Raw genomic sequence first — 57,671 nt, 5'->3', positions numbered from 1 at the left:
TCGTCGAGGACGGGCGGATGAGCTACACCGACCTGGGCAAGGCCACGGGCCTGTCCACGTCGGCCGTGCACCAGCGGGTGCGACGGCTGGAACAGCGTGGCGTCATCCGCGGCTATGCCGCGGTCGTCGACCCGGAGGCCGTCGGTCTGCCCATGACCGCGTTCATCTCGGTCAAGCCCTTCGACCCCAGTGCGCCCGACGACATTGCGGACCGTCTCGCGGACGTGCCCGAGATCGAGGCGTGCCACAGCGTCGCGGGTGACGAGAACTACATCCTCAAGGTGCGGGTCGCGACGCCGCACGAACTGGAGGAACTGCTCGCGCGGGTGCGGTCGTTGGCGGGGGTGTCCACGCGGACGACGGTGGTGCTGTCCACGCCGTACGAGGCGCGGCCGCCGCGGATCTGACCGCCGTGCGTTGCCGGGTGCGGGTTGTCCGTTGATCGCGCCCACGCGGCGGAGCCGCAGATCGATACAGCCCCCGCGCCCCTGATTCAGGGCGTTGGACCCGGCCCTGTGAGACTGTGCTCCATGAGTGAGTCCAGTACCCCGCCGAAGACCGTTCTGCTCCGTCGTGGAGAGGTGCACAGCCCTGCCGATCCGTTCGCTACCGCGATGGTCGTGGAGCGGGGGCAGGTTGCCTGGGTGGGGTCCGAGGGGGCCGCTGATGCCTTCGCCGACGGTGTGGACGAGGTGGTCGACCTCGATGGGGCGTTGGTCACCCCGGCCTTCACCGATGCGCACGTGCACACCACGGCCACCGGGCTCGCCCTCACCGGCCTGGACCTGTCCGGCGCGCCCTCCCTGGAGGCCGCCCTCACCCTCGTACGCGACTTCGCCGCCGCCCGGCCTGACGACCGTGTGCTGCTCGGGCACGGCTGGGACACTGCCCGCTGGCCCGGCGGCCGTCCCCCGACGCGAGCCGAACTCGACGAGGCCACCGGCCACCGGCCCCTCTACCTCAGCCGGATCGACGTCCACTCGGCGGTCGTCACGACGGCCCTGCTCGACCTGGTCCCCGACGCCCCCCGCGAGGACGGACCGCTCACCGCCGACGCGCACCACGCCGTCCGCGCCGCCGCGTTCGCGGCCGTGACGCCTCGGCAGCGCACCGACGCCCAGCGCGCCGCCCTCGCGCACGCCGTCTCGCTCGGCATCGGCACGATCCACGAGTGCGGCGGTCCGGAGGTCTCCTCCGAGGACGACTTCACCGGCCTGCTGCGCCTCGCCGCCGAGGAGCCCGGTCCGCGCGTCGTCGGCTACTGGGCCGAGGAGGATGTCACCAAGGCCCGGGAGCTGGGCGCGGCCGGCGCCGCGGGTGACCTGTTCGTCGACGGCTCCCTCGGCTCGCACACGGCCTGCCTGCACCAGCCGTACGCCGACGCCGACCACACCGGCCGGGCCTATCTGGGCACCGCCGCCGTCGCCGCCCACGTCGTGGCCTGTACCGAGGCGGGCCTTCAGGCCGGCTTCCACGCCATCGGCGACGCGGCGGTCGACTCCGTGGTCGAGGGTGTGCGGGCCGCCGCCGAGAAGGTCGGTCTCGCCCGTGTCCGGGCCGCCCGCCACCGGGTCGAGCACGCCGAGATGCTCACGCCCGAGACCGTCGGGGCCTTCGCCGAGCTCGGTCTCACGGCCTCGGTCCAGCCCGCCTTCGACGCCCTGTGGGGTGGCGAGAACGGCATGTACGCGCAGCGGCTTGGGGGCGAGCGGGCGCGTGGGATGAACCCTTACGCGGCGCTCCTGCGCGCCGGTGTGCCGCTCGCCTTCGGTTCCGACACTCCCGTCACCCCCCTCGACCCCTGGGGCACGGTGCGAGCCGCCGCCTTCCACCGCACGCCGGAGCACCGCGTCTCCGTGCGTGCCGCGTTCACGGCACACACGCGCGGCGGCTGGCGGGCCGTCGGGCGGGACGACGCGGGCATCCTGGCGCCGGGCGCGCCCGCCGACTACGCGGTGTGGCGCACCGGCGAACTCGTGGTCCAGGCCCCGGACGACCGGGTCGCCCGCTGGTCGACGGACCCGCGCTCCGGAACCCCCGGCCTGCCTGACCTGACCCCTGGCCACGACCTGCCCGTCTGTCTGCGCACCGTGGTGGGCGGACGCACGGTCTTCGTACGGCCGGGCGAGTGATCTACGGGGGTGGCGCGCAGGCGATCGTGCGCCGCGCCCCCGTCGCGCGACCTGCGCATCCTCCGCACCGACCAGGGGTCTGCTGGGATATGCGCAGGTCAAACGGCTGTTGACAGGCGGCCGCAGGGGGCCGGTAGGTTCGGCCGAGTCCACCACCGGACGCCCGACCGGGGAACGTCCGCGCACTCGCCGCAGCGCCGCCGGGTCAGGGACGGTGTGCCGCACCGGGCACCGCCACTGGGAGCCAGGCTCAGGCCGGCGCGGCGCCGAGGCAGCGTTCCGGCCGGTCGGGGAGGTGTGACCCGGGTGGGGCCCGGGAGCTCAGTAGACAACGGCTTTCGGTCGATCCGCAGCCAGCGGATCCCAGGTCGGCCCGAAGGGCACCGGGCCCCCATCCGCCGTACGTTCGCACCGGAATGCGCATTCTTACCCGCGTCTTGCGGATTCGACACCACCATTCGAACGTCCTGTCACGTCATCGCAGGCCGGGCCCACTATGGTGGACCCCTGCGTACGGACATGAAGGGGCATCAGTGAACGACGGCGACGGAACCCTCGCGGCAGGAGCCCAGGGGAGGAAGTTCGGCCCGCTCGGCACGGCCTTGGTGATCATCCCGACCTACAACGAGGCGGAGAACATCAAGAGCATCGTCGGCCGGGTGCGCGAGGCCGTCCCCGAGGCGCACGTACTCGTGGCCGACGACAACAGTCCGGACGGCACGGGCAAGCTGGCCGACGAGCTGACCGTCGACGACGACCACGTCCACGTGCTGCACCGCAAGGGCAAGGAGGGCCTGGGCGCCGCCTACCTCGCGGGCTTCCGCTGGGGCTTGGAGCGCGACTACGGCGTGCTGGTCGAGATGGACGCCGACGGCTCCCACCAGCCCGAGGAACTGCCCCGTCTGCTGACCGCGCTGAAGAGCGCCGACCTGGTGCTCGGCTCGCGCTGGGTGCCCGGCGGCCGGGTGGTGAACTGGCCGAAGTCCCGCGAGGTGATCTCCCGGGGCGGCAGCCTCTACTCCCGGCTGGCGCTCGATCTGCCGCTGCGCGACATCACCGGCGGCTACCGCGCTTTCCGCCGCGAGACCCTGGAGGGCCTCGGCCTCGACGAGGTCGCCTCCCAGGGCTACTGCTTCCAGGTCGACCTCGCCCGCCGCGCGGTCAGGGCCGGTTACCACGTCGTGGAGGTGCCCATCACCTTCGTCGAGCGCGAACTCGGTGACTCCAAGATGAGCCGCGACATCCTCGTCGAGGCTCTGTGGCGGGTCACGGCGTGGGGTGTGGGGGAGCGGGTCGGCAAGGTCACGGGCCGCGGCGGCAAGCCGTCGAAGCCGTAGCCGTCGACCGAGCCCCTTGCGGGACGGCCGCTCACAGGAACAGCTGATCGTGGCCTTATCCCGTGCTGAGCCGGGTCCAGGCACACTGGAGGCATGACGACTGGCGCTCAGACCCCCAGGTACCCCGCCCGGCCCCCGCGCTCCCGGCTGCGCACGTTCCTGCCGTTGGGGATCGCCGCGTGGCTCGTGCTGGAGATCTGGCTGCTCACTCTGGTCGCGGGGGCGTCGAGCGGGCTGGTGGTCTTCCTCGTCCTGGTGGCGGGTTTCATCCTCGGCTCGGTCGTCATCAAGCGGGCCGGCCGGCGGGCCTTCCGCAACCTCTCCGAGGCGCTGCAACAGCAGCAGAGCGGCGTTATGCCCGCGGCGGCCCGGCCGAACAGCGAGGGCAACGGCCTGATGATGCTGGGCGGACTGCTGCTGATGATCCCCGGCCTGGTGTCGGACGCGGTGGGTCTGCTCCTGCTGCTGCCCCCGGTCCAGAAGGCCGTGAGCCGCTCCGCCGAGCGCACCTTCGAACGCAAGATCCGCGAGGCCGACCCGGGCACCCTGGGCGGCGCCTTCCAGCAGGCCCGTATGCACCGCCCTGACGGCAAGGTCGTCCAGGGCGAGGTCATCAGGGACGAGCCGGGCGGCTCACCCCAGGAACCGCGCCCGCCGCTGACGCACTGACCGTCCCGGCATCCGGGCGCACTGCGCACTGCGCACTGACAGAGCCATAGGGGCGTAGTAGCACTGACAGAGGCCGCAGGGCGGCGTAGTCGCAGGAGCACACGTCAAGGACCGCGGGCGCCGTACTTCACGTACGGCGCCCGCGGTCCTTGACGCGCTGTAACTTCGGCCAGACCCCGGAGGGACTTACGCCGACTTGCGGCTGTCTCGGGGATGAATCGCGATGTTCATCGCACCGGAGCGCAGAACCGCCAGGCGCTCCTCGAGGACCTCTTCGAGTTCCTCACGGGTGCGCCGCTCCATCAGCATGTCCCAATGCGTACGCGCGGGCTTGGCCTTCTTCTCTTCCGGGCCGTCGCCGTCCACGAGGAGTGCCTGGGCCCCGCAGACCTTGCACTCCCACTCCGGCGGGATCTCCGCCTCGACCGAGAAGGGCATCTCAAACCGGTGCCCCTTCTCGCATGCGTACTCCACGGCCTGGCGCGGGGCCAGGTCGATGCCGCGGTCCGTCTCGTAGCTGGTCACCACGAGGCGCGTGCCGCGAAGAGCTCGCTCACTCATGAATCGTGCCTCCCGGGCTTGTCGCCCACAGGACAGGTGTCGCTGTCGTCGTCATCCGGTCAACGTCCGGTCGGCGGTAAAGATTCCCGTTCCGAGTCCCGTTCCGGGTCATGCGTCGCCGTCGTAGCCGCCCTTGTTGTACCCACCAGCGCCCGGTTTGTCACATCTGCTAGCAGATGTAACCCAGCGTTTCGGCATCTTTGACGCGCAGTAACGGTACGCCTGGCAGGCCAAACGCGTACACTACAGCCCTTTCGTGTCGAGTGCTAAATCCTGTCCGGAATCGGGTTCCCCGCTTCTTCGATCGCACGCCGCACCGGAACCCGCGCGAGCAGGACGAACCCGATGACGAAGAAGCCCACCAGCGAGATGATCGCGGCCCGGTAGCTCCCGGTCAGCTGATAGGTGAGCCCGAACAGCAGGGGCCCGAGCCAGCTCATTCCGCGGTCGCTCATCTCGTACGCGGAGAAGTATTCGGCCTCTTTGCCGGGCGGGACGAGGTGGGAGAACAGGGACCGGGACAGCGCCTGGCTGCCGCCGAGGACCAGGCCGATGCCGGCGGCCAGGACGAAGAACCACACCGGCGCCCCGGCCGGCAGGAAGTACCCGGCCGCCAGCGTCAGCGTCCACGCGACCAGTGAGCCGAGGATCGTGCGCTTGGCCCCGTAGGCCCGGGCCAGCCGGCCCATCGTCAGCGCGCCCGCCACCGCCAGCACCTGCACGAGCAGGATTGCGCCGATCAGGGTGGACTGCCCGAGGCCGAGTTCCTCGGAGCCGTAGACCGAGGCCTGGGAGATCACCGTCTGGATGCCGTCGTTGTAGACGAGGTACGCGAGCAGAAAGGCGAGGGTCAGCGGGTGGCGGCGCATGTCGCGGACGGTCGCCGCGAGCTGCCGGAGGCCGGGCAGGGCCGCTTCCCGCGTGGCGGACCTGCGATCGCGCAGCCTCCGGAGCGGGATGAGGGCGAACGCGCCCCACCACAGGCCGGCCGACGCCAGGCAGATGCGGACCGCCGTGCTCTCGGAGACGCCGAAGCCGTCGTGCTTTGTGTAGAGGACCAGGTTGGCGACGAGGACCAGCGAACCCGCCGCGTAACCGAAGGCCCAGCCGCGGGAGGAGACCGCGTCCCGTTGCTCGGGCGGGGCGATCTGCGGCAGGTAGGAGTTGTAGAGCATCATCGCCACGGACTGCGCGGCGTTGGCGACGATCAGGAGTGCCCCGCCGAGCAGGTAGCGGTCGCCGTCCAGGAAGAACATGGCCGTCGTGGCCGTGGCCCCCAGGTACGCGGCGGCCGCGAGGAGGGGCTTCTTGCGGCCGGTGCGGTCGGCGGCGGCGCCCACCAGCGGCATTGCCAGCACGGCCACGATCACCGACAAGGACACCGAGTACGCGAAGAAGGACCCGGCGCGCACCGGGATCCCGAGGGGGTGGACGTACCCGTCGGCGTCGGCTGCCGACTCGGCGACCGATGTCAGATACGGGCCGAGGAACACCGTGAGCACGCTCGTCGAGTAGACGGAGCACGCCCAGTCGTAGAAGTACCAGCCGCGCTGCTCGCGTTTGAGATCCTCGGCCGACGGTGTCCGCACGGTGTCGGTGCCCACCCGTGCCCTCGCTTCCCCGTGAACGCGCAGGGGCGCCGGGCCCGGGGTCTCAGATCCAGACGCCGCGGTCCTCCATGACCTTGCGCAACGTGTCGATGTGATCGGTCATGATGCCATCCACGCCGCGGTCCAGAAGCCGGTGCATGCTCTCGGGGTCGTTGACGGTCCATACGTGCACCTGGAGGCCGCGCGCGTGGGCGGCGCGGAGGAAGCGGTGGTCCACGACCTGGATGCCGGACTGGATCTCGGGGACCTGGGCGGCGACCGCCGAGCGGCGAACCGCCGTCGGCAGCCCCCAGGAGCGCAGCCGCAGGTTGAGCACGCCCCGGGTGCCGTACGAGGTGGCCAGGCGCGGGCCGGCCAGCCGCTGGGCGCGCACCACGCGGGCCTCGGAGAACGAGCCGAGGCAGATCCGGTCCCAGGCGTTCGTCCGGCCGACCAGGTCGAGGAAGGGCAGCAGGGCGGCCTCCGCCTTGACGTCGACGTTCCAGCGCACGTCGGGGAACGTCTCCAGGAGTTCCTCGAAGAGCGGCACCGGTTCCTCGCCCGCCACGCGCGCGTGGCGTACCTCCTGCCACGGCAGGTCGGCGATCCGGCCCGCGCCGTCCGTCACCCGGTCCAGAGTCGCGTCGTGGAAGGCGACGAGCCTGCCGTCCCGGGTGGCGTGGACGTCGGTCTCGATGTACCGGTAACCCGCCTCGACGGCGCACCGGAACTGCCGCGCGGTGTTCTCCAGGCCGTCCGCGGCCCCGCCCCGGTGGGCGAAGGCGATCGGGCCGGGATGGTCGAGATAGGGGTGGCGTATCCGCGGGGTCACGGACGCAGTATCGCTCCTCGGGGTTGACCGGTGGCAACGACCGTGCTGCCGCCGGATGCCGAGGGGACGGCGAACACGCGCAGGAAGAGCTGGGCGAGCGGGCCGATCGCCACCGCGTACAGGAGGGTGCCGATGCCGACGGTGCCGCCCAGGGCGAAGCCGGTCGCCACGACCGTGAACTCGATGACCGTGCGCACCAGGCGGATCGAGACGCCCGTGCGCTGGTGGAGTCCCGTCATCAGGCCGTCGCGCGGGCCCGGGCCGAAGCGCGCCGCGATGTACAGGCCGGTCGCCGCGCCGTTCAGGACGATCCCCGCGACCATCAGCGTCACGCGGAGCGTCCAGCCGTGAGCGTCGGGCACCAGGGCGAGTGTCGCGTCCATCGCCATGCCGATGACCAGCACGTTGGAGATCGTGCCCAGGCCCGGCCGCTGGCGCAGCGGGATCCATGCGAGCAGCACAGCGGCGCCCACGATGGTCAGCACGACGCCGATCGACAGACCGGTCCGCTCGGCGAGGCCCTGGTGCAGCACGTTCCAGGGCTCCAGCCCGAGCCCCGACCTGACGAGCAGCGCCGAACTCGCCCCGTACAGCGCGAGACCGGCGTAGAGCTGTGTCAGTCGCCGGACCAGTCGCCGCTGCGTGGACATGAGGTGCCCCCCTGTTGGTAGTGGACTGCTGCATGACACCCTGTGGCTTGGATGGAGAGGCCCTCCATGGCCAATCCGGGGAAGGTGGACTGATTCTCATGGCGCAGTGGACCTCGGCCGTGGGTGCGGCGCAGCTCGCACGGCTGCTCAACTCCCAGCAGGACCGCCCGGCGGGGCCCGGCACGCGCCGGCCCCCCGCCTACCGCGCGCTCGCCGACGGCATCCGCCTGCTGGTGCTCGAAGGGCGGGTCCCGGTGGCCGCCCGGCTGCCCGCCGAGCGGGAACTCGCCCTCTCCCTGTCCGTCAGCCGTACGACGGTCGCCGCCGCGTACGAGGCGCTGCGCAGCGAGGGCTTCCTGGAGTCCCGGCGCGGTGCGGGCAGCTGGACCGCCGTACCGGCCGGGAACCCGCTGCCCGCGCGTGGGCTGGAACCCCTGCCGCCCGAGGCCCTCGGCTCGATGATCGACCTGGGCTGTGCGGCGCTTCCGGCTCCCGAGCCGTGGCTCACCCGGGCCGTGCAGGGCGCGCTGGAGGAATTGCCGCCTTACGCGCACACGCACGGCGACTATCCCGCCGGGCTGCCCGCGCTGCGGTCGATGATCGCCGAGCGCTACACCGCGCGCGGGATCCCGACCATGCCCGAGCAGATCATGGTGACGACCGGTGCGATGGGCGCGATCGACGCGATCTGCCATCTGTTCGCCGGGCGGGGCGAGCGCATCGCCGTCGAGTCGCCCTCGTACGCCAATATCCTTCAGCTGATGCGGGAGGCCGGGGCCCGGCTCGTGCCCGTCGCGATGGCCGAGGGGCTCGCCGGATGGGACATGGACCGCTGGCGGCAGGTCCTGCGGGACGCCGCGCCCCGGATCGCTTACGTCGTCGCCGACTTCCACAACCCGACCGGTGCGCTCGCCGACGAGGACCAGCGGCGGCGGCTGGTCGACGCGGCCAGGTCCGCGGGGACCGTGCTGATAGCCGACGAGACGATGACCGAGCTGTGGCTCGACCCGGACGTGCGGATGCCGCGGCCGGTGTGTGCCTTCGACCCGGCCGGGTCGACGGTGATCACCGTGGGGTCGGCGAGCAAGGCCTTCTGGGCCGGGATGCGCATCGGCTGGGTGCGGGCCGCGCCGGACGTGATCCGCAGCCTCGTCGCGGCGCGGGCGTACGCGGATCTCGGTACGCCGGTGCTGGAGCAGCTGGCTGTCAACTGGCTGTTCGGCACGGACGGGTGGGAGCAGGCCGTGGAGGTGCGGCGTGAGCAGGCGCGGCAGAACCGGGACGAGATCGTGGCGGCGGTGCGGCGGAAGTTGCCCGAGTGGGAGTTCGAGGTGCCTCGGGGTGGGCTGACGCTGTGGGTGCGCACGGGGGGTCTGTCCGGGTCGCGGCTCGCGGAGGCCGGGGAGCGGGTGGGCGTGCGGGTGCCGTCCGGGCCGCGGTTCGGGGTGGACGGGGCGTTCGAGGGGTATGTGCGGTTGCCGTTCACCGTGGGAGGCGCGGTGGCTGAAGAGGCGGCCGCGCGGCTGGCCGCGGCGGCGCGGATCGTGCAGGACGGGGGCGTGGGAGCGGGCGAGTCGCCGCGTACGTTCGTGGCGTAGCCCGCGACTGCCGCGGTCGGCCCGGCTGACCGCGGCTGGGACGTCTTCGTGGGTTTCGTCAGTACTCTGGTACCGGCTTTCGTTCCGTCGGTTCCGTCAGTACCGGAACGGGCTCGGGTGCCACCGGCCCGGACTCCGGCACCGGCTCCGTCTCGGGTTCGACCGGCTCGGGTTCCCCCTGTGTCGCGTCCGGATCGGGCACCGTCTCCCCGTCCGCCGGTGTCGTACGGGGCGGGAGGAGGTCCAGTACCGCCTGGCGGTGGGCCTCGGAGGTGGCGTCGTCGTAGGGGTTGGGTGTGGCCGGGACCTGGAGGCGGTGGACCGGGCCCGTACCCAGGCGGGCGTAGCCGCGGCCGGGTGGGACCTGGTCGACGGGGGTGGTGTGCGGGGGCGCGCCGAGGACGGATTCGACCTGGTCGGCCGTCGCCGGGCCGAGGACCACGCGTGCGCGGGTGTGCTGCCGTACGGCGTCGATCAGGGCGTCGGCGCTGTCGAGCTGGTCGGCCACCACCACCGTCACGTTCGCCGGGCGGCCGTGCCGCAGGGGGACCTGGAGGAAGGACTGCGGGTCCTTGCGGTCGTCCGCGGCGGCCAGGTGCGTGAACGCCGTCGGGCGGTCCAGGAGGATCCACAGGGGACGCTTGGTGTCGTCGGGCGGCGGGTGGCCAGCCTGATGGGCGCGGTTGGCGGCGATGAGGCGGCGCTCGGTCTCGGTCGCGGCCCACTCCAGGCTGGCCAGTGCCCCGGTGAGCCCGCACTCGACGGCCAGGACGCCGTCCCGGCCGGTCAGGCAGGCGTACTCGCCCGTGCCGCCGCCGTCGACGATCACCACGTCGCCGTGCTGGAGGGCCTGGAGGGCGATGGACCGCAGCAGTGTCGAGGTGCCGCTGCCCGGCTGGCCGAGGGCGAGCAGGTGGGGCTCGGTCGAGCGCAGGCCCGTGCGCCAGACCACCGGGGGCACGTCCCGCCGCTGCTCGCCGTAGGTGAGGGGGAGCGTGCGCCGGACCTGAGTGGGGTCGGTGAAGCCGAGGACCGTCTCGCCGGGAGTGGTGACGAAACGCTGGGCGGCGATGTCGACGGGCAGCGGGAGGAGCACGCTGACCGTCAACTGGTTGTCCTCCTCGTCCCACGTGAAGTGGTATTCGCGGCCGCGGCCCGACTTCGCCGCGAGCAGGTGCTCGATCCGCGCGCGGGCCTCGGCCTCGCCGTCGGTGAAGTACGCCGGGTAACGGACCACCAGGTGCGAGACCCGGCCGCCGTCGTCGAACGCGTAGGTGGGGAAGACCTTGTCCCACGCGCCGCCGTGGGCGTAGAGCGGCTCGGGGTCCTCGGCGGTGGAGAAGTACGGCACGAGGGCCTCGTAGAGCGCCTTGAGGCGTTCTGTCTGCGACTCGTCGGGTCCGTCGGGTGCCGCCGGTGGGTGGTCCCGGCCTTTCCAGGCCGCAGCCGCCATCAGCGTGACGGCGGCGAACAGCGGTCCGTACGGCAGCAGCGCCACGACCAGGAGCACGGAGGACACCAGGAACAGCAGCGCCCCCCGCTTTTCCTTGGGGGTCTCCGTCACTCTGCGCCGCCCGGCCGCTGCCAGCCGGCGCAGACCGCGCGTGATCGTGATCAGCGGGTGGAGGACGTCGGTGGCACTGTCGGCCGCCGTCCGGGCCAGCTCCCGGCTCCGGGCGAGCTGCGCGCTGCCGTTGCTCAGAATGCGGGGGAGGGGGCGCCGGGCCACTGCTGCCTCCAGAGAGTGCGTACGGGCGGGATGCGTACGGGGAGTTGGGGGTGTCAGAACTTGATTCCGCCGAGGAGGCTCGCCAGGCTCTCGCCGCCTGCCTTGATGCTCGGGGCGATGGCCGTGCTCGCCAGATAGAAGCCGAACAGCATCGCGACCACCGCATGCGACGCCTTCAGGCCGTCCTTGCGGAGGAAGATGAAGACGACGATGCCGAGCAGGACCACGCCTGAGATCGAGAGGATCATTTGAGTTCTCCTGGTTCGCGGGGACAGTCACCATGAGTACTTCCAGGCTCACAGGATGTATCCATACGATAAAAGGTGCAACTGGGTGAAATTCGGACTATTTCCTCCGCTCGGCGGAGGGGTCCCCGGCCCGGTCGCTGGGCCGTCGCGCTCAGCGAGGTCTGGGTGATCTTTACCTCGGGCACATCGGGTCATGTGCCGCGCGAGCCAGTACCCTGGCGATTCACTCGTACGGCTGCACCGCTCGCAGGCGTACGAACCCGACGTGATGTGTGACGTGAGAGGCGGTCCGGCCGATGACCGAAGCCCCCGACCCCGAGGTCGTGGAGCTGGCGACCAAGATCTTCGATCTGGCCCGGCGGGGACAGACCGAGGCGCTCGTGGCGTACGTCGACGCGGGCGTTCCGGCCAACCTCACCAACGACCGCGGTGACTCGCTCGTGATGCTCGCCGCCTACCACGGCCATTCCGAGGCGGTACGCGCGCTGCTCGCCCGCGGAGCCGAGGCCGACCGGGTGAACGACCGGGGGCAGACCCCGCTCGCGGGAGCGGCGTTCAAGGGCGAGACGGACGTCATCAAGGCCCTCCTGGAGAGCGGCGCCGACCCGTCCGCCGGCACCCCCTCGGCGGTCGACACCGCCCGGATGTTCGGTCGGACGGAATTGCTCGAACTGTTCGGCGAGCGCTGAGCCGACCAGTCCGACCTGGAACGACAACGAAAACGGGGGAGGCGGAACGGGGCCGCCGAAATTTCGGTCGCGGCAGACGGAAGTGCCGGGTCATCATGACGACGTGGTTCACGGACGTGATGGCTGGGCAGGTGTTGCCGCACCGCGCGGGCCGTGACGCGGTCCGCAAGGGCCACCGACGAGAGGCAGAGGAAGATGGTCTACAGCAAGCAGGAAACGGCGGGCACTCCGACGTGTTGTCGCGCGGCCAGGTAGTACACGTCCCCGGTTGCGTCGACGCTTGATGTGAGGCTGTTTCCCATGTTCGATCCGGTCATAGCGCCCAGCGGTACGCTGCTCGGCCTGCTCCAGCGGGGCCGCGGCGACGGCACGCTGCACGCGCTCACCGCCCCGCGCCCCGAGGCGCTCACGGCGTTGAACCACTGCGTGCTGCGCGATCCCCGCCACGACTGGCAGGTGGAGAACCGCTCCCTCTACTACGCCCGCCTCTACCTCGACCTGAACGGCGAGCTGGACGCGGTCGAGGCCCACCTCTTCGATGCCGAGGACGTCCTCGACACCGACGAGTCGCGCACCGGCCTCGCCCTCGCCGTCCTCGGGCACCTCGCCTCCTACGGCAGACGGGACGCGCTCGAACTGCTGCGCAGGTACGCCGCCCACGGCTCCAACTGGGCCTGGGCCCTCGACGAACTGGCCCTCAGGGACGACGACGCGGGCCTGCGCGCCCTCGCCGCACCCGTCCTCGCGCGGTTCCCGGCCGATCCGGAGGGCGACGCCGAACTGGCGGCGACCGTCCGGGACGCCTTCGAACCACGGCCGTGGCGGCTGTGGGCAGAGGATCCGCGCGAATCCATCGCCACACGCGTGCGTGCCGCCCACGAGACGGGCTGTTTCGACCGCTGGCAGCGACAGATGCGGCCGACCGGGCCCCGCCCCGGGTGGAGTGTGCAGGCCGTCTTCGAATGGGCCCAGCAAGGCCTCGAACGAGGCGCCGCACTCCATATCCCGGCCGCCCGCTGTCTCACCGCCGTGGCGGGGCCCGAGGACCGGGCCGAGATCGTCCAGGCGGCGAAGGACGGCGGCGACGGCGCCAGGTGCACCGCCCTGCGCTACCTCGCCGACGGCAACGATCCCGACGCCCTCGGCCTGATCGAGGACGCCGTGGCCACCGGCTCGACGGTCGTCGTGGACGCCGCCGTCGACGCCTTCGAACGCATGCGCTCGCTCGCCGCCGTGGACCGGGCGCGCGGCTGGGCCAGGCGGCCGGACGCGCTGGGCGCCGCCGCCGGACGCGTCCTCGCCTGCCGGGGCGGGGTGCAGGACCGCGACCTGGTCCTCGCGGCACTACGCGAAGCCGTACGGGGCGAGGGCCCCGACGCACCGACCCTGTGGACCCTGGTCGACGGCACCGGACGGCTCGGCATCGCCTGCGCCGCGCCCGTGCTCCGCCACATCTACCGCGAGACCGCCTCCTCCCGTCTGCGCGGCCGGGCCGCCCGCGCCCTCGCCGCCACCGACCCCTCCTTCGCCACCGGCTTCGCCGTCGAGTGCCTGTGGGACTGCGAGGAGACCACCCGCGAGATCGCCGCCCGGCACGCCGAGACCGGAGACACCCGTGTCGTGGAGCGACTGCGCCGGCTCGCCGCCGACCCGGCCGAGGAGGCCGAGGTCCAGACGGCCGTACGCAGCCGGATCGGTCCCGAGGAGACCGCTGTGTGACGCCGCTCCGTGTGAGCGTGTGACTCCCTCTACGCAAGGACGCCGGGGCGGAATCAGGCCGCCCGGGTGAACGAGGGGTGACTCGCGGGTCAGGGGCGTATGGACGCGGCCTGACCTGCGCGGTGCGCCTCAGAACGCTCATAGGACGTTCCTCGGCCGGAAAGATCCACGTTGACGCGGCCACGTCCGGCACGGCGACAACACGGGTATGCGTGTCGTCATCGTGACCGAATCCTTTCCCCCCGATGTGAACGGCGTGGCCCACTGCGCGCTCCAGACCGCCCGGCACCTCGTCGATCGCGGTCACGCCCCCGTCGTCGTCGCCCCGGCCCCCGCGCCCGGGAACAAGCCCGACGCCGACGTGCCGTGTCCCGTCGTCCACGTCCCCTCCCTCCCGCTCCCCGGCTACCCCCAGGTCCGCGTCGCCCTCCCCAGCCGCCGCCTGGCCGCCACCCTCATCGAGCACCGTGCCGATGTCGTCCACCTCGCCAGCCCCTTCGTCCTCGGCGTGCGCGGCATGGCCGCCGCCGCCCGCCTGGGCACTCCCGCCGTCGCCGTCTACCAGACCGACCTGGCCGGATACGCCCGCACCTACATGGGTGCCGGAGAGGCCGCCGCCTGGCGGCGGATCCGCTCCGTGCACGGCGCCGCCGACCTCACCCTCGCCCCGTCCAGTGCGGCCCTGCGTGACCTGGAGACGCACGGTGTGCCCCGGGTCGAGCTGTGGCCGCGCGGCGTCGACACCGAACGTTTCCGGCCGGACCGCCGCGACGAGGCCCTGCGTCGCGAACTCGCCCCGAACGGTGAGCTGATCGTCGGCTACGTCGGCCGACTCGCCCCCGAGAAGCAGGTCGAACTCCTCGCCGGTGCCTGCGGCCTGGAGGGCGTCCGGGTGGTGGTCGTCGGCGACGGCCCGAGCCGGCCCGGCCTGGAGCAGGCGCTGCCCGGCGCGGTCTTCCTCGGCCGCCGTACCGGTGACGATCTGGCCCGGGTCTTCGCCTCGCTGGACGCCTTCGTGCACACGGGTCCCTTCGAGACCTTCTGCCAGACGGTGCAGGAGGCCATGGCCAGCGGCCTGCCCGTCGTGGCGCCCGCCGCCGGCGGGCCGCTGGACCTGGTCGCCCACGGGCGCACCGGCCTGCTGGTGCCGCCGCGCGACACGGCCGCCGTCCGGGACGCGGTGCGTGCCCTGGCGGCCGATCCCGCGCTGCGGATCGCCTTCGGCGCCGCCGGGCGGGCCGCGGTCGAGGGCCGTACCTGGGCGGCCGTCGGGGACCAGCTGATCGGGCACTACGCGAACGTGCTCGCCGCGCGCCGGACGGCGGTGGCGGCATGAGCGACTCGCATTCGGGCAACAGCAGCCGCCAGTCGCTTCGGATCGTGCGGCTCGCCAACTTCGTCGCGCCCGCGTCCGGCGGTCTGCGCACCGCCCTGCGGGAACTCGGCAAGGGCTTCAAGGCGGCGGGGCACAAGCCCGTCCTCGTGATCCCCGGTGAGCGGACGAGCGACCGGGAGACCGAGCAGGGGAGGGTGATCACCCTCCCCGGGCCGCTGCTGCCCGGCACCGGCGGCTACCGCGTGCTCGCCGACAAACGACGGGTGGCCCGGCTCCTGGAGGAGCTCGCGCCGGACCGGCTGGAGGTGTCCGACCGCACGACCCTCAGGTGGACCGGCAAGTGGGCGCGGCGCGCCCGGGTCCCGGCCGTGATGGTCTCCCACGAGACAGCCGACGGGGTGCTGCGCACCTGGGGCCTGCCCGAGGGGGCTGCCCGGCGTGCCGCCGACGCCCTCAACGTCCGTACGGCACACACGTACGCGCGCGTGGTGTGCACCACCGAGTTCGCCGAGCGGGAGTTCGTGCGGATCGGGGCACGCAACGTCGTCCGCGCCCCGCTGGGCGTCGACCTGGTGCAGCGGCACCCCGCGCTGCGCGACCCGGAGGTGCGGGCGCGGCACGCGCGCGTGGACGAGACGCTGCTGGTGATGTGCTCGCGGCTGTCCGTCGAGAAGCGGCCCGGCACGGCGCTGGACGCCCTGGAGTCGCTGCGGCGGCGCGGACGCCGGGCGGTGCTGGTGGTGGCCGGTGACGGCCCGCTGCGCGCCCGGCTCGAACAGCGGGCGCGCGAGAGCGCCCTGCCGGTCACCTTCCTCGGGCACGTCTCCGACCGCGGACTGCTCGGCGCGCTCCAGGCGTCCGCCGACGTGGCCCTGGCGCCGGGGCCCGCAGAGACGTTCGGACTCGCCGCGCTGGAGGCCATGGCATGCGGCACGCCCGTGGTGGCGAGCGCCTCGTCCGCGCTGCCGGAGGTGATCGGCGCCGCCGGGGCCGTCGCGGCGGACCACGGGGAGGCCTTCGCGGACGCCGTGGACCTGCTGCTGGAACGCCTGGAGGCGGACCGGCGCGAGGGGGCACGCGCGCGTGCGGAGTGCTTCGGGTGGGACGCGGCGGTCGACGCGTTCCTCGCCGCGCACGACGCGGCCGTCCCCGTACGCCCGTTCGTGCCCGGAGGCATGGCATGAGACCCGGGCGGTTCGGGGGGCCTTCCCGGTCCGACGGGGCCCCGAGGTTCGTGGCCCTCGGTGACTCGCTGACCGAGGGGGTGGGTGATCCCGTCGGCGACGGGGCGTGGCGCGGCTGGGCCGCGCTGCTGGCCGCCGGGCTCGGCGAGGGACCCGCCTGGTTCACCAACCTCGCGGTGAGCGGTTCGCAGACCCGGGACGTGCTGGAGCGGCAGTTGCCTGCCGCGCTGGAGCTGCGGCCCGACCTCGTGTCCGTCGTCGTCGGCGTCAACGACACCCTGCGCTGCACCTTCGACATCCAGGCCGTGGCGGCCCGGCTCGACCAGGTGTACGCGGCCCTCGCCGAGCAGGGCGCGGTCCTGCTCACCGCCTGCCTGCCCGACCCGGGCACGATGCTCGGGCTGCCGGGGGCGCTGGCCCACCCGCTGGCGCGGCGGCAGCGGGCCGTGAACGCGGTCGTCCATGCCCTGTCCGACCGGTACGGAGCTCTGCACCTGCACGCGTGCGAGGGCGACTGGATCACGGACCGCGCCATGTGGAGCGCGGACCGGCTGCACCCCGGAGAGCGCGGGCACCGGCAGCTGGCCCTGCGCTTCCACGCGCTGCTTGCGGAACACGGCCTCGCGACGGGGCCCGCCCCCTCGCCCGAGCCCGAGTTCCCCGGCCCGACCAGGTCGGCGAGCCTGCGGTGGCTGGCCACGGCCGGTACCGGCTGGGTGGCCCGCCGGTGCACCGACCTGCTGCCCCAGCTCCTGACCCTGGCCGCCGACGAGCTCCGGCACCGGGCCCGGGGCACGAGCGCCCGGCTCGATCTGCGGGCCTCGGCGGCCGTGTCCGCCGCGCTCGCCGCCCTGTCAGTGGCGGAGCAGCCGGACGCGGCCTGACGGGTCGGCAGTGACCGACGTGGTCCGACCGTTTCAGCGCCGCCGTACGGCCACGAAGCGGACCGGCGTGCCCGGAACCGCCTGGGCGGCTGCCGGAAGGTCGGCGGTGCGGACCACCGCGATCACCGGGTAGCCCCCGGTGGTCGGGTGGTCTGCGAGGAACACCACCGGCCTGCCGTCGGGCGGGACCTGGACCGCGCCCAGCACCATGCCCTCGCTGGGGAGTTCCCCGGGCCGGGCTCGCTCCAGGGCGGGTCCCTCCGTGCGCAGCCCGATGCGGTTGCTCGCGGGGGAGACCCGGTAGGGACGTGAGACGAAAGCGCGTACGGCCTCCGGCGTGAACCAGCCGTCGCGCGGGCCGAGTGTCACCCGCAGGACCAGCTCGGCCGGTGGCGCCGGCTGCGGGGCGACGTCCACGCGCGCGTGCGTGCCCGACGGCCGGCCCAGGGGCAGCACCGTGCCGTCCGTGAGAGGGGGCGGGCCGAGCCCCGACAGCAGGTCCGTCGAGCGGCTGCCGAGCACCGGCTCGACGGCGAGGCCCCCGGAGACGCCCACATAGCTGCGTACGCCCGACACGGCAGGTCCGACGTCCAGCAGCGCCCCGGCGGGCACGTGCACCGGCGCGCCCCAGGCAGCGGGCCGTCCGTCCACCGTGACCCGGCAGGGTGCGCCCGCCACGGCCACGGTGACGGTCGAACGGGGGCGCAGGGCACAGCCGTTGAGGGTCGTCTCCAGCACGGCCGCCGCGGGCGGATTGCCGGCCAGCCGGTTGACGAGGTCCGCCGCGGGCCGGTCCAGCGCCCCGGAGCGAGGCACCCCGAGGTGGGCGTGCCCGGGGCGCCCGAGGTCCTGCACGGTGGTCAGGGCCCCGGCCCGGACGACGGCGAGCGCGCGGTCGGTCACGAGAGCCCCACCGGCCCGACGGGGACGAACCGCACACGCGTGCCCGGCGACAGCAGCGCGGCCGGCACGCGCGCGTGGTCCCACAGGAGGGCGTCCGTCGTGCCGATCAGCTGCCAGCCGCCCGGCGACGAACGCGGGTACACGCCCGTGTACGGGCCCGCCAGCGCCACCGAACCGGCCGGGACGGCCGTGCGCGGGGTGGCCCGGCGCGGGACGTCGTAGCGCGGCGGCAGGCCGGTGAGGTAGCCGAAGCCGGGGGCGAAGCCGCAGAAGGCGACCCGGAACTCCGTCTCCGCGTGAATGCGGGCGACCTCCCGCTCGGACACGCCCCAGTGTGCGGCGACGTCGGCCAGGTCCGGGCCGTCGTAGCGCACGGGGATCTCGACCGCCTCACGCGCGCGTGGGGGAGCGGGCGGCAGCTCCGCGGCGGTCAGTTCGGCGGCTAGCCGGGCGGGGGAGTCGAGGCCGTCGAGGAGGACCGTGCGGGCCGCGGGCACGATCTCGCGGGCCGACAGTGAGCCCTCCGCGCGGCGTCGCAGCAGCTCGGCGTGGAGGGCCTGGGCCTCGTCGCCCGAGGAGACCTCGACGAGCAGCGCGTCGTCGCCGACCGGCAGCACCTTCATGCGAAAGCCTCCACCCGGACGCCCGACGCCTCCAGCCGCTCCCGCACCCGGCGCGCCAGCTCCACCGCGCCGGGCGTGTCGCCGTGCAGGCACAGGGAACGCGCGCGTACCTCGATCCGGGTCCCCGAGTGCGAGACGACCTCGCCGGAGCGGGCCAGGCTCAGCGACCGCTCCACGACGGTGTCGGGGTCGGTGACCACGGCGCCCTCCAGGGCGCGCGGCACGAGCGTGCCCGCCTCGGTGTACGCCCGGTCCGCGAACGCCTCCGTGACGACCGGCAGCCCGGCCTTACCGGCCAGCTCCAGCAGACGCGAGCCGGGCAGGCCCAGCACCGGCAGGGAGGCGTCCGCGAGGAGCACGCCGTCGACGACCGCGGCGGCCTGCTCCTCGTCGTGCACGACCCGGTTGTAGAGCGCGCCGTGCGGTTTCACGTAGGCCACGCGGGCGCCCGCCGCCCGTGCGAAGACCTCCAGGGCGCCGATCTGGTAGGCCACCTCGGCCGCCAGCTCGGCGGACGGCACGTCCATCGCGCGCCGCCCGAACCCGGCCAGGTCCCGGTAGGACACCTGGGCGCCGATCCGGACGCCGCGCTCGGCCGCCAGCTCGCACACCCGGCGCATGGTGACCGCGTCCCCGGCGTGGAAACCGCACGCCACGTTGGCGCTGGTGACGACCGACAGCAGCCGTTCGTCGTCGGTGAGCCGCCAGCGGCCGAAGCCCTCGCCGAGGTCTGCGTTCAAGTCGATGGAGGTCATAGCGAGTCGGGTCTCCTGTCAGGCCACGCGGTACTGCTCGTCGCGGGCGTCGGTGAGGAACATCTGCCCCGGGGCGTGCGTGAGGGCGAACGGCGGGCGCGAGGCCATCACCGCCGCCTGCGGGGTCACTCCGCAGGCCCAGAACACCGGGATGTCGTCCGGCTCGGCGGCCACCGCGTCGCCGAAGTCGGGGCGGCCGAGGTCGTCGATGCCGAGCCCCGAGGGATCGCCGCAGTGCACGGGGCTGCCGTGCACCGCCGGCAGCAGACTGCTCTCCCGGATCGCCGCCGCCAGGTGCTCCGGCGGCACCGGCCGCATGGACACCACCAGCGGCCCGTGCAGCCGCCCCGCCGGACGGCACTGCCGGCCGGTCACGTACATCGGGACGTTGCGGCCCTGCTCGATGTGGCGGATCGGAACGCCCGCCTCGCCCAGCGCCCACTCGAACGTGAAACTGCACCCGACCAGGAACGACACCAGGTCGTCCCGCCAGTACGCGCGCGCGTCCGTCGGCTCGTCCATCAGTTCGCCGTCCCGCCACACCCGGTAGCGCGGCAGGTCGGTGCGCAGGTCCGCGCCGTCGGCGAGCACGGTGGTCCAGGATCCCGCGTCCGTGACGTCGAGGACCGGGCACGGCTTGGGGTTGCGCTGGCAGAACAGCAGCATGTCGTAGGCCCAGTCGGCGGGCACCGAGATCAGGTTGACCTGGGTGTGGCCCGCCGCGACCCCGGCCGTGGGGCCCGTCAGACCCTCCCGGAAGCGGGCGCGGGCCGTTTCCGGGCTCCACGCGCGCGCGTGCTCGTCGACGAGGAGGACAGGACGGTCCTCGGTCTCGGTGCTCGTGCGGTTCACGTGAGCTCCTTCCCGCGCGTCTCCGGCAGTCCGAGCAGCGCCAGCGCCGCCAGGCCGTAGCCGATCGCCCCGAAGACCAGCGCGCCGCCCACGCCCCAGCTGTCGGCCAGGAAACCGACCGTCGTCGGGAAGACGGCACCCACCGCGCGCCCGGTGTTGTACGTGAAGCCCTGCCCCGTGCCGCGCACCGCCGTCGGGTACAGCTCGCTCAGGTAGGAGCCGAAGCCGCTGAAGATCGCCGACATGCAGAACCCGAGCGGGAAACCCAGCACCAGGACCAGGGTGTTGGCGCCGCTCGGGAGGTTCGCGTACGCCAGGATGCAGATCGCCGACAGCAGGGCGAAGAGCCAGATGTTGCGCCGCCGGCCCAGCTTGTCGGTGAGGTAACCGCCCGTCAGGTAGCCGATGAAGGCGCCCGATATCAGGAACGTCAGATAGCCTCCGGTGCCGACGACCGACAGGTCGCGCTCGGACTTGAGGTAGGTGGGCACCCAGGTGGCCAGCGTGTAGTAGCCGCCCTGGACGCCGGTCGAGAGCAGCATCGCGAAGATGGTCGTCCGCAGCAGGCCGGGCTTGAAGATCGCCGTGAACGAGCCCTTCTCCGCGCTCTGTTCACGCGCCGCTGCCGCCTCGGGCGCGTCGTGCACACTGCGCCGCAGCCAGATCACCAGCAGCGCGGGCAGCGCCCCGGTCCAGAACATGATGCGCCAGGCCAGATCGTCGCCGGCCACCGAGAAGATGACGGTGTAGGCGATCACGGCCATGCCCCAGCCCACGGCCCAGGAGCTCTGGATCGCGCCGAGCGTGCGGCCCCGGTGCTTGGCGCTCGCGTACTCGGCGACCAGGATCGCGCCGACCGCCCACTCGCCGCCGAAACCGAGGCCCTGGAGGGCGCGGAAGACCAGCAGTGTCTCGTAGTTGGGCGCGAAGCCGCAGGCGACGGTGAACACCGCGTAGGTGATCACCGTGACCATCAGCGCCTTCACCCGGCCGACGCGGTCGGCGAGCACGCCCGCGAGGGCGCCGCCGATCGCGGAGACCACCAGGGTGACCGTCGTGAAGAGGCCGGTCTGGCCGCTGTTCAGGCCGAAGTACGCGGACAGCGCGACCATGCTCAGCGGCAGCGTGAAGTAGTCGTACGAGTCCAGGGCATAGCCGCCGAAGGCACCGGCGAACGCGCGGCGGCCGCGCGGGCCCAGAGCGCGCAGCCAGCCCAACGCCCCGTCGTCCGGGGTGCGTTCAGCGGTCGCTGGGCGAGTGTCGTCGGTCAGGGCCTGCGGTGGAGGGGTCGTGCTCATGGCACCTCGCAGAAGGAGGGACGGGGGTGCTTCGGAGTGAGCCGTGCCGTGCGGAAGCGGTCGGCGCCGCGGCGAGAGGGCGACGCCGTGCGTAGTACCGTAGAGGATTGTTCAACGATCCTTCAATACCCATGTTGTTTCGTCCTTGTAATCTGCGATTGAATTCCGGCATGGCAGAGCAGTTGAGGGACCTCTCCGACGACCGGGCGCTCCTGGGGCGCACCAGCACCGCCGAACGCGTCTCGGACATCCTCAGAAGCCGGATCGCCGAGGGCTACTTCCCGCCCGGCACCCGGCTCTCGGAGGACAGCATCGGCGGGGCGCTCGGTGTCTCCCGCAACACCCTGCGCGAGGCGTTCCGGCTGCTCACGCATGAACGCCTGCTCGTCCACGAGCTGAACCGGGGAGTCTTCGTCCGAGTCCTGACCGTCGAGGACGTGGAGGACATCTACCGCACCCGGCGGCTCGTCGAGTGCGCCGTCGTGCGTGGTCTCGGCGAGCCGCCGTACGGCCTCGACGGGCTCGCGGGTGCCGTGGAGGAAGGGCGGCGGGCGGCTCGGGAAGGTGACTGGAAGGGCGTGGGCACGGCCAACATCCACTTCCACAGGGAACTGGTTGCCCTCGCCGCGAGCGAGCGGACCGACGAGTTGATGCGGAGCGTTTTCGCCGAACTGCGCCTTGCCTTCCATGTGGTGGACGAGCCGCAGCGGCTGCACGAACCGTATATTGCACGAAATGTCGCCATTCTTGAGGCTCTTCAGGTGGGGAACCGCGGGAAGGCCGAGAACCTGCTCGCCGGGTACCTCGACGACTCGCTGGAGCGGGTTGTCGAGGTGTACCAGCGGCGGGTCGGCGAGGACGGCTGAACCGAGCGGCGTCGGAGAACCCCCTGCCGCCGGGGCGTGTCCGCGTCGTTTGGGTCGTTGTCAGACCCAGGACCTAGTCTGTGCACCGTGACTTCGCCTGCATCGACGGACAGCGTTCCGCCCCAGCTCAGCGCGGGGCCGCGCCCTGCCCTGGGGCCGGCCGCCGACGAGGGCCTGGCGCGGCGCCTGCGCGCGCTCGCCTGCACCGCGCCGCTGCACGACCTCGACGCGCGCAAGGCCAACCTCGCCGGCGAGTACTCGGTGTACGGCATGGCGGAGGTCGCCCTCGCGGCCATCGACCTCGTCACCCTGAACATGGACTTCGACACGGGCGCGGACCACGACCAGATCGTCGCCCGCCTCGTCCCGCGCATCGCCGCCCAGGCCCCGCAGCGCCCCGCCGCCGAGCACGAGCGGGTGGCCCGCTGGGTCCTGGAGAATCTCATCAACGTCGGCAGCGTCGACCGCGGCTTCCGCGCGGTGTACGGCACGTTCGGGGCGGACGGCACGTATGTGCGCCGTGACTACGACTTCAAGCTGATCGAAGAGGTCCCGGGCCCGGGCGGCACGGTCTACCTGCGGACGACGGACGAGGCGGTCAACGTCCTCGTCGGTGCCCTCGACACGGACGTCACCAGCGCGCAGATCGCCGCCGAGGTGAAGCTGGAGGTGCTGATCAGCCGCGGCCGGCTCGCCGACGCCCAGCTCGCGGCCGAACAGGCCCGCTACCGCACCGTGCAGTACTCGGAGACCCTGCGCCGCGCCCTGGACGCGACCCGGCGCAATGTACGCGCGGTGGACTGGCTCACCACCGTGCCCGACATGATCGCCGAGGCCCTGGAGCACGTGGCCGACCGCTACCGCCACGAGAACGCGATCCTCACCAACATCCGCAAGGCCCGCGACGAGTCCGAGGACCCCGAGCACAAGCGCCGCGCCGCCGAGCTCGTCGACATCGTCAAGGACTGCATCCGGCGGCACACGCAGTTGCAGTCCCGGCTGCTGGAGGCCGGGCCGCTGTTCCGCGCCGAGCAGGACCGGCAGGCCTTCGCCACGCCGATGACGACGTCGGGGATCGACCTGTACGGGCATCTCGTCTCGCCCGTCCTGCCGCTGCCGCTGGAGCAGGCCGTGCGGGTCACGGACGCCTTCTTCGGGCGCGGCACCGGGTTGCGTACGCCGGTGTCCGTCCGGGTCGGGGACCTGGTCGACATACTGCTGACGCCGCCGGTGGAGCGGGAGCATCTGGGCGCGGAGATGCCCGAGCCGGATCTCATCGCCACGCCCGACGACAGCCGGTTCAGCGAGGAGCAGATGGCGGCCGCGCAGGAGCTGCTCGACCTGCCGGCGGACGCGCCGCGCCGGTTGTCCGGGTTGCTGGCCGACGCCCGTCGGCAGGATCCCGAGCTGCCGTATCTGGTGGCCCTGCTGGCGGTGCATGCGGCGAGTCCGCCGGTCGGTACGGCCTATCGCCAGGGCGAGCAGAAGTTGCTGTTCGCCGTGGACGACGGGACCGAGCTCGATGATCCGGAGTTCGGCGGGGCGGATCTGATCGTCGGCACCGCGCTGCTGGACGCGGCGGGGATGGCGGCGGATCGGACGGAGGCCGCGTGATGTGTTCGCCGGTGGGCGGGTGCGGCTCCGTTGTGGCTGGTCGCGCCCGCGCGGCGGAGCCGCACATGTCACAGCCCCGCGCCCCTGAGGGCGATGGCCTTCACCCTGTTTTCGAGACCGAGGAGTTCAAGCCGTGAGCGAGCACGTCGAGTGGAGTGAGCCGGAGGGGACGGCCCCCGCGGCCACCGCCGCCGTCACCCCCGCCGACGCCGCCGACGCGGCGCGGCTCGTTTCCTTCGGGTTGCAGCCCAAGCTTCAGCCCGCCCGTGACCAGGAGTACGCGGATCTGCTGCGGCGCTATCGCGAGGACCCGCCGTTCGCGCGGCTCGCCGACGCGGTGGCGACCGGACTGGGGCTGATCGTGCTGGAGGTGTCCCCGCGCGCGGGCATGGCCGTGACCGCCGCCGAGGACTCCGTGTTCGCCGTCCGCATGGGCGACTACGCGCGTCGTACGTCCGCCGACGGTGGCGACCGGTTCCTGCACGGGCTGGCCCATCTCGCCGTCGCCGCTATGGCGTTCCCGCGCCCCGAGGACCTCGCCGACGACGGCTACATCGGCCGCGTCACGGTCAACGGCGTCGACGCCTTCGTCCGCCAGGCCTGCCGCCGGCTGGAAGAGCGCGCCGCCGGACAGGGCGAGAACACCGACCCGGCGACCGACGCGCCCGGCCTGGAGGCCGCCTGGCGGATCTGGGTCCGGCGCAGCGCGACCGGGGCCACCAAGGACGCGCGCCGGCTCGCCGGTTCGACCACCGGCATCGTCGCCAAGGCCGTCGCGTTCCTCACCGACTCCGGATTCCTCCAGCGCACCGGCGACGACAACGGCGGCACCTACCGCACGACGGCCCGCTACCAGCTCCAAGTCCGCGACATGGCCGGCAGCGCCGCCCTGGCCGAACTGCTGGAGCTGGGCGTCGTCCCGGTCACCGACGGCACGCCGACGCTGCTGCCCCCCGAGGAGGGCGACGACCTGGAGCTGGTCGCCGACGCCGGGCTGCCGTTCCACTCCTCCTGAACTCCCCATCTCACGAAGACTTACGAGAGTCCGCCATGTACGAGCTGTCCCGGGTCCGCCTCTACTCCATCGGGCCCGCCGGTGCGCGCTACGCCGACACCGTGCTTGACCTGCGCGGTGTGGGCGAGCTTGTGCCCGACCCCGCGCCCACGCAGGCGGAGTTCTTCGAGGAGGAGCCCGTCGGCCCGCCGCGCCGGCCCGCGCCCGCGGGCGTGCTCTTCCTGGAGAACGGCGGCGGCAAGTCGGTGCTGCTCAAGCTGATCTTCTCGGTGATGCTGCCGGGCCACCGGAACACGCTCGGCGGCGCCAGCTCCGGTGTGCTGCGCAAGTTCCTGCTCGCCGACGACTGCGGACACGTCGCGCTGGAGTGGCAGCACGTGCTGACCGGAGAGTGCGTCGTCGTGGGCAAGGTCAGCGAGTGGCGCGGGCGGCAGGTCTCCAACGACCCGCGGAAGTTCGCCGAGGCCTGGTACTCCTTCCGCCCCGGGCCCGGACTGAGCCTCGACAACCTCCCCGTCGCCGAGTCCACCGCCGTCCGGGCCTCGGTCGAGGGCCAGTCGGGCGCGCGTGGCCGACGCCGCACCATGAAGGGCTTCCGTGACGCTCTCATGGAGGCGGGCAAGACGTATCCGCACTTGGAGGTGCACTGGGAGGAGATCCACGACCGCTGGATCGAGCACCTCGGAGACCTGGGACTCGACCCCGAACTCTTCCGCTACCAGCGGGAGATGAACGCCGACGAGGGCGAGGCCGCCGGTCTCTTCGCGGTCAAGAAGGACGCCGACTTCACCGACCTGCTGCTGCGCGCCGTCACCGACACGCGTGACACCGATGGGCTCGCCGACCTGGTCAGCGGCTTCGGCAACAAGCTGGGCCGGCGGGCCGAGCTGATCGCCGAACGCGACTTCACCGCCGGATCCGTCGACCTGCTCGGGCGGATCGTCGAGGCCGCCGAGGCCCGCTCCCGCGCGCGTGACGTCCACGCCGGGGCCGAGCGCCGGACGCGGACCCTGGCGCGCAGGCTGTCCGCGCGCGGCGTGCAGGAGCGGGTGCGGGCCGCCGACCTGGCCCAGCGGGTCACCGCCGCCGCGTACGCCGTCACGCACGCCGAGGCGGCCCGCGAGCGCAGCGCCCTGATCTCCGCCGAACTCGCCTACCGGCACGCCTCGCTGGCGCTCGCCGCGGCCGAGAAGTCCGCCGCCGCGCAGAAGCGTGAACTCGCCGACGCACGCACGCTGTACGCCGCTTGGCAGGCCGCCGAGGCCGTACTGCGCCACCGCGCAGCCGCCGACCGCGTCGCCCGCGTGTCCGCCGCGATCCAGGAGGCGGAGCGCGACGCCGCGCCCGCGCTCGCCGCCCGCTCCAAGGCCGCCGTCGACCTCGTACGGGCCCTGCACGCGGCCGCGGAGAAGGCGGAGAACCACGCCAACGAGGAGGAGGAGCGCTCCGCCGCCCTCCAGGAGGTCAGCGACACGGCCTACCGGGACTCCACCGCCGCCGCCACGCAGGCGCAGCGGGCCCGCAGCGAGGTCGGGCACCTCAAGCAGCGCCTCGCCGAGGTCGAGCAGGAGACCGCCGAGGCGGTCCGGGCCGGCTGGCTCGACGACAGCGCGCCCGACGCCGACCCGGCCCGTGCGGCCCTCGCCGCCAGCGACGCCGAGAAGACCGCCGTCGCGGCCTGGGACTCGGCTCGCGAGGCGTCCCACCGGGCCACCGAGCACGCGCGCGAGGCCGCCGCCGCCGAGACCCGCGCGGAACTGACCGCGGCCCGCGCGGCGGACGCGGCGACGGCGGCCGAGCGGTCGTACGAGGCCGAGCGCCGCACCGCCGAGGCGCTGGCGGGGGAGGAGCGGCTGGCGGAACTGCTCAGCCTGACCCCCGAGACCCGCCCGGGCATCCCGCAGCCCCGCCACGGCACGGACAGCGAGCCGGCCACCCGGCCCGTCCCGGGCGAGCAGGGGCTCAGCCCCGAGGAGCTCGACCGCTTCGCCGACGACCTGCGCGAACTGCTCGACGACGCCGTCTCCTCCGCCGAACGGCAGCTGTTCGAACTGCGTACGGCCGCCGCCGACGACTCCCGGATCCTCGGCGCGCTCGGTGACGGCGGGCTGCTGCCGCCCGGCCCGGACGTGCTGGCCACGGTCGAGTTCCTCGGCGAGCACGGCATCCCCGCGCTGCCCGGCTGGCGCTACCTCGCACAGGCCGTCGACCCGGCCGACCACGCGCGCGTGCTGGCCGCCCGGCCCGAACTGGTCGACGGCGTGATCATCACCGACCCGGACTCCCACGCACGCGCCCGGGAAGCGCTGGGCGACGCGGCGCTGCTGCCTCGTTCCGCCGTGGCGGTCGGCACCGCCGCCGCCCTGCTCGCCCCGACCCCCGCCCCGGCCACCGACAGCGGAGACGTGTTCCTCGTCCCGCCGAACCCGGCCATGCACGACGAGCACGCCGCCGACGAGGAGCGGCAGGCGCTGCGCGCCCGGGCGACCGAGCGGGACGAGGAGATCCGCACGCTCGCCGCACGGCTCGGCAAGGACCGGGAGCTCGCCGCCCGGCTCGCCTCCTGGCGCACCGGCTGCCCGGCCGGCCGGCTGGCCGAACTGGCCAAGGCGGCACACGACACCCGCGCGTTCGCCGAAGAGGCGGAGGCCGAACTGGCCGAGGCGCGCACGGTGCGGGCCGAGGCCGACGAGGCCGCCGCCGAGGCCGCGCGCGTCCGGGACGAGCGGCAGGAGGCCGCCCAGAAGGCCCGCCGCTCCGCCGACGCCCTCGCCGGGCTCGCCTTCCGGCTGCGCGAGCGGGCCGGCTGGCAGGTCAAGCTGCGCGAACTGGCCGACGAGGCGGCCGAGGCCGAGGCGAGCGCCCAGGCCTGCCTGGAACGGGCCCGGGCCGCCGACGAGGACCGGCGGGCCGCCCAGCGCGCCGCCGACGACGCCCGCCGCACCGCCCGCGCGCTGCGCGCCGAGCGCTCCGAGATCGCGGGCGCCCCCGACGACGTACCCGAGGACGACGCCCAGACCCCGAAGGCCTCCCTGCCCGCCCTCCGCGAGGCTTACCGGGCGGCGTCACAGCTGTACGAGAAGGTCGGCGTGGGTGCCGACCTGCGGGCCGAGCAGGCCCGTGCCGAGAGCGACGAGAGCGCGGCCCGCGCGGAGCTGGACCGGCTGAGCAACAAGGTCCGTACGCGCGCCGAGCAGCTCCTCGAATCCCCCGACGGCTCCGACGGGCCCAGCCGCCAGGCCGCCGCCGCCCGAGCCGAGGAGCTGGTGCAGCTCCTGGAGACCCGCATGTCGAGCGCGAGCGAGCAGCTCGGGCGGCTGCGCGGCGAGGCCGAACGGCACGCCCCCGAGGACGGCGAGGCCCACACCGACCTCCCCGAGGACCTCCAGCCAAGCGACGCCGAGCACGCGCAGACCCTGCTGCGCACCGCCACAGCCGAACTCGCCTCCCACACCGAGGCGCTGAACCAGGCCCGCGAGGCGCACGCCGAGCTCCTCGACGCCCACCGCGCCGCCGAGGACGCGGCGAGCGGCTTCGACGAGATCGCGGCCATGCTCCGTGACCTGCTGCGCGAGCACACCACGGAGGAGGAGCAGGAGGAGACCGAGCCGTACCCCGGCAGCCCGGAGGAGGCCCGGCAGTCGGCCGCCGAGGCCCGTCGGTCCCTGCGCGGCTGCGCCGCCGACCTCTCCGCCGCCGAGGCCGCCGTCCGCGAGGCCAGCGACATCCTCGTACGGCACGCCAACTCCACGCGCTACGAGCAGGTCCGCACCCCGGCACGGCAGCAGATCCGCGAACTGCCCGCCTCCGCGCTGCCCGAACACGCCCAGAAGTGGGCCGACGCCTTCGCGCCCCGGCTCCGGGTCCTGACGGACGAGCTGGAGCAGCTGGAGCGCAACCGCGACTCGATCGTGGACCGGCTGCGTGGCCTGGTCGAGTCGGCCCTGGCCACCCTGCGCTCCGCCCAGCGGCTCTCCCGCCTCCCGGAGGGCCTCGGCGAGTGGTCGGGGCAGGAGTTCCTCCGCATCCGCTTCGAGGAGCCCGACCAGGCAACGCTCACCGAGCGGCTGGGCGAGGTCATCGACGAGGCGACCCGGGCCGCCGTCAAGAAGAATTCCGACCTGCGGCGGGACGGCATGTCCCTGCTGCTGCGGGGCGTCGCCGCGGCCCTCCAGCCCAAGGGTGTCGCCGTCGAGATCCTCAAGCCCGACGCGGTGCTGCGCGCCGAGCGCGTCCCCGTCGGGCAGATGGGCGACGTCTTCTCCGGCGGCCAGCTCCTCACCGCCGCGATCGCCCTGTACTGCACGATGGCCGCGCTGCGGAGCAACGACCGGGGCCGCGACAAGCACCGGCACGCCGGCACGCTGTTCCTCGACAACCCCATCGGCCGCGCCAACGCCACGTACCTGCTGGAACTCCAGCGGGCGGTGTCGGACGCCCTGGGCGTCCAGCTCCTCTACACCACGGGCCTGTTCGACACCACCGCGCTGGCCGAGTTCCCCCTGGTCATCCGCATGCGCAACGACGCCGACCTGAGGGCGGGCCTCAAGTACATCAGCGTCGAGGAACACCTCCGCCCGGGGCTGCCGCAGCAGCCTCAGGCGGGCGAGGCGGTACACAGCGAGATCACGGCCACCAGGATGTACAAACGCCCCCCGTCTACGACGGCTTAGGGGCGCGGGGAACTGCGGGACCGGCCACGCCGGTCCCGCAGCGCCCGAACGTCGTCGCCGACCTCGCTCTGGCAGGCCTCCGGCACACCGTGACGTGGGTCCTCGGACAGCCGGGCCGCGACCACGTTGCCCGCGGTACCGCCGCCGACCACGACGTGGTCGACCCCATGCGTACTCATGGGGCCTCCTTCAGTCGGCCGCCGGAGCGCCGACGGGAGCGGTGGCCGTGGCGTCCGAGCGGTGCTCGGCGAGCACGCCGGTCTTGTGCCGCTGGACGAACCAGTAGTAGGCGAAGCCGCCGCCCGCGATGACGGCGACGAACAGCACCGCGCCCCAGCGCAGGTACCAGTGGTGGGGAGCCGTGGCGTTGTAGACGGCGGTCCGCGGCCAGATCAGGTTGAGCGTCATGGCCGCGCCCCACAGCACGGCCACGATGTTGACCGGCAGTCCCCAGCGGCCCAGCGAGAACCGGCCCTCACCCGCGGGCTGCCACTTTCCGCGCAGCCGGGCGACGAGCAGCGGCACGGTGACGCCCAGGTAGGCGAGGTAGATCATGATGATGCCGATGCTGGTGACGACGGTGAAGATCTGCGGCTGGCGGATGTTGACCACCAGGATCGCCAGCGCGAGGATGCCGATGATCACGGTCGGCAGGACCGGCGTCTGGAAGCGCGGATGGCACTTGGCCAGCTTCGAGGACGCGGGCAGGTTGTTGTCCCGGGCCATCGCGAACGCCAGCCGTACCGCCGCCGTGTGCACCGCCAGCGCGCACACCGTCACGGCGATCAGCACGCACCACAGCATCGCCTTGCCGGCCGTCGGGCCCAGCACGTTTAGGACGATGTACTGCAGGCCGTCCGTGGACAGCTTCTCGCCCTTCAGGCTGGAGACGCTCATCAGCGCGAGCAGCAGGATCAGGCCGCCGAGCACGAAGGACGCGACGATCGCCCGGATGATCGCGCGCGGCGCGTTGCGGGTCGGGTTCAGGGACTCCTCACCGAGCGAGGCAGCGGTGTCGAAGCCGTACATGACGTACGCCGAGGCCAGCGAGGCCACCAGGAAGGCACCGAGGTATCCGCTGCCATAGCCCGCGCCGGTGTCGTGCGTCTCCATGACGACCTGGGGACCGCGCGTGATGTGGACGGCGAACAGGACGATCAATACGACAGTGGCGATCAACTCGATGAACACGCCCGCCGTGTTGATCCTCGCCATCAACTTGACGCCGAAGGCGTTAACGAGAGTTGTGAACAGGATCAACACCGCGGCCAGGATGACCGCGTTGGTCGCCACGTCGTACGTACCCGTGCCGTCGCCCACGAACTGGAAAAACGACGAGATCTGCGGCAGCGTCAACTGGTAGGCCAGTGCCACGGCCGATATGGACACGATCGAGGCGATCAACATCATCCAGCCGGCGAGCCAGCCCAGATGCGGATTGCCTATCTTCTTCGACCAGTTGTAGACGGAGCCCGCCACGGGATAGCGGGCGGCGAGCTCCGCGAAGCACAGGGCGACCATGAACTGGCCGGCGAAGACCATCGGCCACGACCACCAGTAGGCGGGGCCGCCGCTGCCGTAGCCGAAGTAGAACAGCTGGAAGGTGCCGGTGAGGATCGAGATGTAGCTGATCCCGGCGGCGAAGGTGTGGAAGTTGCCGAGGGTGCGTTTGAGTTCGGGTCTGTAGCCGAACTCGGTGAGTTCGGCGTCGTCCTGGCCGTGCTGGTCTGGGGACTGCGCGGTCGGTCTCATGGGTGGTTCCTCAATGGGTGTTCACTCAGGGCGGGCTTGATCAGTCGGACCAACCCTGGGGTGGGGAACGGGTGTTGCGCCAGATGTGCTTCAAACCGTGCCGAGCCGCAGCCCGGCCGCGACGCGCGCCGCACGGGGCCTCGTCACTCGTCCACACCGCACCGGCGAGGCCGTAGATCGTGTCGTGGGCGAAGCGTGCGCCTCGCCCTCGCGCCAGAACCGTTCGACGGTGAGGACCGGCCCGAACGGCCGCTCCCGGCCACCGACATGCTCGCGGCGCATGCGTCGTCGCCGAGACCGCGTCGTCCTGCTGCTCTCTCGGCCGCTTCGTCACCGTCGTCGAAGCTGCCCCGAAGCCGTCCTGATGCCGCTCGCGCCCCAACTCGGCACGGAACTGGCCGTTGCGTTGCGTGTGCCGCGCTGCATCGCCGCGGCGGGCTCGACCTCGTCACCGGCACCGACGTCGCCGGACTGCGCCAGCAGCGTCCGCGTCACCGGCGTGGACGGACCTCACCGACGGCCGCACCCTCCCCGCGAACATCGTGATCGTCTGCATCGGCGTCGTCCCCAACACCGCCTGGCTGGCCGGTAACACCGCCTGGCTGGTCGGGTTCGACCCTGCCCCTGCGCGACGGCGGCCTGCGCGACGGCGACTGTGCGACGGTTCTGCGACAGGTGGTCGCCGTCGGCTGTGTCGCCCGTGTCGGCGGCACCCGCGCCGAGCACTGGACGTCCGCCATCCAGGAGTCCAGGGTCGCCGTGACCAACCTGCGCGCCGGACGCACCGTCGGGACGGCGGCCGTGGTGCCCTGCTTCTCGTCCGACCAGTACGGCGCCCGCATTCAGTTCACCGGCCGACGCAAGGACGGCGACACCGTGCGGGCGAGACGCGAATACGCGCGGAGCGCCGGGCAGGAGAGGGGCGCAGTCGGTCGTGCGGTGAGGAGTATGGGCTCGGGCATCGGCCGCATGGGCCGGGTCCGCCGCGTCCGGCGAGCATCCGGCCCCGGACCCGGTCGCATCGCCGGCGCCCCGCCGTCACTCCTTACGAGTGGGACAACTGCCCAGCCCCGCCCCGTCGGCGTATTCGCTCCTGCGCCCGCTCGGCGGCGCGCGCCTGCCGTCGGGCGCGGCGCCGCTCGCGTCGCAGGGCCCGTGCCGTGCTGCTCGGCATGGACACCACGCCGTTGCGCTGGTTCCAGACCTGACGCGTCACCCACACGTCGAGCGCTCCCCAGGTCGCCACGATCGTGCTGACCACGCTGCTGATCACCATGGGGAACGCCAGCCAGGACCCGGCCATCGTGCACAGGAAGGCCACCATGGCCTGAATCAGCGTCAGAGCGATGAGGATCACCGACCGCACGGCGGCCGTCCGTACCGGATCCGGCAACCGGCGCCGCCGCGCCGGCTCCTCGACCCACAGGGGCCGGTAGTGTTGCTGTTCGCGCACGTCACGCCCATCCTCGTGAGCCGGAACCCCCGCCCCTCGAGCTGTGATCTCCGCCTCGTCAGCCGGATGGTCGCGATCAGTCCCTTCGGCCTCTTGACGCGCCGTCACTTGCACCCCACCCGCCCTGGGCGCTCCGCGCCGCTCCGCCGTGCCCGTCACCGTGTCACTCCCCACCGCCAGCAGACTGCTCGCTCGCATCCGAAGACCCGTGCTCCCCAGTGGCTGCCCGGCTTGCGTTGTTTTACGCCACCCGGACGCGGGATGCGGCTCCTGTGGCCGATTCCGCCCCCATCTCCCGTAGAGAAGGACGAACAACCCGCCACGAAGATTCCCAGAAACCGAAAACTTTCAGCCAACCGCCTGGGCGGTTCGCAGGCCTTGACCCGCACGGCCACCATCGGTTTCGGGGAGACAACTCCCGCAATGCCCGGACAACTCCACATGCCTCGTGGCTGGCGCGGAAGTTCACCTTCCGGACCGGCCTTCGAGTTCCCTGGGCGTCGGTAGTAGGCTCGCGCCGTTTGTTGACGCACATGTGTACCCCCGGTAGCCGGGGGCCCGAGCTGGGGGAGGCCATGCGCTTTCGCGGGAAGTCCATCCGCCGGAAGATCGTGGCGCTGCTTCTCGTGCCGCTGGTGTCCCTGACGGCGATCTGGGCCTTCGCCACGGTGCTCACGGGACGTGAGGCGGGCGACCTGTTCAACGTGTCGTCCGTGGTGGAGAAGATCGGCTATCCCATCGAGGACACCGTCCGTGTCCTTCAGGAGGAACGCCGCCAGACCCTCGTCTACCTCGCCGACCCCCGTGCCTCCGACGGGCTCGCCGCGCTCCGGCGCAGCCGGACGGCCACCGACGAGGCCGTCGGCAGCATCCGCGACAACGCCCGGAATCCGGATGTGCGCGACGCGATGGGTGCGGACACCGACGAGCGGCTGACCGCGGTCCTGGACGCCTTCGAAGGCATCGAGTCGCTGCGCCGCAGTGTCGAGGACGGCACCGTCAACCGCTCCCAGGCCCTCGACCTCTACAACCGGCTGGTCGACCCGTGTTACGTCCTGCTCGCCAACCTCCACGTCGTCGACAACGTGGAACTGGACAAGCAGTACCGCGCCCTGGTCAATCTCGCCCGCGCCCGCGAACTGCTCTCCCGCGAGGACGCCCTCCTCGGCTCGGCCCTGATCGTCGGCAAGATCTCCCACTCCGAAGAGCGTGACATCTCCGACCTCGTGGCCCAGCGCACCCTGATGTACGACACCAGCCTCCCGCTGCTGCCCGTCTCGGAACGCGACCGGTACCAGAGCTTCTGGAAGAACGCCTCCACCGCTCCGCTGCGCGTGGCCGAGGAAGCGGCCGACTCCTCCACCGGCGGAACGCCGCGCGGCGTCACCGCCAAGAGCTGGGACAGCGCCGCCGGCAACGTGCTCGACGAACTCGGCACGCTCAACGACCAGGCCAACGACCGCTACCAGAACCGCGTCGAACCGGTAGCCATGGGCGTCATCGCCAAGGCGGTCATCGCCGGTGTACTCGGTCTGCTCGCTCTCCTGGTCTCCCTCTTCCTGTCCGTGCGCGTCGGCCGCACCCTCATCCGCGATCTGCGGCAACTGCGTCTGGAGGCCCACGAGGCGTCCGGAGTGCGTCTGCCCAGCGTGATGCGCCGGCTGTCGGCGGGCGAGCAGGTCGACGTGGAGACCGAGGTCCCGCGCCTGGAGTACGACAAGAACGAGATGGGCGAGGTCGGCCAGGCCCTCAACACCCTCCAGCGTGCCGCCGTCGAAGCCGCCGTCAAGCAGGCCGAGCTGCGAGCCGGCGTCTCCGAGGTCTTCGTGAACCTCGCGCGCCGCAGCCAGGTCCTGCTCCACAAGCAGCTCACCCTGCTCGATGCCATGGAGCGCCGGACCGAGGACACCGAGGAACTCGCCGACCTGTTCCGTCTCGACCACCTGACCACCCGCATGCGCAGGCACGCCGAGGGCCTCGTGATCCTCTCCGGCGCCGCGCCCTCCCGCCAGTGGCGCAAGCCCGTCCAGCTCATGGACGTCGTACGCGCCGCCGTCGCCGAGGTCGAGGACTACGAGCGCATCGAGGTCCGCCGCCTTCCGCGTATCGCCGTCACCGGCCCTGCCGTCGCCGACATCACGCATCTCGTGGCGGAACTCCTGGAGAACGCCACGGTCTTCTCGCCGCCGCACACGGCCGTCCAGGTCCTGGGTGAGCGGGTCGCCAACGGCTTCACCCTGGAGATCCACGACCGGGGCCTCGGCATGGCCGCCGAAGCGCTCCTGGACGCCAACCTCCGGCTTGCCGAGACCCCCGAGTTCGAGCTGTCCGACACCGACCGGCTCGGTCTGTTCGTGGTCAGCCGTCTCGCCCAGCGGCAGAACGTCCGCGTCTCCTTGCAGCCCTCCCCGTACGGCGGCACGACCGCCGTCGTCTTCATCCCGGACGCCCTGCTGACGGACGACGTCCCGGACACGAACGGCATCGGGTTCCGGCTCGACCGCCCGCAGCTGGCCAAGGAGAGCGAGCCGCAGGACAGCCGCCGCGCCGCGCTGTCCCAGGGGTCCGCGCAACGGCCCGGCCTGCCGGCCTCCCTCCTGGACGGACCGGTGGAGCTGGAGGCCCCCGTCGACCTGGATGCCATCGGCGACTTCCCCGGCGCTCTCGAGGACGAGGACAGCGGACACGGCGGCCTGTTCCGTCCCCGCCCCTCCCTCACCCGCTCCCCGGACGAGGCAGCCGTCCGCCGCCCCGGTCCGCACCAGGCCGCCGACGCCCACAGCGCACCCGACCGGACCGACACCGACGACGAACCGGGCGCCCCGGTCCAGCTGCCGCGCCGCCACACCCCGAAACTGGTCAGCTCGCACGGGCGCCCGGTCACCGAGCAGCGCCCCCGGCGCGGGAAGACGGATGAGGAGACCCTCACGGGCACCGGCCGACCGGAGTCGGGTGGCGGCGCCTCCCCGCTCCCGTCGCGTCGCCGGGGCGACGACTCCATGACCGGCGGGGCCACGGGCCGCTCCGGGTCGGAGCCCGCGCTTCCGGTCCGCCGCCGCAGCGAAGGCTCCTCGACCGACGGCCGGCGAGGCGAAGCCCAGCCGGACGCACCGCCGCCCCTGCCGGCCCGCCGTCGGGGGGCGGAGTCCGGTCGCCGGGGTATCGGCGCGGCCGGCCGGGACGGCGAGCACACCGCATCACCGGCTTCGTCCGGCGCCGGGTCGGAGCCGCCCACTCTGCCCACGCGGACGCGCCGCTCGGAGATCGCATCGAGCGGCCCGGACGGTCGCTCCGGCCCCATGCCGGAAACCCCCGGTGGTCCCACCCGCCAGGTGACCGGCTCCGGTGTTACGCCCCAGGAGACCGGCTCGGCTCCCGGCTCCGCACGACGGGGACAGGGGCCTGGCTCCGCACCGCCCGAGCCTCGCTCCGGCACCGCGCCACTGCCCCGGCGCGTCCGCCAGGCCAATCTGGCTCCGCAGCTGAAGCGGGGGTCCGAGCCGCGTACCGAGGACAGAGCCGAGTCCGTCGAACGCGACGCCGACGAAGTACGCAGCCGTATGGCCTCGCTCCAGCGCGGCTGGCAGCGCGGCCGCGAGGAGAACGCAACGGGCGATGACGCCCACAGCGGTACAGCACGACAAGGAACGACAGAGGGGGACGGTCGATGACCGCACCGAAGGCGACCGGCCACACCGCAACCAACAAGGGGGAGCTGAACTGGCTCCTCGACGACCTGGTGGACCGCGTCGCGAGCATCCGTAAGGCCCTCGTGCTCTCCGGCGACGGCTTGCCGACCGGAGTGTCCAGGGACCTGACCAGGGAGGACAGCGAGCATCTGGCGGCCGTCGCATCCGGGTTCCACAGCCTCGCAAAGGGCGTGGGACGCCACTTCGAGGCCGGCAACGTCCGTCAGACGGTCGTCGAGCTCGACGACGCCTTCCTGTTCGTGACGGCCGCCGGCGACGGCAGCTGCCTCGCCGTCCTCGCGGACGCCGACTCGGACGTCGGCCAGGTCGCCTACGAGATGACGCTCCTGGTGAAGCGAGTGGGTGTGCATCTGGGCGCCGCTCCGCGCACCGATCTGCCCGCAGGCGGGTAGTGGGATGACATGAGCGCTGACGGTCAGGGAAGAAGGCACTGGTTCGACGACGAGGCCGGACCGGTCGTCCGTCCGTACGCCATGACGCGCGGCCGCACCAGCAGCCAGGGCCAGCACCGCCTGGACCTGATCGCGGTCGTGGTCACGGAACCGCACGCGGACGACCCGGAAGCGGACCACATGCTCTCCCCGGAGCATGTGGACATCGTCGAACTGTGTCGTGACGTCCCGCAGTCGGTCGCCGAACTCGCAGCGGAACTCGACCTGCCGATCGGGGTGGTACGGGTCCTTGTCGGAGATCTCGTGGACGCGGAATTCGTCCATGTGAACCGGCCCGTACCCCCTGCCGAACTGCCGGACGAGAGTATTCTGCGCGACGTGATCAACGGCCTCCGGGCGCTGTGAGCAGCGCGGAAGCGGGGTACTGACGTGACTGGCTGGCAGTTCTGGGTCGACCGAGGCGGCACCTTCACCGACATCGTCGCGCGTCGCCCGGACGGCCGGCTGCTCACGCACAAGTTGCTGTCGGACAGCCCGGCCCGTTACTCCGACGCGGCCGTCGAGGGCGTCCGCACGCTGCTGGGCGGCTCCGGCGACCCCGTCGACACCGTGCGCATGGGCACGACGGTCGCCACCAACGCCCTCCTGGAGCGCAAGGGCGAGCGCACCCTGCTGGTCATCACCCGCGGCTTCCGCGACGCCCTGCGCATCGCCTACCAGAACCGCCCGAGCATCTTCGCCCGCCGCATCGAACTGCCCGAGCTGCTGTACGAACGGGTCGTAGAGGTCGACGAGCGCATGACCGCCGACGGCACCGTCCTGCTCGCGCCCGACCTGGATGCCCTCGCCGTGCCCCTCCAGGAGGCGTACGACGACGGGATCCAGGCCGTCGCCGTGGTCTGCATGCACAGCCACCTCCACCCCGCACACGAACAAGCCGTGGGGGAACTCGCCACCCGCATCGGCTTCCCGCAGATCTCGCTCTCCAGCGAGGCCAGCCCCCTGATGAAGCTCGTCCCCCGCGGGGACACCGCCGTCGTCGACGCCTACCTCTCTCCCGTCCTGCGCCGCTACGTCCGGCACGTCGCCGACGCCCTCGAAGGCGTACGGCTGATGTTCATGCAGTCCAACGGAGGCCTCACCGAGGCCGGTCAGTTCCGCGGCAAGGACGCCATCCTGTCCGGCCCGGCCGGTGGCATCGTCGGCATGGCCCGCATGTCGCAGCTCGCCGGATTCGACCGCGTCATCGGCTTCGACATGGGCGGCACCTCCACCGACGTCTCCCACTTCGCGGGCGAGTACGAGCGCGTCTTCGACAGCCGGATCGCCGGCGTCCGGCTGCGCGCCCCCATGCTCGACATCCACACCGTCGCCGCCGGCGGCGGCTCGGTCCTCCACTTCGACGGCTCCCGCTACCGCGTAGGGCCTGACTCGGCGGGCGCGGACCCGGGGCCCGCCTGCTACCGCGGCGGCGGCCCGCTCGCCGTCACCGACGCCAACGTCATGCTCGGCCGCATCCAGCCCGCCCACTTCCCGAAGGTGTTCGGCGCGAACGGTGACGAGCCCCTCGACGACGCACTCGTCCGGGACCGGTTCACCGCCCTCGCGCGCGAGATCCGCGAGAAGACCGGCGACGACCGCACCCCCGAACAGGTCGCCGAGGGGTACCTGCAGATCGCCGTCGCCAACATCGCGTCCGCCGTGAAGCGGATCTCCGTCCAGAAGGGCCACGACGTCACCCGCTACGCCCTCACCACTTTCGGCGGCGCCGGCGGTCAGCACGCCTGCCTGGTCGCCGACTCGCTCGGCATCCGCACCGTCCTCGTGCCGCCCATGGCCGGTGTCCTCTCCGCGCTCGGCATCGGCCTCGCCGACACCACCGCCATGCGCGAACAGTCCGTCGAGGCGCCCCTGGAACCAGCCTCCATGCCCGGTGTCCTCAAGACCGCCGAAGACCTGGAAGCCGCGGCACGCGCCGAACTCCTCGCCGAGGACGTCCCCGAGGAGCACATCGAGATCACCCGCCGCGCGCAGCTCCGCTACGACGGCACCGACACCACTCTCACCGTCGAGCTGACCGAGCCCCGCACGATGCGGCACGCCTTCGAAGAACGTCATCGCGCCACGTACTCCTTCACGCTCGACCGCCCGATCGTCGTCGAAGCCCTCTCCGTCGAAGCCACCGGCATCACCGAACCCCCCGATCTCTCCGCTCTCGCCCCTGACGAAGCCACCGCCGACGGCAGCCCCGCCGCGCCGCACTCCGTCCGCCTCCACACGGGCGGAGCCTGGCGCGACGCACCCCTCCACCGCCGCGAGGCCCTTCCCCCCGGCGACACCGTCACCGGTCCCGCGATCATCACCGAAGCCGGTGCGACGACCGTCGTCGACGACGGCTGGCGGGCCGCGGCGACCGACGACGGGCATCTGGTCATGGAACGCGCCGCGATTACGGAGAGTTCCGAACTCGACACGAAAGTCGACCCGGTTCTGCTTGAGGTCTTCAACAACCTCTTCATGTCCATCGCCGAACAAATGGGCGCCCGCCTCGAATCCACGGCCCAGTCCGTCAACATCAAGGAGCGCCTGGACTTCTCCTGCGCGCTCTTCGACCCGGACGGAAACCTGGTGGCCAATGCCCCGCACATCCCCGTCCACCTGGGCTCGATGGGCACGAGCGTCAAGGAGGTCATCCGGCGGCCGGGCTCCCGCATGCGCCCGGGCGACACCTACGCCGTCAACGACCCGTACCACGGCGGCACTCATCTGCCCGACGTCACGGTGATCACCCCGGTCTTCGACAGCGCACCGCCGACCGACACGGAGAGTGACACCGAGATCCTCTTCTACGTCGCCTCACGCGGCCACCACGCCGAGATCGGCGGCATCGCCCCCGGCTCCATGCCCGCGAACAGCCGCACCATCGAGGAGGAGGGCGTCCTCTTCGACAACTGGTTGCTCGCCGAGAACGGCCGCTTCCGCGAGGCCGAGACCCTCCGCCTCCTCACCGAGGCGCCGTACCCCTCCCGCAACCCGAAGACCAACCTCGCCGACCTGCGCGCCCAGATCGCCGCCAACCAGAAGGGCGTCGACGAGGTCGGCCGCATGATCGAGGACTTCGGGCTCGACGTCGTCCAGGCCTACATGAGGCACGTCCAGGACAACGCGGAAGAGGCCGTACGCCGCGTCATCGACGCCCTCGACGACGGCGACTACGCCTATGAGACCGACTCGGGCGCCGTCATCCGCGTGAGCGTGCGCGTGGACCGCGAGAACCGGGCCGCGACCATCGACTTCACCGGCACGTCTGCGCAGTTGCCGACCAACTTCAACGCCCCCTTCGCGGTCGTCAACGCGGCCGTCCTGTACGTCTTCCGCACGCTCGTCGCCGACGACATCCCCCTCAACGACGGCTGCCTGCGCCCCCTGGACATCGTCGTACCACCCGGCTCGCTGCTCTCACCCGAGCCGCCTGCCGCCGTCGTCGCCGGCAACGTCGAGACCTCCCAGGCCATCACTGGTGCCCTCTACGCGGCGCTAGGCGTCCAGGCCGAGGGCTCCGGGACGATGAACAACGTCACCTTCGGGAACGAACGCCACCAGTACTACGAGACCATCGCCTCCGGCTCCGGCGCGGGGGACGGCTTCCCCGGTGCCCCCGTCGTTCAGACGCACATGACCAACTCTCGCCTCACCGACCCCGAGGTCCTGGAGTGGCGACTGCCCGTGCGCCTCGAGGAGTTCGCGGTCCGGCGCGGCAGCGGCGGAGCCGGCCGGTGGCGCGGCGGCGACGGCGCCGTGCGTCGCATCCGGTTCCTGGAGCCCATGACGGTCTCCACGCTGTCCCAGCATCGCCGTGTCCCCCCGTACGGTATGGCGGGTGGCGAGCCCGGCGCTCTCGGCGCCAACCGAGTGGAACACGTCGACGGCACCGTGAGCGAACTCGGCGGCAGCGACTCCGCGGACGTCGTCACCGGCGACGTACTCGTCATCGAAACCCCAGGCGGCGGAGGCTACGGCTCACCGTCGCCCGACCCCCATCAAGCAGGAGAAGAGATCGATGATCTTCGGGCGTTCTGAGCGCGGCAAGCCTCCGGTCGAGCCCGTCACGCTCAAGATCCTGGTGGCCGGCGGCTTCGGCGTGGGCAAGACCACGCTCGTCGGCGCGGTCAGCGAGATCCGGCCGCTGCGCACCGAGGAGCTGCTCACCGAGGCCGGGCGCCCGGTCGACGACATCCGCGGTGTGGAAGGCAAGCACACCACGACCGTGGCCATGGACTTCGGCCGCATCACGCTCCGCGAGGACCTGGTGCTGTACCTCTTCGGCACGCCCGGCCAGGAGCGGTTCTGGTTCATGTGGGACGAGCTCTCCGAGGGCGCGCTGGGTGCCGTCGTCCTCGCCGACACCCGCCGCCTGGAGGACTGCTTCGCCGCCGTCGACTACTTCGAACGGCGCGCGATACCGTTCCTCGTCGGCGTCAACTGCTTCGAGGGCGCCCCGCGTTACCCGGTCGAGGACGTGCGCCAGGCCCTCGACCTCGACGACGGCGTACCGCTCCTGATGTGCGACGCCCGCGACCGCGAGTCGGTCAAGGAGGCACTCATCGGCGTCGTCGAGCACGCCATGGCGTACGCGGCCGACCGCCGCCAGACGGTCACCACCTGACGCTCGGCCGACCGGCGGGCGCGGACCGTACCCCCGCCGACAGGGGTACGGTCCGCAGTCCGGAAACGCCGCTCCACGCGCGCGTGGTCCGAATCAAGCTCCACGCGCGCGTGCTAGCTGTCGCCGTCCTCCTCCCAGCCGAAGCTCCGCTCCACGGCCTTGCGCCAGTTGTGGTGCTCGCGGTCCCGCACCGACGCCTCCATGGACGGCGTCCACTCGACGTCCTTCTGCCAGTGCGCCTTGAGCTCGTCCAGGTCGTTCCACACACCGGTGGCCAGACCGGCCGCGTACGCGGCGCCCAGACAGGTCGTCTCGGAGACCTTGGGCCGCACCACCGGCACGTCGAGCACGTCCGCCTGGTGCTGCATGAGCAGGTTGTTCTTCGTCATGCCGCCGTCGACCTTCAGGGTGGTGATGTGCACCCCGGAGTCCTGGTACATGGCGTCCACGACCTCGCGTGTCTGCCAGCTCGTCGCCTCCAGCACCGCGCGCGCGAGGTGCGCCTTGGTGACGTACCGGGTCAGCCCGGTGACCACGCCACGCGCGTCGGAGCGCCAGTACGGCGCGAACAGGCCCGAGAACGCCGGCACGATGTACGCGCCGCCGTTGTCCTCCACGCTCGCGGCCAGGGGCTCGATCTCGTCGGCGGTACGGATGATGCCGAGCTGGTCGCGGAACCACTGGACCAGCGCGCCCGTTATGGCTATCGACCCCTCCAGGCAGTAGACCGGCGCCTCGCTCCCGATCTTGTACCCCATCGTCGTCAGCAGACCGCTCTTCGACGACACCGGGCGGTTGCCCGTGTTGAGCAGCAGGAAGCTTCCCGTGCCGTACGTGTTCTTCGCCGTGCCGACGTCGTAGCAGGCCTGGCCGAACACGGCCGCCTGCTGGTCGCCCAGCGCGGAGGCGACGGGCACGCCGGCGAGCTGACCGAGGGCGGTGCCGTACACCTCGGCGGAGGACTTGATCTCGGGCAGCATTGCCTCGGGGATGTTCATCGCGGAGAGGATCGAGGAGTCCCACTGGAGGGTCTCCAGGTTCATCAGCATGGTGCGCCCGGCGTTGGTCACGTCGGTGACGTGCTGTCCGCCGTCCGTGCCGCCCGTGAGGTTCCAGAGCAGCCAGGAGTCCATCGTTCCGAAGGCGATCTCACCGCGTTCGGCCCTGGCCCGGAGGTCGGGCACGTTGTCGAGCAGCCAGGCCGCCTTGGGCCCGGAGAAGTAGGTGGCCAGCGGCAGACCCGTCTGCTCGCGGAAACGGTCCTGCCCGTCCGAGCCGCCCAGCTGGTTGCACAGCGCCGCCGTCCGCGTGTCCTGCCACACGATGGCGTTGTGCACCGGCTTCCCCGTCGCGCGGTCCCACAGGAGGGTCGTCTCGCGCTGATTGGTGATCCCCATCGCGCTCAGCTGGTCGGCACGCAGCCCGGCCTTGGCGAGCGCCCCGGCGACCACCGCCTGCACCTTGGACCAGATCTCGGTGGCGTCGTGCTCCACCCACCCGGGTTTCGGGAAGATCTGACGGTGCTCGCGCTGGTCCACGGCGACGATGGCGCCGTCCTGGTTGAAGACGATGCAGCGGCTGGAGGTGGTGCCCTGATCGATCGCTGCTACGAATTTCTCGGAGTTGTCCGTCATGGCTACCTCTTGATCGCTTGGTCAGAAGGCTGCGTTGTAGATGAGGGCCCCGAGAATTCCGCCGACCGCGGGCCCTACCACCGGGATCCAGGCGTACCCCCAGTCGGACGTTCCCTTGTTCGGGATCGGGAGGAACTGGTGCACGATGCGCGGACCGAGGTCACGGGCGGGGTTGATCGCGTAGCCGGTGGGCCCACCGAGCGAGAGGCCGATCCCGACGACCAGCAGGGACACCAGGAGGATCGAGATGCCGGAGCCATAGATTCCGGCTCCTTCGCCCGGGATCGGTCCGATGCCGACACCCTGGACGACCCTGTCATCGCCGACCAGCGCGAGGATGGGAAGCACCAGGGCGATGGTCGCGAGGATCTCCGTCATCAGGTTGGCGACCGGGTTCCTGATCTCAGGGATGGTGGAGAAGATGCCGAGCGTCGGTACCGCCTCGTCCACCGTGCCGTCCGTGGTGCCCGTTTGCCGTACGTTGGCCCGGAACTGGGCGAAGTAGAGCAGGTACGCGAGGATGGCGCCCAGCATTGCCCCCACGATCTGCCCGAGCAGGTAGACCCAGACCTTGTCCCACACGCCTGTGTCGACGGCCAGGCCGAGTGTGACGGCGGGGTTGATGTGGCCGCCCGACAGCGGGGCGGCGGTGTACGCGCCGGCCAGGACACCGAATCCCCAGCCGAACGCGATGACGATCCAGCCCGACGCCCTGGCCTTCGAGAATCTCAGGGTGACGGCGGCGCAGACGCCCGCGCCGAAGAGGATCAGGATCGCCGTGCCGATGATCTCGCCGACGAAGATGTCTACGTTGCTCATGGCGGCTCCTAGGCCAGGCCCGGGGACGATCCGCCCCGGTCCTCATGTGCAGGGTGCGTTTCCCATGGCTACTTCAGCCGAAGGCAGGGAGATCCCGCGCCCCGCCCGGCATCCGTGACGAGCGTGCCGTCGCAGCCGAATCGCCCGTGGGGGAAAGGGCCTTGGCGCAGGCGCGCCCGCGCGCCTCAGTGCCGGATACGCCGAGTATGTACGGCGATGTCGACTGACACCGGAAGTGTTCACCGGCACCCAGGGGGCGTCAAGGTCGCCGACCGCAACGGTTGACGGCCATGTGACGTCGGCCGGGACTGCCGGGCCGGGTGGCCGGTTGCACGGCCCTGGCGGCGCCCGGTCGGGTCGTTGTTCAGATCTGGTCGGGGCCTGCGCGGGCCTTGATGAGCCGCGCGAGCCTTGCTGGTGGTGTCGTCCGGCCTCGCTGAGCTCCGCCGTAGGCGAGCGCCCAGCGCATCTGACTCCTCGCTTGTTAGCCACCAGCATCCACCTGACCTGGCGGTCTCTCAACCGGACGGATGGCGCCCCGCTCCCGGCCCCGTACAGGGACCTGTCGGGGCGGGTCACGGCGGTGCCCATGCGCCCGCCCCGACAGGGGCCACAACCCCGTCGGCGTCCGTATGGACCCTGTCTGCGGCCCACACCCTCCGATGGACCCAGCCCGCCCCAGGAGCCCTGTACGTCCCTCTCAACCTCTACCCGGCTCCGCCACCACCCCACACGGCGCCGGGGCCGGGGCCGGCGTCGCCTCAGCGCCGCGGCGGGTCTCATGCCCGGGCATGCCCGCTCGGCCCAGCACCCAACTCGCTCCGTGCAACGCCTTCGCAGCCTTCTTCAACGGCGCCAGGCAGGCCGCCGCCTGCCGGTGGTCGGCCACGCTGCCCGGCGCGCACACCACCGTGGCGAGCGACAGCGTGACGGGCCGACCGCCCGCCGACCACGGGGCGTCCAGCACGGAGGCGGCCAGCGGATCGAGGCCTTCCGGTTCGGTGAGCACCAGGAAGTCGTCGCCGCCGATATGACCGACGCGGGTGCCGTCCGTCGCGGCCTGCTGCAACGCACGCCCCACCGCCCGGATCAGCTCGTCGCCCGTCGCGAACCCGGCCCCGTCGTTGACCCGCTTGAAGTGGTCGACGTCCAGCCAGCTCAGTGCGAACGCCCGCCCGGACGCGATCCGCCGGTCCACCTCACCGGTGATCGCGTCCGAGCCGGGCAGACGCGTCAGCGGATTGAGCCCCGCCGCCTCCTCCACCCGCGTCTCGGCCAGTGCGCGCACGAGATCCGCGAGCCGTACGACGCCCACGCACCGCCCGTACTCGTCCACGACGGCGACATCGTCCGACGTGCGGTCGCGTCCGCCGACCGCCACGACGTCCAGCACCTCCCAGGCGGTGGCGTCGACACCCACCGTCCGCGGTGGGTCGCCGAGCTTGGCCGCGGGCCGGTCGGCGTACAGGGCATGCCCGTAGCGCCCCGACATCGACAGCAGGAAGCGGGACCGGTGGACCGACCGGACCGGCACTCCGGCGGTGTCCACGAGCAGCACCCCGGACACGTCCGGCGACCCGGTCAGCAGCGCCCGCACCTGCCCCGCGGACGCCGTGGCGGGCAGCAGCGCGGCGGGTCGCACGAACTCCCGCACCGACGGCCCGGACCGCGGCACGGCCACAGCACCGGGGGAGCGGGGCGGAACGTAGACGTCCGCGGCGGGCAGCCGGGCCGGCGGGGCCAGCAGCTCGCCCTGTGCCAGCTGTGCCCCGGCCGCCAGCGCCGCCGCGCACTGTCCCTCGGTCTCCACGCCCTCGACAGCCAGGAGAGCCCCCAACTCGTCGCACAGCGTCCGCATCGACCGCACGACCGCCGGCCGCGCCAGCAGCGACGCGTCCAGCTTCACCAGGTCGGGCGCGATGTCCGAGAGGAGCCGCAAGGGCAGGTCCCCGTCCCCGACACCGTCCGCGCAGATCCGGAAGCCCTGCCCGCGCAGCCTGGACACCGCCTCCAGCAGTGCCCGCTGCGGCACGTGCGTGTACGGCGGGCAGACGTCGATCGTCACTTCCCACGGGAGCCGCCCCGCCTCGCGCACGGCGTCGTGCAGCGAAGGGAGCCCGCCGAGGTCGGCGAGACTGCCCGCGAACACGTTGACGAACAGCGGCAGCAAGGTCTCCTTGCGCACCGCCGCCCGGACCGCCGACACCGCCAGCCGGCTGTCGAGCTCGGGATCCCGGCGAGCCTCGGCCAGGATGTCGCCGGTCTCCGGACGGGCGAGTATCTCCAGTCCCGCGACCGCGCCGGTCGTCAGATTGACCAACGGTTGGAAGGCGAAGCGGAGAGTGTCCGTCCAGGAGTGCACGGGAGCATGATGACTCCGCTGGCGCACGCCCAAGGGCAGTTCATGAGACGTTCACGCAGGATTCCGGAGCGATCACACAGCGTATGCCGAGGTGCGGTCGAGGCCGGCCCCATCAGCGCCCGCACCGACACGGATCCGTGCCTGTCCCGGCACCCCTGTCACGCCGTTCTGGCCCGCTCTTGGCGCGTCCCACCACCGCTCCAAGCCGTGTCGGGCACCACCCCGTGGCCCGTCCGTAACCCGGCTCACCGCACCGCGATCACAGCGGCCCCGTGCCCGAACAGCCCCTGGTTCGCGCTGATGCCCACGCGTGCTCCCACGACCTGCCGGTCACCTGCCTCGCCCCGCAACTGCCAGGCCAGCTCACACACTTGGGCTATCGCCTGGGCGGGAACCGCCTCGCCGAAGGAGGCCAGCCCACCACTGGCGTTCACCGGTATTCGCCCGCCCAGGGCCGTTGCCCCGTCCCGCAACAGCTTCGCGCCCTCGCCCTCACCGCACAGCCCCAGGTCCTCGTACCACTGCAACTCAAGCGCCGTGGACAGGTCGTAGACCTCGGCCAGCGACAGGTCCTCCGGCCCGACTCCCGCCTCCTCGTAGGCCGCTCGGGCGATGGACACCCGGAACGTCTCGGCGGGCGGATCGACCGCCACCGCGGAGTCCGTGGCGATGTCCGGCAGGTCCAGAACCGTGTTCGGGTAACGAGGCGTCACCGTCGACACCGCCCGGATCCGCACCGGATCCGCATGGCCGTGCCGCCGCGCGAACTCCAAGCTGGAGAGCACCAACGCCGCGCCGCCGTCGGAGGTCGCGCAGATGTCGAGCAGCCGCAGCGGATCGGAGACGACCGGGGAGGCGGCGACCTCCTCGGCGGTGACCCGCTCGCGGTAGCGTGCGTTGGGGTTCAGCGCTCCCATCGCCGCGTTCTTCACCTTCACCTGTGCGAAGTCGTCCGGGGTGTCGCCGTGTACGGCCATGCGCCTGCGGGCGTAGAGCCCGAAGTACACGGGGTTGGTCGCCCCGAGAACCCGGAACCGCAGCCAGTCGGGATCGTCGGCCCGGTCCCCGCCCGCAGGGCGGAGGAATCCCTTGGGAGCGGCATCGGCTCCCACCACGAGCACCGCATCGGCGAGCCCGGAGAGGATCTGGGCCCGCGCGGCGTCCACGGCCTGGGCTCCGGACGCGCACGCCGCGTACACGCTCGTGACCCGGGCCCCTTGCCAGCCCAGTGCTTTCGCGAACGTCGCTCCGGCGACATAGCCGGGATAGCCGCCACGGACGGTGTCCGCGCCGATGACCGAACCGATGTCCCGCCAGTCCAGCCCGGCGTCGGTGAGCGCCGCGCGGGCGGCTGCGACGCCGTACTCGACGAAATTCCGTCCCCACTTGCCCCATGGGTGCATGCCCGCGCCCAGCACCGCCACCTCGCCCATCACGCCTTCGCCCCCGTCGGCCGCCAGTGCCACGTCGTCCAGGTCGTTTGCGCGTCCTCGTGGAGCACGCCGGGCACGACCTCCACCTCCATGCCCACCGTCAGATCCTCGACGGTGACCCCGGGAGCCGCCTGTCCCAGCACCACGATCCGCTCGGCCTCCAACTCCACAGCGATCAACGCGCACGGCTCCCACGAGAGTTCCGGATCGCTCACATAGGGTGACGGCGGCCGATACCGGCTGTCCGTGTACGACCAGACGCGGCCACGCCGCGACAGCGGGACCTCCGCCAACTCTCCGCCGCCGCATGCGGGGTTGCGGCAGCGGTGGTCCTCGCGGGGGAAGAAGACCGAGGCGCACGCCGCACAACGCGTGCCGAGCAGCCGGAAGCCGTCCCTCTCCCCGGCGAACCACCCCGCCACCACAGGCGTTCGTGTACGCGACACAGTGCCTCCCCGCAGACCGAATCTGACGGAACGTCAGGAGTGTGCCACGGCCCTCCTGATTTGGGCATCCCTTCCCCGGTGGGACCTACAACTTCGTCGGCGAGCGCATCGACGGCTACGCACTCAAGGGCACCGGCTTCGACTGCTTCGACGCCCTCTCGCACACCCTCGACCCACGCGTCCAGGGCGAACAGCGCGCCAACCGGCTGCTGCTCAAGAGCACCCTCGAAGGCCTCGGTTTCGTGAACCTGGCAGGGAAGTAGTGGCACCGCACCTACAAGCCCGAGCCCTACCCGGACACCTATTTGGACTTCCCCGTCTCCAAGAAGGCGCTCACCAGCCCTCACCGAGCCGCCCGCCCGAGACGCCCTCGCCGTGATCGGCTACAGTCCGCCGCGTGTCCGAAACTCAGCACTCCAGTTCCAACTCCGCGCCGAACTCTCACTGTTCGAGCTGCGGCGCGCCCTACGGAGAGGGCATCTCCGGCTGGCCCCGCACCTGCCCGGCGTGCGGCAGCGTGGCCTACCGCAATCCCCTCCCGGTCGCGGTGGCCCTCCAGCCCGTGTACGACACCAAGGGCACCGCCCTGGTCGTCATCACCCGAACCGTCGCGCCCGCGCGCGGGGGCATCGCCCTGCCCGGCGGCTACATCGACGACCGGGAGGACTGGCGGCAGGCCGTCGTACGCGAGCTCAAGGAGGAAACCGGCATCGACGCGGTCGGCCGCGACGTACGCCTCGTCGACGCCATGAGCTCGCCCGACGGACACCTGCTGCTGTTCGGTCTCCTCCCGGAACGCCCTGTCGAGGGCCTGCCGCCCTCCGCCGCCACGGGCGAGACGGAGGGCTGGCACCTCCTGCGCAGGGCGGAGGAACTCGCCTTCCCGCTGCACACCGTGGCCGTACGGGCCTGGTTCGAGGGCCGCTACATCTGAGCTCAGCGCTCTCCGGCCCCGCGGACGCGCACCGGGTGGGACGGCTCGCCCCCGCCGTTCTCACCCTCCCGCTCGACGACCACCCGCGAGCCCGTCCACCGAGCGGTGTAGCGCTCGATCTCCGGCTCATCCCACCCCTCGCCCCCGTCCGGCACGACCTGCCCGCCGCCGGTCTGTCCCCGGGCGGGCGCCCACACCTCCAGCTCCAGCCCGCCTTCCTCCCCGCGTACGGGAAGCACCGCACCCGCGCGTGCGAACACCGGGATCCGCGACAGAGGCGCGTCGACGAGCACCTGCGCCGGCCCCTCGTACGCCTGCTCCGTCACCGTGTCGTACCACCGCCCCCGCGGCAGCTGCACGGCACGCCGGTCCGCGCCCGGGTCGAGCACCGGCGCCACCAGCAGGCTGTCGCCCAGCAGGAAGGCGTCCCCGCAGTCACGCAGCGCCCGCTCCTCCGGCGCAGCCCACCACAGGGGCCGCACATAGGGCGCTCCCGTACGCCGGGCCAGATGCGCCAGCGTCATGAAGTACGGCAGCAACCTTCGGCGTTCGACGAGCGCCACGCGCGCGTGCTCCAGCACCTCGGCACCGAACTCCCACGGCTCCCTGCGTCCCGCCCGCAGACTCGCGTGCGTACGGAACAGCGGCAGGTACGCGCCCAGCTGGAACCACCGCAGATACAGCTCGGGGGAGGGGTCCCCGTCGAAGCCTCCGATGTCCGGCCCCGAGTACGGAACGCCGCACAGACCGAGCCCCATCACCAGTGCCAAGGAAGCCCGCAGTCCCGGCCAGCCGGTGGCGACGTCCCCCGACCAGGTCCCGCCGTAGCGCTGCATGCCGGCCCACCCGGAGCGGGAGAACAGGAACGGCCGCTCCTCGGGCGCGAGTTTCCGCAACCCCTCGAAGCCCGCCCTGGCCATGCACAGCGCGTACACGTTGTGCGCCTCACGATGGTCACCGCCCCTCCCCTCCAAGGAGTGCCGCGCCGAACGTGGCAGCGTCGACTCCCCGAAGGCGGTGAACGACGTGGGCTCGTTCATGTCGTGCCAAAAACCCGAGAAACCCTGCGCGAGCCGCTCCTCGTAGAGACCGCCCCACCATTCACGCACGCGCGCGTGCGTGAAATCGGGAAACACGGCATCCCCAGGCCACACGACCCCCTGCACGACCTGCCCCGAGGCATCCCGCACGAACGCGTCCTCAGCCGTCCCACCGTCGTACACGGCATTACCGGGCAGGGCCTTCACGGCCGGGTCGACGATCGACACCAGCCGGATGCCGTCCCGCCGGAGTTCCTCGGCCAGAACAGGCAGCTTCGGGAAGCGGTCCTGGTCGACGGTGAACACCTGATGCGCGTCCAAATGGTCGATGTCCAGGTGCACGGCGTCGAGCGGCAGACCGTGCTCCAGGTAACCCGCGACGATCCGCCGCACCTCCTGCTCGCTGCCGAACCCCCACCGCGCGTGGTGGTGCCCGAGCGCCCACGCGGGCGGCAGCGCCGGCGCGCCGGTGAGTGAGGCCCAGGCGAGCAGCACGCGCGCGGGGGTGCCCACCATCACCCAGCAGCGCAGCGGCCCACCGTCCATCCGCAGCTCGCTCGTCCCGGCCCGGTCGTGCCCGGAACCGGCGCCCTCCTCGCCCTCCCGCAGCGTTACCGTGCCGTCCCACGAGCTGTCGTGGAACACCAGATGCGTACCGCCGTCGGACACGACCATCTGCACCGGCATCGTGATGTACAGCGGGTCGTCACCAGGCCCGAAGGCATAACCGGGGTCGGTGTTCCACAGCCGGTACGTCCCGTCCGGCAGCCGAGGACCCGCAGCTCGACCACCGAGCCCGAAGAACCGCGCGTCTGCAGCCACCTCCGACCGCTGCATCCACCGCGCCGTGCCGCCGCCGACCGGCTCCCACCACCGCGGCGGCAGATCACGGCGCAGGGTCACGCCACCGGGGGTGCGCACCTCCACCGCGCCATGCCGCGACACGACGACCGTCACCCGCTCGGCGACGACCCGCCAGCCGCCGTCCTTGTCCGGCTCCAGCACCGCCCGGGGATCTGCCTCCGGACACTGGCCGGCCAGCGCGTACGACGGCTCGGGCTCCGCCCCGTCCCAGCCGTAGAAGACGGCACCGTTCACGGCGACCAGAATCCGCAGCTCCGACCGGCTGAACCGGACGACGCCGCCCCCCGGCCCCGGCTCCACCTCCTGCACGGCCCCGGGCACCCGCGCACGCTCCGCCCCCCGCGACGGCAGTCCGGTGGCGTCGGCCCGCCGCCTGCGCCACGCTGCTCGTACGGTACGCACACCCTGCGCCGCGCCCACCGAACCCACCGCTATCACCGAACGCACCAGGTCACGACCGTTCATGCTGCTCACCCTGCCACTGACCGCCCCACGCGCGCGTGTCGTTCAACTGCCGTTCACCCGTGCCAGGACCACATCTTCACGACACGGACTATGTGGGGCGCACCCTGGTGCCGAAGTCGATCACATGGCATTGTCCGTGCCAGCCGCGTCACGCGCACACCCCAGCCCGTGCGCGGAGGACGCACACGACGCGCACAGTCCGGGAGCCGACCATGTCGACCGCTAGTCCTCAGCCGCTCTGGCAGCCAGACCCCGAGCGCATCGCCCGGGCACGGATCACGAGGTTCCAGACCTGGGCAGCCGAGCACCACGGCGCCCCCGCCGAGGGCGGCTACGCGGCCCTCCAGCGCTGGTCCGTCGACGAGCTGGACACCTTCTGGAAAGCCGTCACGGAGTGGTTCGACGTCCGTTTCTCGACGCCCTACGCGCACGTGCTCGGCGACCGTTCGATGCCGGGCGCCCAGTGGTTCCCCGGGGCGACCCTCAACTACGCCGAACACGCCCTCCGCGCGGCCGACACCCGCGCCGACGAACCGGCTCTCCTGCACGTCGACGAGACACACGAACCAAGCCCCGTCACCTGGGCCGAGCTGCGCGGCCAGGTCAGCTCCCTGGCCGCCGAGCTGCGCGCCCTCGGCGTACGCCCCGGAGACCGCGTCAGCGGCTATCTCCCCAACGTCCCGCAGGCCGTGGTCGCCCTCCTCGCCACCGCCGCCGTCGGCGCCGTCTGGACGTCCTGCGCCCCCGACTTCGGCGCCCGCAGCGTCCTCGACCGCTTCCAGCAGGTCGAACCCGTCCTGCTGTTCACGGTCGACGGCTACCGCTACGGCGGCAAGGAGCACGACCGGCGCGAGGTCGTCGCCGAACTGCGCCGCGAACTGCCCACCCTGCGCGCCGTCGTCCACATCCCCCTCCTCGGCACCGAGGCACCCGAGGGCGCCCTGGACTGGTCGGCCCTCACCTCCGCCGACACGGACCCCGTCTTCGAGCAGGTGCCCTTCGACCACCCCCTGTGGGTGCTCTACTCCTCCGGCACGACAGGCCTGCCCAAGGCCATTGTCCAGTCCCAGGGCGGCATCCTGGTCGAGCACCTCAAACAACTCGGCCTGCACTGCGACCTGGGTCCCGAGGACCGCTTCTTCTGGTACACGTCGACCGGCTGGATGATGTGGAACTTCCTCGTCTCCGGCCTGCTCACCGGCACCACGATCGTCCTCTACGACGGCAGCCCCGGCTACCCGGACACCGGCGCCCAGTGGCGCATCGCCGAACGCACCGAGGCCACCCTCTACGGCACCTCGGCCGCCTACGTCATGGCCTGCCGCAAGGCGGGCGTACACCCGTCCCGCGACTTCGACCTCTCCTCCGTCCAGTGCGTCGCCACCACCGGCTCACCCCTGCCACCCGACGGCTTCCGCTGGCTCCACGACGAGGTCCGCGACAACCTGTGGATCGCCTCCGTCAGCGGCGGCACGGACGTGTGCTCCTGCTTCGCCGGAGCCGTTCCGACCCTCCCGGTCCACGTCGGCGAACTCCAGGCCCCCTGCCTCGGCACCGACCTCCAGTCCTGGGACCCGGGCGGCACACCCCTGGTCGACGAGGTCGGCGAGCTCGTGGTCACCAACCCCATGCCGTCGATGCCCATCCACTTCTGGAACGACCCCGACGGCAGTCGCTACCACGACAGCTACTTCGACACGTACCCCGGCGTATGGCGGCACGGCGACTGGATCACCGTCACCTCCCGCGGATCCGTCGTCATCCACGGACGCTCCGATTCCACGCTCAACCGCCAGGGCGTGCGCATGGGATCCGCCGACATCTACGAGGCCGTGGAGCGCCTCCCCGAGATCAGGGAGTCCCTCGTCATCGGCATCGAACAGCCGGACGGCGGCTACTGGATGCCCCTCTTCGTGCACCTGGCCCCCGGAGCCGTCCTCGACGAGGCCCTGCTGAACCGCATCAAGCAGACCATCCGCGAAGAACTGTCACCGCGCCACGTTCCCGACGAGATCATCGAGGTACCCGGCGTCCCCCACACCCTGACCGGCAAACGCATCGAGGTCCCGGTCAAACGCCTCCTCCAGGGCACTCCGCTGGAGAAGGCGGTCAACCCGGGCTCCATCGACAACCTCGACCTGCTGAGCTTCTACGAGGACCTGGCCCGCAAACGCGCCTGACCGGGACCACCCTCGGACTCACCGGAGACGACGGTGAGTCCGAGACCCGGGCGACTGACCACTCGCCGTCACCAGGACTGTCGACGCGGTCACGTCAGCTACACAGCTTTTGAACTGCTCGCTTCTTCCGCAACCGGGTCCGCGATCCCCCGCTCAGGCCCCGTTGTCAGTGCCGCCGATTACTGTGAGTGAGCATTGATCGACCGTGCACAGGGGGAACAATGACGCACACCGACAGCCGGACCATGCGACGTGTCCTGCGCCGCGAAATCGCCGGCACCATCGGCCTGCTCACCGACGAGCACGACTTCCGGGCCATGCGGCGCTACCGCAGCTTCACCTTCGACGACCACGCGACCTACCTCAAGCATGTGGAAGGTCTCCTGAGGACACGGGCACTACAAGGCAGCCACACCACGGTGGCCCTCTTCGACCCCGAGGAGTACGCCGAGTTCTGCATGCAAAAAGGCCTCGACCCCGACAACCCGGCGAGCCGCACACGTTTCACGGCACGACTCGCGGTCACAGGCCCGACCCTTCCGTACGAGGGCCAGCCTCTGTCCGATCTCCTCCCGGCCCTCGTCGACGAGGCCGTGCGGCAGGCCACCTGGGAGTACGCGACCACACTGCTCGCTCGCCTCGGCGCCTGCGCCTCATGCGGCGAGGACATCGGGCGCGCCGCCTTCACCCGGGCCTCGGACCTTCTCGTCCGCATCCTCGACACGGCTCCGTCCGGCAACCGGCACCTCGTATGCAGCGTCACCGGACCACCCGAGACCCTCCTCGCCGCCCTCCACGTCGCCGACACCGGCGGCCCCGTCGAACTGGACGAGACCGAAGCCCTCGAGTTCGCCACAGTCCTGGCCCTCGGCCTGGCCACCGAAAGCCCAGGAGGACTCGTCATCCGCGCCAGCGCCCCAGGCAGCCCCGACCGCGTCTACGGCTGGCGCCTGCGCGCATACGGACTCGAACCCCTCACCGCAGGCGAGGTCTTCGACGCCTACTGCACCGACGTCGAATCCGGCGACCTGATCTCCCCCGAATCCAACGTCGATTACTGCGAGCCGCCCGACCTGGGAGAGGAGAAAACCGCACACGGACACCACCACTGAAAAGCGGGCGGGGCGCCCCACGGCAGTGGAGCGCCCCGCCCGGACAGCCATCGGCCAATCATGCCCGGCTCACTCGCCGGACAACACCGCCTGCGCCGCACGGCGCGCGTCCTCGGCCGTGTCCGATGCCCGAGCCGCCGCAGCGGCCCGCTCGCACTGCGCCAGTGTGTACTTCGCCAGCGCGGCCCGGACATAGGGGATCGACGCCGCGCCCATCGAAAGAGAGGTGACGCCCAGACCAGCCAGCACACACGCGAGCAGCGGGTCGGACGCGGCCTCACCACAGACGCCACAGCTCTTGCCCTCGGCCTTCGCCGCCTCGGCGGACAGCGCCACCAGGTCGAGCAGCGCGGGCTGCCACGGGTCCTGCAGACGGGAGACCGCACCCACCTGACGGTCGGCGGCGAAGGTGTACTGCGCCAGGTCGTTCGTCCCCAGGGACAGGAACTCGACCTCCTGGAGAATCGAGCGCGCCCGCAGCGCGGCCGACGGGATCTCGACCATTGCGCCGAACTTCGCCCGCAGCCCAGCCTCTCGGCACGCGTCCGTGAAGGCCCGGGCATCGGTGCGGTCCGCGACCATCGGGGCCATGACCTCGAGGTAGACCGGCAGGCCTTCCGCGGCCTTCGCGAGCGCCGTCAGCTGGGTACGCAGGACCTCCGGGTGGTCCAGCAGCGTCCGCAAGCCCCGCACGCCGAGCGCCGGGTTCGGCTCGTCGGCCGGCGTCAGGAAGTCGAGCGGCTTGTCCGCGCCCGCGTCCAGCACCCGCACTACGACACGTCCCTCGGGGAACGCCTCCAGCACCTGCCGGTACGCCGCGACCTGCTTCTCCTCGGACGGCGCCTGCTTGCTGTCGTCCAGGAAGAGGAACTCGGTACGGAAGAGACCGACCCCCTCGGCACCGGCCTCGACCGCTGCCGCCACATCCGCAGGGCCGCCGATGTTCGCGAGCAGCGGCACCTTGTGACCGTCCGCGGTGGCACCGGGGCCCGTCGAGGCCGCCAGCGCCGCCCTGCGCTCGGCGGCCGCGGCCTCGAGCTGAGCCTTCTTCTCATCGCTCGGGTCCACGAAGATCTCGCCGGTGCTCCCGTCGACGGCGATCATCGTGCCTTCGGCGAGCTCACCGGCACCCGGCAGCGCGACCACGGCCGGCACCCCGAGCGCCCGCGCCAGAATCGCGCTGTGGCTGGTCGGACCACCCTCCTCGGTGACGAAGCCGAGCACCAGAGTCGGGTCCAGCAGCGCGGTGTCGGCAGGCGCGAGGTCGCGGGCGACAAGGACATAGGGCTCGTCGCTGTCGGGCACACCCGGCATCGGCACCCCCAGCAGACGGGCGACGATACGATTCCGCACGTCGTCGAGATCGGCCACGCGACCGGCGAGGTACTCACCGGCACCCGCGAGCAACTCGCGGTACGCGGCGAACGCGTCGTACACCCCGCGCTCGGCCGTGCTGCCGACGGCGATCCGCCGTTCCACGTCTGCCATCAGCTCGGGGTCCTGGGCCATCATGGCCTGGGCCTCGAGTACCGCCTGGGCTTCACCCCCCGCCAGGTTGCCCCGTGCTATCAGGTCGGCCGCCACAGCCTCCACGGCCTTGCGGGCGCGCCCCTGTTCACGCTCCGCCTCCTCCGCGGGGATCTGCTTCGCAGGCGGCTCCAGGACCGCCGTTCCCATATGCCGAACCTCGCCGATAGCCACACCGTGGCTCACGCCGACGCCTCGCAGCGTTGTGTCCATCTCACCCGTCTCCGATAGTGCGGCGGATCAGCCGCCGTGTTGGTTCTCCTGCTAGCCGCCGTACGACGGCACTGACGTCACTTCCAGAGGAAGAGACTGTCACCGGCCTTTACATCGCCGTCGTCACGAAGATCGGAGAGCGCTTCGGCCGTGGCCTCCAGCGCCACGATCGGGCAGACCGCGGATTTGCCGGCGGCCTCCACGGCAGCCGGGTTCCAGCGCACGATGCCCTGACCGCGCCTGACAGTGTCACCCTTGTTCACGAGCAGCTCGAAACCCTCGCCGTTGAGCTGCACGGTGTCGATACCGAGGTGGGTGAGCACGCCGTGCCCGTTCTCGTCGACCACGACGAACGCGTGCGGGTGCAGGGAGACGATGACGCCGTCCACGGGCGAGACGGCCTCGGAAGGCTCACGTACGGGGTCGATCGCTGTCCCCGGGCCGACCATGGCCCCGGAGAAGACCGGATCCGGCACGGCTGCCAGTCCGATGGCGCGTCCTGCGAGTGGGGACGTCACGGTGGTCATGGGAAGCCTCCCAGGGGTGGAGATCGATATGGGCCGTCCCTGTCGGTACCGGGACGGCACACTGCTCAGCAGGGTATGTCACCTGAAGTGCGGGTTCCGCGTGAGCACTCCAGAGTGGTCTAGACCATACCGCAAATCGATTTGCACCCGCTCCGCGGCCGCGTGTACAGTCGTACTCCTGCCTGGGGCTGAGCGACGCAACCTCGTGTCCTCGCCTGGCAGCACCCAACTCGTCAGATCCTATCTCGGGGTCATCTTCTGCATGCCTGCAGGACGGTGGTCAGAGGGACGGAAAAACACTGGTAGAGTTGGGGACATCGAAGGGAAGCGCCCGGAGGAAAGCCCGAGAGGGTGAGTACAAAGGAAGCGACCGTTCCTTGAGAACT

Annotated in this window: 44 protein-coding genes and 2 pseudogenes (1 of these 46 running past the window's edge); 23 read left to right on the top strand and 23 right to left on the bottom strand. The window is 72.0% G+C overall.

Annotation, left to right across the window (positions count from 1 at the left end; translation table 11 throughout):
• The 4 genes from AOQ53_RS07525 to fxsA all read left to right on the top strand — a co-directional run.
• Positions 1-407: the 3' portion of an Lrp/AsnC family transcriptional regulator gene (locus AOQ53_RS07525; RefSeq protein WP_059416099.1), read on the top strand. It extends 34 nt beyond the left edge of the window; only the last 407 of its 441 coding nucleotides appear in the window; its start codon lies beyond the left edge, outside the window; the stop codon is at positions 405-407.
• Positions 408-530: 123 nt separating this feature from the next.
• Positions 531-2,132 carry an amidohydrolase gene (locus AOQ53_RS07520; protein WP_059416097.1) on the top strand — a complete coding sequence of 534 codons (1,602 nt, stop codon included), beginning with the start codon at positions 531-533 and terminating at the stop codon, positions 2,130-2,132.
• A 533-nt stretch (positions 2,133-2,665) separates the two neighbouring features.
• A complete protein-coding gene (locus AOQ53_RS07515) occupies positions 2,666-3,469 on the top strand; it encodes a polyprenol monophosphomannose synthase (protein WP_059416095.1) in 804 nt (267 codons plus the stop codon).
• Between the two features lie 93 nt (positions 3,470-3,562).
• On the top strand, positions 3,563-4,138 hold the full coding sequence (gene fxsA / locus AOQ53_RS07510) for an FxsA family membrane protein (RefSeq protein WP_059416092.1): 576 nt from the start codon (positions 3,563-3,565) through the stop codon (positions 4,136-4,138).
• Positions 4,139-4,324: 186 nt separating this feature from the next.
• Here the strand turns inward: fxsA and AOQ53_RS07505 are convergent, their stop codons facing one another.
• The 4 genes from AOQ53_RS07505 to yczE form a co-directional block, all read right to left on the bottom strand.
• Positions 4,325-4,699, bottom strand: a complete 375-nt coding sequence (locus AOQ53_RS07505; RefSeq protein WP_010046329.1) for an RNA polymerase-binding protein RbpA — start codon at positions 4,697-4,699, stop codon at positions 4,325-4,327.
• A 266-nt stretch (positions 4,700-4,965) separates the two neighbouring features.
• Positions 4,966-6,303 (bottom strand): MFS transporter, encoded by a 1,338-nt coding sequence (locus AOQ53_RS07500; RefSeq protein WP_059416091.1) that lies wholly within the window; start codon positions 6,301-6,303, stop codon positions 4,966-4,968.
• 49 nt (positions 6,304-6,352) lie between these two features.
• Positions 6,353-7,120 carry a glycerophosphodiester phosphodiesterase gene (locus tag AOQ53_RS07495; protein WP_059416090.1) on the bottom strand — a complete coding sequence of 256 codons (768 nt, stop codon included), beginning with the start codon at positions 7,118-7,120 and terminating at the stop codon, positions 6,353-6,355.
• A complete protein-coding gene (gene yczE, locus AOQ53_RS07490) occupies positions 7,117-7,770 on the bottom strand; it encodes a membrane protein YczE (RefSeq protein WP_059416089.1) in 654 nt (217 codons plus the stop codon). Before yczE ends, AOQ53_RS07495 begins: the two co-directional genes overlap by 4 nt.
• Before the next feature lie 98 nt (positions 7,771-7,868).
• On the opposite strand from yczE, the gene AOQ53_RS07485 reads away from it, so the two are divergent.
• Positions 7,869-9,368 (top strand): SCO1417 family PLP biosynthesis transcription factor, encoded by a 1,500-nt coding sequence (locus tag AOQ53_RS07485; RefSeq protein WP_059416087.1) that lies wholly within the window; start codon positions 7,869-7,871, stop codon positions 9,366-9,368.
• Between the two features lie 58 nt (positions 9,369-9,426).
• Here the strand turns inward: AOQ53_RS07485 and AOQ53_RS07480 are convergent, their stop codons facing one another.
• Together AOQ53_RS07480 and AOQ53_RS07475 are read right to left on the bottom strand one after the other, a co-directional pair.
• Positions 9,427-11,097, bottom strand: coding sequence for a P-loop NTPase family protein (locus AOQ53_RS07480; RefSeq protein ID WP_059416085.1), 1,671 nt, complete (start codon positions 11,095-11,097; stop codon positions 9,427-9,429).
• Between the two features lie 53 nt (positions 11,098-11,150).
• Entirely contained in the window at positions 11,151-11,345 is a 195-nt protein-coding gene (locus AOQ53_RS07475; RefSeq protein ID WP_059416083.1) for a hypothetical protein, read from the bottom strand.
• Between the two features lie 296 nt (positions 11,346-11,641).
• On the opposite strand from AOQ53_RS07475, the gene AOQ53_RS07470 reads away from it, so the two are divergent.
• The 5 genes from AOQ53_RS07470 (at position 11,642) to AOQ53_RS07450 (ending at position 17,157) form a co-directional block, all read left to right on the top strand.
• Positions 11,642-12,034: an ankyrin repeat domain-containing protein gene (locus AOQ53_RS07470; protein ID WP_059416082.1), complete on the top strand. Its 393-nt coding sequence runs from the start codon at positions 11,642-11,644 to the stop codon at positions 12,032-12,034.
• A 300-nt stretch (positions 12,035-12,334) separates the two neighbouring features.
• On the top strand, positions 12,335-13,753 hold the full coding sequence (locus AOQ53_RS07465; protein ID WP_059416081.1) for a hypothetical protein: 1,419 nt from the start codon (positions 12,335-12,337) through the stop codon (positions 13,751-13,753).
• Between the two features lie 208 nt (positions 13,754-13,961).
• Positions 13,962-15,089: a glycosyltransferase family 4 protein gene (locus AOQ53_RS07460; protein WP_059416080.1), complete on the top strand. Its 1,128-nt coding sequence runs from the start codon at positions 13,962-13,964 to the stop codon at positions 15,087-15,089.
• The gene (locus AOQ53_RS07455; RefSeq protein WP_059416078.1) at positions 15,086-16,273 is read left to right on the top strand and encodes a glycosyltransferase; all 1,188 of its coding nucleotides are present in this window, start codon (positions 15,086-15,088) and stop codon (positions 16,271-16,273) included. Before AOQ53_RS07460 ends, AOQ53_RS07455 begins: the two co-directional genes overlap by 4 nt.
• Complete coding sequence (locus AOQ53_RS07450) at positions 16,270-17,157, top strand: SGNH/GDSL hydrolase family protein (RefSeq protein WP_059416077.1); 888 nt, start codon at positions 16,270-16,272, stop codon at positions 17,155-17,157. Before AOQ53_RS07455 ends, AOQ53_RS07450 begins: the two co-directional genes overlap by 4 nt.
• A 33-nt stretch (positions 17,158-17,190) precedes the next feature.
• Here the strand turns inward: AOQ53_RS07450 and AOQ53_RS07445 are convergent, their stop codons facing one another.
• Genes AOQ53_RS07445 through AOQ53_RS07425 form a run of 5 tightly spaced genes read right to left on the bottom strand, consistent with a single transcriptional unit; the run spans position 17,191 to position 21,588 of the window.
• Positions 17,191-18,060: a 5-oxoprolinase subunit C family protein gene (locus tag AOQ53_RS07445; RefSeq protein WP_059416076.1), complete on the bottom strand. Its 870-nt coding sequence runs from the start codon at positions 18,058-18,060 to the stop codon at positions 17,191-17,193.
• A complete protein-coding gene (gene pxpB, locus AOQ53_RS07440) occupies positions 18,057-18,683 on the bottom strand; it encodes a 5-oxoprolinase subunit PxpB (protein ID WP_059416075.1) in 627 nt (208 codons plus the stop codon). The genes AOQ53_RS07445 and pxpB overlap by 4 nt, the downstream gene beginning before the upstream one ends.
• Complete coding sequence (locus tag AOQ53_RS07435; RefSeq protein ID WP_059416073.1) at positions 18,680-19,438, bottom strand: LamB/YcsF family protein; 759 nt, start codon at positions 19,436-19,438, stop codon at positions 18,680-18,682. Before AOQ53_RS07435 ends, pxpB begins: the two co-directional genes overlap by 4 nt.
• Before the next feature lie 18 nt (positions 19,439-19,456).
• Entirely contained in the window at positions 19,457-20,290 is an 834-nt protein-coding gene (locus AOQ53_RS07430) for a putative hydro-lyase (protein ID WP_059416071.1), read from the bottom strand.
• On the bottom strand, positions 20,287-21,588 hold the full coding sequence (locus AOQ53_RS07425) for an MFS transporter (protein WP_059416070.1): 1,302 nt from the start codon (positions 21,586-21,588) through the stop codon (positions 20,287-20,289). Before AOQ53_RS07425 ends, AOQ53_RS07430 begins: the two co-directional genes overlap by 4 nt.
• A gap of 170 nt (positions 21,589-21,758) precedes the next feature.
• Here AOQ53_RS07425 and AOQ53_RS07420 point away from each other — a divergent pair, with 170 nt between their 5' ends.
• The 4 genes from AOQ53_RS07420 to AOQ53_RS07405 all read left to right on the top strand — a co-directional run bounded on the left by AOQ53_RS07420 (position 21,759) and on the right by AOQ53_RS07405 (position 29,756).
• Positions 21,759-22,454: a GntR family transcriptional regulator gene (locus AOQ53_RS07420; RefSeq protein WP_059416066.1), complete on the top strand. Its 696-nt coding sequence runs from the start codon at positions 21,759-21,761 to the stop codon at positions 22,452-22,454.
• Positions 22,455-22,541: 87 nt separating this feature from the next.
• The gene (locus tag AOQ53_RS07415) at positions 22,542-24,068 is read left to right on the top strand and encodes a hypothetical protein (protein WP_059416065.1); all 1,527 of its coding nucleotides are present in this window, start codon (positions 22,542-22,544) and stop codon (positions 24,066-24,068) included.
• A 133-nt stretch (positions 24,069-24,201) separates the two neighbouring features.
• On the top strand, positions 24,202-25,083 hold the full coding sequence (locus AOQ53_RS07410; protein WP_059416063.1) for a hypothetical protein: 882 nt from the start codon (positions 24,202-24,204) through the stop codon (positions 25,081-25,083).
• A gap of 35 nt (positions 25,084-25,118) precedes the next feature.
• Positions 25,119-29,756, top strand: coding sequence for a hypothetical protein (locus AOQ53_RS07405; RefSeq protein WP_059416061.1), 4,638 nt, complete (start codon positions 25,119-25,121; stop codon positions 29,754-29,756).
• On the opposite strand, the gene AOQ53_RS07400 is transcribed toward AOQ53_RS07405, so the two are convergent.
• The 4 genes and pseudogenes from AOQ53_RS07400 to AOQ53_RS07390 form a co-directional block, all read right to left on the bottom strand.
• Positions 29,753-29,935: a GMC family oxidoreductase N-terminal domain-containing protein gene (locus AOQ53_RS07400; protein ID WP_059416059.1), complete on the bottom strand. Its 183-nt coding sequence runs from the start codon at positions 29,933-29,935 to the stop codon at positions 29,753-29,755. The genes AOQ53_RS07405 and AOQ53_RS07400 overlap by 4 nt on opposite strands.
• 10 nt (positions 29,936-29,945) lie before the next feature.
• Positions 29,946-31,508, bottom strand: coding sequence for an APC family permease (locus AOQ53_RS07395; protein ID WP_059416058.1), 1,563 nt, complete (start codon positions 31,506-31,508; stop codon positions 29,946-29,948).
• 93 nt (positions 31,509-31,601) lie between these two features.
• Positions 31,602-31,795 (bottom strand): annotated as a pseudogene (locus AOQ53_RS45865) (aldehyde dehydrogenase family protein); the annotation flags it as partial.
• Positions 31,796-32,553: 758 nt separating this feature from the next.
• A complete protein-coding gene (locus AOQ53_RS07390) occupies positions 32,554-33,135 on the bottom strand; it encodes a hypothetical protein (protein WP_330219309.1) in 582 nt (193 codons plus the stop codon).
• Between the two features lie 401 nt (positions 33,136-33,536).
• Between AOQ53_RS07390 and AOQ53_RS07385 the strand changes: the two genes are divergently transcribed.
• From AOQ53_RS07385 to AOQ53_RS07365, 5 genes are read left to right on the top strand one after another with little or no spacing between them, the layout of a single operon-like run.
• The gene (locus AOQ53_RS07385) at positions 33,537-36,632 is read left to right on the top strand and encodes a nitrate- and nitrite sensing domain-containing protein (protein WP_059416053.1); all 3,096 of its coding nucleotides are present in this window, start codon (positions 33,537-33,539) and stop codon (positions 36,630-36,632) included.
• Entirely contained in the window at positions 36,629-37,063 is a 435-nt protein-coding gene (locus AOQ53_RS07380; protein ID WP_059416051.1) for a roadblock/LC7 domain-containing protein, read from the top strand. The genes AOQ53_RS07385 and AOQ53_RS07380 overlap by 4 nt, the downstream gene beginning before the upstream one ends.
• Positions 37,064-37,072: 9 nt before the next feature.
• Complete coding sequence (locus tag AOQ53_RS07375; protein ID WP_059416049.1) at positions 37,073-37,468, top strand: DUF742 domain-containing protein; 396 nt, start codon at positions 37,073-37,075, stop codon at positions 37,466-37,468.
• 24 nt (positions 37,469-37,492) lie between these two features.
• The gene (locus AOQ53_RS07370) at positions 37,493-41,143 is read left to right on the top strand and encodes a hydantoinase B/oxoprolinase family protein (protein WP_059416047.1); all 3,651 of its coding nucleotides are present in this window, start codon (positions 37,493-37,495) and stop codon (positions 41,141-41,143) included.
• Positions 41,124-41,729: a GTP-binding protein gene (locus tag AOQ53_RS07365; protein WP_059416046.1), complete on the top strand. Its 606-nt coding sequence runs from the start codon at positions 41,124-41,126 to the stop codon at positions 41,727-41,729. Before AOQ53_RS07370 ends, AOQ53_RS07365 begins: the two co-directional genes overlap by 20 nt.
• Positions 41,730-41,842: 113 nt before the next feature.
• Here AOQ53_RS07365 and glpK read toward each other — a convergent pair whose 3' ends face one another.
• From glpK to AOQ53_RS07340, 5 genes are all read right to left on the bottom strand, one after another.
• A complete protein-coding gene (gene glpK, locus AOQ53_RS07360; protein ID WP_059416044.1) occupies positions 41,843-43,363 on the bottom strand; it encodes a glycerol kinase GlpK in 1,521 nt (506 codons plus the stop codon).
• Positions 43,364-43,384: 21 nt separating this feature from the next.
• On the bottom strand, positions 43,385-44,182 hold the full coding sequence (locus tag AOQ53_RS07355) for an MIP/aquaporin family protein (RefSeq protein WP_059416041.1): 798 nt from the start codon (positions 44,180-44,182) through the stop codon (positions 43,385-43,387).
• A gap of 700 nt (positions 44,183-44,882) precedes the next feature.
• Positions 44,883-46,544, bottom strand: a complete 1,662-nt coding sequence (locus tag AOQ53_RS07350) for a bifunctional diguanylate cyclase/phosphodiesterase (protein ID WP_059416037.1) — start codon at positions 46,542-46,544, stop codon at positions 44,883-44,885.
• 245 nt (positions 46,545-46,789) lie between these two features.
• A complete protein-coding gene (locus tag AOQ53_RS07345) occupies positions 46,790-47,980 on the bottom strand; it encodes a lipid-transfer protein (RefSeq protein WP_059416320.1) in 1,191 nt (396 codons plus the stop codon).
• On the bottom strand, positions 47,977-48,402 hold the full coding sequence (locus AOQ53_RS07340) for a Zn-ribbon domain-containing OB-fold protein (protein ID WP_059416036.1): 426 nt from the start codon (positions 48,400-48,402) through the stop codon (positions 47,977-47,979). The genes AOQ53_RS07345 and AOQ53_RS07340 overlap by 4 nt, the downstream gene beginning before the upstream one ends.
• Positions 48,403-48,551: 149 nt before the next feature.
• Between AOQ53_RS07340 and AOQ53_RS45860 the strand changes: the two are divergent.
• Positions 48,552-48,770, top strand: a pseudogene (locus AOQ53_RS45860) (M15 family metallopeptidase); the annotation flags it as partial.
• A 50-nt stretch (positions 48,771-48,820) separates the two neighbouring features.
• Positions 48,821-49,357 (top strand): NUDIX domain-containing protein, encoded by a 537-nt coding sequence (locus AOQ53_RS07335; protein WP_059416034.1) that lies wholly within the window; start codon positions 48,821-48,823, stop codon positions 49,355-49,357.
• Between the two features lie 2 nt (positions 49,358-49,359).
• Here the strand turns inward: AOQ53_RS07335 and AOQ53_RS07330 are convergent, their stop codons facing one another.
• Positions 49,360-51,726 carry a glycoside hydrolase family 31 protein gene (locus AOQ53_RS07330; protein ID WP_059416032.1) on the bottom strand — a complete coding sequence of 789 codons (2,367 nt, stop codon included), beginning with the start codon at positions 51,724-51,726 and terminating at the stop codon, positions 49,360-49,362.
• Positions 51,727-51,938: 212 nt separating this feature from the next.
• On the opposite strand from AOQ53_RS07330, the gene AOQ53_RS07325 reads away from it, so the two are divergent.
• Entirely contained in the window at positions 51,939-53,906 is a 1,968-nt protein-coding gene (locus AOQ53_RS07325) for an acetoacetate--CoA ligase (protein WP_059416030.1), read from the top strand.
• A gap of 221 nt (positions 53,907-54,127) precedes the next feature.
• Complete coding sequence (locus tag AOQ53_RS07320; RefSeq protein WP_059416028.1) at positions 54,128-55,018, top strand: hypothetical protein; 891 nt, start codon at positions 54,128-54,130, stop codon at positions 55,016-55,018.
• Between the two features lie 69 nt (positions 55,019-55,087).
• Here the strand turns inward: AOQ53_RS07320 and ptsP are convergent, their stop codons facing one another.
• Both ptsP and AOQ53_RS07310 read right to left on the bottom strand, forming a co-directional pair.
• On the bottom strand, positions 55,088-56,758 hold the full coding sequence (gene ptsP, locus AOQ53_RS07315; protein ID WP_059416026.1) for a phosphoenolpyruvate--protein phosphotransferase: 1,671 nt from the start codon (positions 56,756-56,758) through the stop codon (positions 55,088-55,090).
• 77 nt (positions 56,759-56,835) lie between these two features.
• A complete protein-coding gene (locus AOQ53_RS07310) occupies positions 56,836-57,285 on the bottom strand; it encodes a PTS sugar transporter subunit IIA (RefSeq protein WP_059416024.1) in 450 nt (149 codons plus the stop codon).
• Between the last annotated feature and the right edge of the window lie 386 nt (positions 57,286-57,671).

The organism is Streptomyces azureus, from assembly GCF_001270025.1.
Lineage (GTDB): Bacteria > Actinomycetota > Actinomycetes > Streptomycetales > Streptomycetaceae > Streptomyces > Streptomyces azureus.
The sequence above is the reverse complement of the archived record's forward strand: the minus strand, read 5'-3'. Positions and strand labels throughout refer to the sequence as shown.

Coding starts and splice junctions, on each gene's coding strand:
- AOQ53_RS07395 (WP_059416058.1), bottom strand. CDS start 31,508: ATGAGACCGACCGCGCAGTCCCCAGACCAGCACGGCCAGGACGACGCC.
- AOQ53_RS07375 (WP_059416049.1), top strand. CDS start 37,073: ATGAGCGCTGACGGTCAGGGAAGAAGGCACTGGTTCGACGACGAGGCC.
- AOQ53_RS07455 (WP_059416078.1), top strand. CDS start 15,086: ATGAGCGACTCGCATTCGGGCAACAGCAGCCGCCAGTCGCTTCGGATC.
- fxsA (WP_059416092.1), top strand. CDS start 3,563: ATGACGACTGGCGCTCAGACCCCCAGGTACCCCGCCCGGCCCCCGCGC.
- AOQ53_RS07505 (WP_010046329.1), bottom strand. CDS start 4,699: ATGAGTGAGCGAGCTCTTCGCGGCACGCGCCTCGTGGTGACCAGCTAC.
- AOQ53_RS07475 (WP_059416083.1), bottom strand. CDS start 11,345: ATGATCCTCTCGATCTCAGGCGTGGTCCTGCTCGGCATCGTCGTCTTC.
- AOQ53_RS07380 (WP_059416051.1), top strand. CDS start 36,629: ATGACCGCACCGAAGGCGACCGGCCACACCGCAACCAACAAGGGGGAG.
- AOQ53_RS07435 (WP_059416073.1), bottom strand. CDS start 19,438: ATGACCTCCATCGACTTGAACGCAGACCTCGGCGAGGGCTTCGGCCGC.
- AOQ53_RS07485 (WP_059416087.1), top strand. CDS start 7,869: ATGGCGCAGTGGACCTCGGCCGTGGGTGCGGCGCAGCTCGCACGGCTG.
- AOQ53_RS07450 (WP_059416077.1), top strand. CDS start 16,270: ATGAGACCCGGGCGGTTCGGGGGGCCTTCCCGGTCCGACGGGGCCCCG.
- yczE (WP_059416089.1), bottom strand. CDS start 7,770: ATGTCCACGCAGCGGCGACTGGTCCGGCGACTGACACAGCTCTACGCC.
- AOQ53_RS07385 (WP_059416053.1), top strand. CDS start 33,537: ATGCGCTTTCGCGGGAAGTCCATCCGCCGGAAGATCGTGGCGCTGCTT.
- AOQ53_RS07330 (WP_059416032.1), bottom strand. CDS start 51,726: ATGAACGGTCGTGACCTGGTGCGTTCGGTGATAGCGGTGGGTTCGGTG.
- AOQ53_RS07520 (WP_059416097.1), top strand. CDS start 531: ATGAGTGAGTCCAGTACCCCGCCGAAGACCGTTCTGCTCCGTCGTGGA.
- AOQ53_RS07320 (WP_059416028.1), top strand. CDS start 54,128: ATGACGCACACCGACAGCCGGACCATGCGACGTGTCCTGCGCCGCGAA.
- AOQ53_RS07465 (WP_059416081.1), top strand. CDS start 12,335: ATGTTCGATCCGGTCATAGCGCCCAGCGGTACGCTGCTCGGCCTGCTC.
- AOQ53_RS07355 (WP_059416041.1), bottom strand. CDS start 44,182: ATGAGCAACGTAGACATCTTCGTCGGCGAGATCATCGGCACGGCGATC.
- ptsP (WP_059416026.1), bottom strand. CDS start 56,758: ATGGACACAACGCTGCGAGGCGTCGGCGTGAGCCACGGTGTGGCTATC.
- AOQ53_RS07460 (WP_059416080.1), top strand. CDS start 13,962: ATGCGTGTCGTCATCGTGACCGAATCCTTTCCCCCCGATGTGAACGGC.
- AOQ53_RS07325 (WP_059416030.1), top strand. CDS start 51,939: ATGTCGACCGCTAGTCCTCAGCCGCTCTGGCAGCCAGACCCCGAGCGC.
- AOQ53_RS07425 (WP_059416070.1), bottom strand. CDS start 21,588: ATGAGCACGACCCCTCCACCGCAGGCCCTGACCGACGACACTCGCCCA.
- AOQ53_RS07310 (WP_059416024.1), bottom strand. CDS start 57,285: ATGACCACCGTGACGTCCCCACTCGCAGGACGCGCCATCGGACTGGCA.
- AOQ53_RS07365 (WP_059416046.1), top strand. CDS start 41,124: ATGATCTTCGGGCGTTCTGAGCGCGGCAAGCCTCCGGTCGAGCCCGTC.
- pxpB (WP_059416075.1), bottom strand. CDS start 18,683: ATGAAGGTGCTGCCGGTCGGCGACGACGCGCTGCTCGTCGAGGTCTCC.
- AOQ53_RS07405 (WP_059416061.1), top strand. CDS start 25,119: ATGTACGAGCTGTCCCGGGTCCGCCTCTACTCCATCGGGCCCGCCGGT.
- AOQ53_RS07400 (WP_059416059.1), bottom strand. CDS start 29,935: ATGAGTACGCATGGGGTCGACCACGTCGTGGTCGGCGGCGGTACCGCG.
- glpK (WP_059416044.1), bottom strand. CDS start 43,363: ATGACGGACAACTCCGAGAAATTCGTAGCAGCGATCGATCAGGGCACC.
- AOQ53_RS07470 (WP_059416082.1), top strand. CDS start 11,642: ATGACCGAAGCCCCCGACCCCGAGGTCGTGGAGCTGGCGACCAAGATC.
- AOQ53_RS07420 (WP_059416066.1), top strand. CDS start 21,759: ATGGCAGAGCAGTTGAGGGACCTCTCCGACGACCGGGCGCTCCTGGGG.